Source organism: Streptomyces sp. BF23-19, assembly GCF_041106355.1.
GTDB lineage: Bacteria > Actinomycetota > Actinomycetes > Streptomycetales > Streptomycetaceae > Streptomyces > Streptomyces virginiae_A.
The window spans coordinates 1-52014 of record NZ_JBGBPT010000067.1 but is presented as its reverse complement, the minus strand read 5'-3'; the positions used below and the strand labels follow the sequence as shown (position 1 = coordinate 52014).

The window sequence follows — 52014 nt, the reverse complement described above, 5'->3', positions numbered from 1 at the left end:
CCCGGGCGGAACCGCCCGCCTCCTCCCACGGGCCGTGGGGCGGTGACACTGCGGGGGCTCCCCGCAGGACGAGCGCGCAACCCGGGTCGCACCGCATGACCATGGCCGCGCCGCGCGAGCCGAGGAGAGCCCCCGCAGGGGCACCGCCCCACCCGAAGCCCGACCCAGCCCCGCCGGCGATTGAGGCGCGCCCACCCGGCCGCACCCGGGACGGGACCCGCACCGCCCGGCCAGGGCAGCGGCGCTGCCACCGGGCCGCACCCGGACAACGATCCCGCACCCCGCCCGGGACGGGACCCGCACCCGCCCGGGACGGGATCAGCGGACGGGGTGGCCCGCTTCGCGGAGGGCCGTTTTCACTTCGGCGATGCGGAGGTCGCCGAAGTGGAAGACCGACGCCGCCAGAACCGCATCGGCACCCGCCTCGATCGCCGGGGCGAAATCGGCGAGGCGGCCCGCGCCGCCCGAGGCGATCACCGGGACCGTGACGTGCTTGCGGACCGCCGCGATCATCTCGACGTCGTAGCCGTCCTTGGTGCCGTCCGCGTCCATCGAGTTGAGCAGGATCTCGCCCGCGCCCAGCTCCGCGGCCCGGTGCGCCCATTCGACCGCGTCGATGCCGGTGCCCTGTCGGCCGCCGTGCGTGGTGACCTCGAAGGTCCCGGCGGCCGTGCGGCGCGCGTCCACGGACAGGACGAGGACCTGCCGGCCGAAGCGCTCCGCGATCTCCTGGATCAGCTCGGGGCGGACGATGGCGGCCGTGTTCACGCCCACCTTGTCCGCTCCCGCGCGCAGCAGCTTGTCGACGTCGTCGGCCGTCCGGACGCCGCCGCCCACCGTGAGCGGGATGAAGACCTGCTCGGCGGTGCGCCGCACCACGTCGTACGTGGTCTCGCGGTTCCCGGAGGACGCGGTGATGTCGAGGAAGGTCAGCTCGTCGGCGCCCTCGGCGTCGTACAGCTTGGCCATCTCCACCGGGTCGCCCGCGTCACGCAGGTTCTGGAAGTTGACGCCCTTGACGACCCGGCCGTTGTCCACGTCCAGGCAAGGGATCACGCGTACGGCGAGGGTCATTCCGCCACCGCCTTGTACGCCTCGACCTCCACCTCGACGACCATGCCGGGGTCGACGAAGCCGGAGACGATGAGCATGGTCGCGGCGGGCCGGACCGCGTCGAAGAGCTGCTTGTGGGCGCGGCCGACCTCGTCGACGTCCCGGGCGTGCGTGAGGTACAAGCGGGTGCGGACCACGTCCTCGGGTCCCATGCCGGCCTCGGCGAGCGCCTTGAAGGCGACCTCGAAGGCCTTGACCGTCTGGTCGTAGGGGCCGCCCGCGTCGGCCGCGGTGCAGCCGGAGACCAGGACCAGGCCGTTGGAGAGGGCCACGGCGCGCGAGTAGCCGATGACGTCCTCGTAGGCACCGCCGGAGGAGATGCGGCGTACGCCGGCCGTGGAGTTGGAGGGGTTGCTCATGCGGAGACCACCTTCAGGGCTTCTTCCAGGGTGAAGGCCTTGGCGTACAGGGCCTTGCCGACGATCGCGCCTTCGACGCCCTGCGGGACCAGTTCGGACAGCGCCCGCAGGTCGTCGAGCGAGGAGATGCCGCCGGAGGCGACGACGGGCCGGTCGGTGGCGGCGCAGACGTTCTTCAGCAGCTCCAGGTTGGGGCCGGTGAGCGTGCCGTCCTTGCCGATGTCGGTGACGACGTACCGGGCGCAGCCCTCGGAGTCGAGGCGGGCGAGGGTCTCGTAGAGGTCGCCGCCCTCGCTGGTCCAGCCGCGTCCCTTGAGGGTGGTGCCGCGGACGTCGAGGCCGATGGCGATCTTGTCGCCGTGCTCGGCGATGGCCTTGGCGGCCCACTCGGGGGTCTCCAGGGCGGCGGTGCCCAGGTTGACGCGGGTGCAGCCGGTGGCGAGGGCCGCGGCGAGCGAGGCGTCGTCGCGGATGCCGCCGGACAGCTCGACCTTGATGTCCATGGCGCGGGTGATCTCGGCGACCAGGGCGCGGTTGTCGCCGGTGCCGAAGGCGGCGTCCAGGTCGACCAGGTGCAGCCATTCGGCGCCGGAGCGCTGCCAGGCGAGGGCCGCTTCCAGCGGGGAGCCGTAGGAGGTCTCGCTGCCGGACACCCCGTGCACGAGGCGGACGGCCTGGCCGTCGCGGACGTCGACCGCGGGCAGGAGTTCGAGCGTGGGTGCGGTCATCACAGGGTCTCGATCCAGTTGGTGAGGAGCTGGGCTCCGGCGTCGCCGGACTTCTCGGGGTGGAACTGCGTGGCCCACAGGGCCCGGTTCTCCACCGCCGCCACGAAGCGCTCGCCGTGGGTGGCCCAGGTGACCCTGGGGGCGCGGATCAGCGGGTTGGTGACTTCGAGGCTCCAGTCGCGCGCCGCGTAGGAGTGCACGAAGTAGAACCGGGCGTCGGCGTCCAGGCCCTTGAAGGCCTGGCTGTCGGCCGGGGCCTCGACGGTGTTCCAGCCCATGTGGGGGACGATCGGGGCCTTGAGGGGGCCGACCGTGCCGGGCCACTCGTCCAGGCCCTCGGTCTCGACGCCGTGCTCGATGCCGCGCTCGAAGAGGATCTGCATGCCGACGCAGATGCCCATGCCCGGGCGCCCGCCGGAGAGCCGCCGCCCTATGATCCAGTCGCCGCGGGCGTCCTTGAGGCCCTGCATGCAGGCGGAGAAGGCGCCGACGCCGGGGACGAGGAGTCCGTCGGCGTCCATGGCCTTGTCGTAGTCGCGGGTGATCTCGACGTTCGCGCCGACGCGGGCGAGGGCCCGCTCGGCGGAGCGGACGTTTCCGAAGCCGTAGTCGAAGACGACGACGTTCTTGGTGGGGCGGACTGCGCTCATTCCCAAATTCCCTGGATTCGCAGGACTCCGGCGGCGAGGCACATCGCGGAGGCGAGGGCCAGCAGGATGATGACCGATTTGGGCATCTTCTGCTTCTGGAAGGAGTAGACGCCCCCGGCCAGGAACAGGCCGAGGACGATCAGGATGGTGTTGAGGCCGTTCACGGCTAGAGGGCGCCCTTCGTGGAGGGCAGGATGCCGGCCGCGCGCGGGTCGAACTCGGCGGCGTAGCGCAGGGCCCGGGCCAGGGCCTTGAACTGGCACTCCACGATGTGGTGGGCGTTGCGGCCGTACGGGACGTGGATGTGCAGGGCGATCTGGGCCTGCGCGACGAAGGACTCGAAGATGTGCCGGGTCATCGTCGTGTCGTACGTGCCGATCATCGGCGCCATGTTCTCGGGCTCGGTGTGCACGAGGTAGGGGCGGCCGGACAGGTCGACGGTCACCTGGGCGAGGGACTCGTCGAGCGGCACGGTGCAGTTGCCGAAGCGGTAGATGCCGACCTTGTCGCCGAGGGCCTGCTTGAAGGCGGCGCCGAGCGCGAGGGCGCTGTCCTCGATGGTGTGGTGGCTGTCGATGTGCAGGTCGCCCTCGGTCTTGACGGTGAGGTCGAAGAGGCCGTGGCGGCCGAGCTGGTCGAGCATGTGGTCGTAGAAGCCCACGCCCGTCGAGACGTCGACCTGGCCGGTGCCGTCGAGGTTTATCTCGACGACGACCGAGGTCTCCTTGGTGGTCCGTTCGACCCGTCCGATGCGGCTCATGCGTGCTGCTCCTTCTTCAGTGCGCGAACCGCTTCCAGGAACGCGTCGTTCTCCGTCGGGGTGCCGGCGGTGACCCGCAGCCATCCCGGTACGCCGTTGTCCCGGACCAGGACGCCCTGGTCGAGGATCTTCTGCCAGGCGGTGTGCGAGTCCTCGAACTTCCCGAACTGGATGAAGTTCGCGTCGGAATCGGTGACCTCGAAGCCGATGGCCCGCAGTTCCACGACCAGGCGGTCGCGCTCGGCCTTGAGCTGCTCGACGTAGCCGAGCAGGGTGTCGGTGTGTTCCAGCGCGGCCAGTGCGGTGGCCTGGGTGACGGCCGACAGGTGGTACGGCAGGCGCACCAGCTGGACGGCGTCGACGACGGCGGGGTGCGCCGCCAGGTAGCCCAGGCGCAGACCGGCCGCGCCGAAGGCCTTGGACATGGTCCGGGAGACCACCATGTTGGGGCGGCCCTCGATGAGGGGCAGCAGCGAGTCCCGGTGGCTGAACTCCACGTACGCCTCGTCGACGATCACCAGGGACGGCTTGGCCGCCTGCGCGGCCTCGTAGAGGGCGAGGACCGTCTCGGCCTCGACCGCGGTGCCCGTGGGGTTGTTGGGCGAGGTGATGAAGACGACGTCGGGGGCGTGCTCGGTGATCGCCCGCTCCGCCGCTTCCACGTCGATGGTGAAATCCTCGCTGCGCGGGCCGGAGATCCAGCCGGTGCCGGTGCCGCGGGAGATCAGCGCGTGCATCGAGTAGGAGGGCTCGAAGCCGAGCGCGGTGCGGCCGGGTCCGCCGAAGGTCTGCAGCAGCTGCTGGATGACCTCGTTGGAGCCGTTGGCGGCCCAGACGTTCTCGCGCGCGACGGGGTGCTTGCCGGTACGGGTGAGGTAGGCGGCCAGCTGGGTGCGCAGCTCGACCGCGTCCCGGTCGGGGTAGCGGTTGAGGGTGCGGGCCGCCTCGGCGACGCGCTCGGCGATGCGCGCGACGAGCTCGGCGGGCAGCTCGTACGGGTTCTCGTTGGTGTTCAGCTGGACGGGTACGTCGAGCTGCGGGGCGCCGTAGGGGCTCTTGCCGCGCAGCTCGTCCCGGATGGGCAGGTCGTCGATGCCGAAGCTCACTGGGTGGGCACCTTCCATCCGAAGCGCGCCTTCAGGGCGGCGCCGTGCGCGGGCAGGTCCTCGGCCTCGGCCAGCGTCACCACGTGGTGGGTGACCTCGGCGAGGGCGTCCCGCGTGTAGTCGACGATGTGGATGCCGCGCAGGAAGGACTGCACGGACAGGCCGGAGGAGTGGCAGGCGCAGCCGCCGGTGGGCAGGACGTGGTTGGAGCCGGCGCAGTAGTCGCCGAGGGAGACCGGGGCCCACGGGCCGACGAAGATCGCGCCGGCGTTGCGTACGCGGGCGGCCCAGGCGGCCGCGTCGGCGGTCTGGATCTCCAGGTGCTCGGCGCCGTACGCGTCGACGACCTTGAGGCCGTCCTCCAGGCTGTCGACCAGCACGATCGCGGACTGCTTGCCGGCGAGGGCGGGCTTGATCCGGTCCTCGACGTGCTTGGTCGCGGCGACCTGTGGCTCCAGCTCCTTCTCGACGGCGTCCGCGAGTTCCGCGGAGTCCGTGACGAGCACGGCGGCGGCCAGCGGGTCGTGCTCGGCCTGGCTGATGAGGTCGGCGGCGACGTGCACCGGGTCGGCCGTGGAGTCGGCGAGGACGGCGATCTCGGTCGGGCCGGCCTCGGTGTCGATGCCGATCTTCCCGGTGAAGTAGCGCTTGGCGGCGGCGACCCAGATGTTGCCGGGGCCGGTCACCATGTTGGCGGGCAGGCAGTCCTCGGTCCCGTACGCGAACATGGCGACGGCCTGCGCACCGCCCACCGCGTACACCTCGTCCACGCCGAGCAGCGCGCAGGCGGCGAGGATCGTCGGGTGCGGCAGGCCGCCGAACTCCCTCTGCGGCGGGGACGCGAGCGCGATCGACTCGACGCCCGCCTCCTGGGCCGGTACGACGTTCATGACGACGGAGGACGGGTACACGGAGCGGCCGCCCGGGGCGTACAGCCCCACGCGCTCCACCGGAACCCACTTCTCGGTCACGGTGCCGCCGGGGACCACCTGGGTGGTGTGCTCGGTGCGGCGTTGGTTGCGGTGCACGATCCGGGCGCGCCGGATCGACTCCTCCAGGGCGGCTCGGACGGCCGGGTCCAGCTGCTCCAGGGCGGCCTTGATCGCCTCCGTGTCCACCCGGACCTGCGAGAGCTCGACCCCGTCGAACTTCTGCGCGTACTCGATCAGCGCCGCCGTGCCACGATGATGGACGTCCTCGCAGATGGGCCGCACCTTCTCCAGGGCAGCTTCTACGTCGAACTCGGCACGGGGCAGCAGATCGCGCAGGGCGCCACCCTCGGGGAGGGCGTCACCGCGCAGGTCGATACGAGAGATCACCTCACAATTCTCTCAGACCGCTTCGCGCCACCGTCCGCCCGTATCACTGGCTGATACAGGCCCCGGATGTCACAGGGGCCCGATAGCGTTCCCCTACACGTAGATGACAGCGGAGGGGGGCCGCCGTGACCGAGGCGCGCACGGACGAGGAACCGGCGGATCTCACCGCTTCCGAACGCCGCATGTGGGACGCGTACCGCACGGGCAGCATCTGCGATCTCAGCACCCGCGCCGCCGACCGGGACGATCCCCACTCCGAGCACGTCTGGGGGCCCGAGCGCAGTGTCCGCGCCCGGGTGGTCGCCCGGCTGCTGCTGCACGGGCCGCCGCCGGTGCCGGGCCGGGTGGCCTCGCTCAAGCTGCGCGGGGTGCGGATCAGCGGGCGGCTGGAACTGTCCGGTGGCACGGTGGCCCCGTACGTGGAGCTCCAGTCCTGTCGCTTCGACAGCGAGATCCAGCTGTCCGAGGCCCGTTTCGGCACGCTGCGGATGGTCAACTGCGCGATACCGCGGCTGGAGGCCGCCCGGCTGCACACCGAGGGCGATCTGCACCTGCCGCGCTGCCGGGTGGCTCGCGGGATCCGGCTGACCGACGCGCAGATCGGTACCGACCTGCTGATCAGCCAGGCCGTGGTGCAGCGGGACAACAAGGGCCGGGCGATCGCCGCCGACGGGCTGTCCGTCGCACAGGACTTACAGGGCGAGCTGCTGGAGACGTACGGGGAGGTGAGCCTGCGCGGGGCGAAGGTCGGCGTGTCGATGAACCTGCGCGGGGCCCGGCTGCGCAACCCGGCCGGGCGGTTCGCGCTGAACGCCCCGCAGCTGACGGTCGAGCGGACCCTGTACCTGACCTCCATCGCGCTGGACTACGCGGCGTACGGGGGCACCTCCACTCCCCCGTACGGGCTGGGGCCGACCCCGGTACGGGGCCGGCGGGCCCAGTACTTCGAGTGCCTGGGCGGGCTGCGGCTGGACGACGGGCGGTTCGGGGACGCCATCGACTTCTACGGTGCCCGGTTCACGCTCACCGACGAGCAGGAGATCTCCCTGCGCCGGATCCAGACCCCCGAGTTCCGTTTCGTCGGCGAGCGGCCGGAGAGCGGGCGGGTGGTGGTGTCCGGGGCCAAGGTGGTCAAGCTCGTCGACACCTCCACGAGCTGGCCGGGCCCGGGCGGGTTGTCCATCGAGGGATTCGTCTACGAGAACCTCGCGCCCCGGGGTCATTTCCCGCTCGCGCGCCGCCTGGAGTGGGTGGCGGCGGCCACTCCGGAGTACTCGCCGGAGCCGTACGAGCGGCTGGCCACGGTCCTGCGGGCCAGCGGCGAGGACCAGGAGGCCCGCGAGGTGCTGCTGGCCAAGCAGCGGCGGCGCCGGGCCACGCTGCCGCCCGCCCCGAAGGCGTGGGGGTACCTCCAGGACTGGACGGTGGTCTACGGCTACCGGCCGGGCCGGGCCGCGCTGTGGATGACGGTGCTGTGGGCGGCCGGGGCGCTGATGTTCTCCCAGCTGGATCCGCCCGCGATCAAGGCGGACGAGCACCCGCAGTGGAGCGCCGCCCTGTACGCGCTGGACCTGCTGCTTCCGGTGATCGACCTCGGCCAGCAGGGGCAGTGGAAGCTGGAGGGCGGCTGGCAGTGGGGGGCGGCGGGCCTGGTCGTCATGGGCTGGATCCTGGCCACGACGGTGGCGGCGGGGGCCTCGCGGCTGCTGCGACGGGGGTGACGGCGGCGGGGGTCGGCCGGTGGATCGCGCACGTGCCACCGTCCGCCCCTCAAACGCCGGACACCCTCCGGGGCCCGGGCGATTACCCTGTGCCAGGTGACCACCGTTCGCCTGCCCCTCTTCCCGCTGAACTCGGTGCTGTTCCCGGGACTCGTCCTCCCGTTGAACATCTTCGAGGAGCGTTATCGCGCCATGATGCGCGAGCTGCTGAAGACGGGCGAGGACGAGCCGCGCCGCTTCGCGGTCGTCGCGATCCGCGACGGCCGGGAGGTCGCGCCGACCGCGCCCGGCCTGCCGGACCAGACGGCCCTGCCCGAGCGCGGCCCGGCGGCGGGCTTCGGCCCCGACCCGATCCAGGCCTTCCACCGGGTGGGCTGCATCGCCGACGCGGCGACCGTCCGGGAGCGGGAGGACGGCAGCTTCGAGGTCCTGGCGACCGGTACGACGCGGGTCCGCCTGATCTCGGTCGACTCCTCGGGCCCGTTCCTGACCGCGGAGCTGGAGGAGCTCCCGGAGGACGCGGGCGACGGCGCGGGCGTGCTGGCCGAGGGGGTCCTGCGGGCCTTCCGCAACTACCAGAAGCGGCTGGCCGGGGCCCGTGAGCGGTCCCTGACGGGCGCGGAGCTCCCCGACGAGCCCTCGGTGGTCTCCTACCTGGTGGCAGCGGCGGCGGTGCTGGACATCCCGGCGAAGCAGCGGCTGCTCCAGGCCCCGGACATCGCGACGCGACTGGCGGAGGAGCTGAAGCTGCTGCGCACGGAGACGGCGGTGATCCGGCACCTCCCGTCCTTGCCGGCGGTGGACCTGACCCGTGCCCCGACGAGCCCGAACTGAGCGCGCACCGATGGCGAAGAAGTCCAAGCAGGCGGCAGGTACCCCGGCGATCGTCGCCCTGACGGCGGCGGGCGTCGCGTTCACCACGCACGCGTACGAGCACGACCCGGCCCATCCCTCGTACGGGGAGGAGGCGGCGCAGGCGCTCGGCGTCTCGCCCGCCCAGGTGTTCAAGACGCTGGTCGCGGACGTGGACGGCGTACTGACGGTGGCGGTGGTCCCGGTCTCGGGGTCGCTGGACCTCAAGGCCCTGGCGACGGCGGTCGGCGGCAAGCGGGCGGCGATGGCCGACCCGGCCCTGGCGGAGCGCACCACGGGCTACGTCCGCGGCGGCATCTCCCCGCTCGGCCAGCGCAAGCGCCTGCGCACGGTGATCGACAGCTCGGCCGCGGCGCACCCCACGATCTGCTGCTCGGCGGGCCGCCGCGGCCTGGAGATCGAACTCTCCCCGTCGGACCTGACCACGCTCACCTCGGCCACCGTGGCCTCGATCGCCCGGGCCTAGCCCCGCCGCGCTTCTTCCAGCCCCGCCGGCGTTTGAGGCGCGGGGTCCGGGGCGGAGCCGCGGGAAACGGAGAAAGGGCGGGGCGGGGCAGGCTCCGCGCAGCGGCCCACCCGTACCCCCGGGAGGGTCAGGCGCGCGGGGCCTCCGGGGCCGAGGGAGCCGCATCGGCGGGCGGCGGCGTCGGCGCCTGGTAGTACTGCGACCAGCCGAACACGGGCTCGGGATCCGGATCCCGCGGTGTCCACAGCGCGGTCATCCCGAGGTGCAACAGCACGGCGATCATCGGCCACGCCAGCAGCGCCCCGTGCGCGAGCAACTCCAGCGGCGCGTCGAAGGCAACCCCCTCGCCCGCCTTCTTCGCGGCGGCGACCAGGTCCGACGACGGTCCCAGCCACAGCCCGAACCGCCACCCCACGAGCGCCCCGAAGACGGACCCGACCGCGAGCCCGATCACCAGCGGCACGCCGCCGGACCGCCGCCACAGGAAGGTGCCGACGGCGCTGAGCACGCCCAGTCCAAGCGCCAGCAGGAAGAAGGTGCCGTCGGAGGCGATCCGCGCCTCGCTCTCGCTGTTGCGCAGGAACACCGCCTCACCGTTGGAGACGTACTGCACCCGGGGGGCCAGCCACACCCACAGCAGGCCGAGGAGCAGTCCGGCCGCTCCGAGGAGCAGGGCGACGACGGCCCCGTCCCGGATGTCCTCCGGGGTGATCGCCCGGGCGGCGGCCCCCGGCTTCTCGGGCTGGAGCGGCGGCGGGTCGAGGGGGGACTGCGGGGTCACGGCTTCGGTCACCCCCACATCGTGCCAGGTGTGCCCGGCAGCGGCGTCGGCGGACCGTGTCAGCGGACGGCCGCCCGGCGGTACGCCCAGGTCGCGACGGCCAGCGAGAGCACCCCGACGGCCCCGCACACGCCCAGGTCGAAGGCGACGGCGGCCCAGTCCGGTTCCGGGGCGAAGGTACGGGCGAAGGCCTCGACGCCGTACGTGGACGGCAACAGGTCCCGGGCCCACACGATCACGGCCGGCATCCGCTCCGGCGGCAGCACCCCGAGCAGCAGCGCCGCGGACATGCCGAGCTGTCCCGCGAGGGTGGCCAGCTCCTGTCGGGGTGCCAGCAGTCCCAGCGCCGCACCGAGCCCGGCCAGCGCGGCCCCGGCCAGCGGTACGACCGCGGCCAGGATCCACAGCCCGCTCATCGGCAGCCCGAACAGCAGGCATCCGAAGACGGCGGTGACCAGGGTCCCCGGCAGGGTGAAGGAGGCGTACGCGGCGGCCGCGCCCAGGACCACCGACGCGGGCGGCACGGGCAGGGTGGCGTAGTGGTCGAGCCCGCCGCCGGCCCGCAGCTGCCCGAAGTACTGGGCGAGCAGGTTCAGGGCGACGAAGGCGACGACGAGCACCGAGGAGCCGGCGACGACGGCGCGGGCCTCGGAGCCTCCGTCGACCACGCCCCGCATCAGGATCATGATCCCGACGGACTGGAAGGTGGCGACGAACAGCAGCGGGATCCGGGCCACCCGGGCCCGGGACAGCTGGGCCCGGTAGACGGCCGCCAGGGAGGGGAAGAACCGCGCGCGGGGCGCCAGCGGCGCGGGCTGCGGTGCCTGTGCACGGCCCGCGGCGGCGTCCGCCGGCGCGGCGCCCGCAGCGGGTGACGGCACGGCATCGGGCGCGAGCACGGCCCGGACGGCTCCCGTGGAACGGTCGTTCACGACTTCACCAGCCCCTTCGTCCTGCCGCCGAGGGCCAGGTACACGTCTTCCAGGCTGGGGGTGGCCAGGGTGAAGTCGTCGAGCGCGGCGAAGGCCGGGCTCCCGGTGACCGAGGCGACCGCCGCCCTCGCCTCGTCCGGCGCCAGCCGGAGCACCCAGCGGCGCCCGGACTCGACGGCCCGGGCGCGCAGCCGGGCGACCTCCGGGACCTCCAGCGGGGCGCCCTCGCGCCACACCAGCTCCAGCCGGACCTCGCCCGAGACGGTGGCCTTCAGGCCGGACGGGGTGTCGCAGGCGATGACCTTGCCCTGGTCGATGACGGCGACCCGGTCCAGGACGGTCTCGGCCTCGATGACGTTGTGGGTGACGAGCAGGACCGTGGCGCCGTGCTGGGCGCGCCGCCGGTCGACGGCGGACCACACGGCGCGCCGGGCGACCGGGTCCATACCGGTGGTGGGCTCGTCGAGGACCAGTACGGGCCGCTCCCCCACCAGCACGGTGGCGAAGCAGGCGAGGCGGCGCTGGCCGCCGGAAAGTTTCTTCAGGGGCCGGCAGGCGATCGGGGCCAGCCCGAGTTCGTCCAGTACGGCGTCGCGCGCGGCCCGGGCGGCGCGGACGCCCTGCCCGCGCAGCCGCCCGGTGGTCTCGACGGCCAGCGCCACCGTGAGCTCGTCCAGGGCGGTGGACTCCTGCCCCAGGTAGGCGAGCAGCCGGGAGGCTCGTTCGGGGTGGCGTACGAGGTCGTGGCCGAGCAGGGTCACGGAGCCGGAGTCGGGCCGCATCAGGCCGGTGAGCTGGCGGACCAGGGTGGACTTGCCGGCGCCGTTGGGGCCGAGCAGGCCGAAGATCTCGCCGCGCCGGACGTCGAGGGAGATCCCGTCGTTGGCGCGGGTCTCGGGCAGGGCGGGAGCCCCGCGCCGGCCGCGTACCGCGGGATACGTCTTGACGAGGTCACGCACCGCGCAGATGACGTCCGACGCCGCTCCCGCGGCCGCCGCCGTGCTGTTCCCCGCCTGTGCTGTGCCCGTACTCACGAGGGAGCAGCCTACGGGGTTCCCGGCCCTACTCGGCCGTCGGGGTCAGCGGGGCGGTGAACTCGCCGGGGGTGGATCCGGGCCCGGAGGTCGGTACGGCGGCCACGTGTTCGGCGGCGGCGCGGACGTCGATCTCCCGCCAGAACCCGGCCCGGATGGCGTACCGGTCGTGCTCGTCGATCTGGTCGTCCTTGTGCGCGAGCAGCCCGAACCGGGCGGCGTAGCGCAGCAGTTCGCCGTCGATCCGGTGGGGGATCCGGGGGTACATCGTGGCCAGCTTCTGCAGGTGCACGGTCTCCGGGAGCCGTTCCATCCAGCGTCGGGCGAACACCTGTCCCACCTCGAACGGGTCGCCGCCGACGGTGGTGATGTCCTCCTCGCGGTCCGCCCAGCGCTGTTCGGCGCTGGTGAGCTGGGCGAGGGTGGGCAGCGAGGCGGTCTCGGCGGGCTCGCCCAGCGGGCCGGCCCGGTCGATCCAGCCCTTGTCGGAGGACCAGCGCAGGGCGCTGGCGGGGGCGTGGGCGCCGCTCGGCGCGGTCTGCGGGCCGCTCTGCTGGCCGGTGGCGCGCAGGGCGCCGGCCAGGTCCTTGGGGGTGGGGACCGGCTTGCCGCCGGGGGTGGTGGGCGCCGGTACGGGAACTCCGTCGCGGTCCTGCGGTCCGGTGGCGGCGGCGCCGTTGCGGGCGGCCTCGGCGAGCGCGGCCTCGGGCAGCGGGGCCGAGAGGATGGCGGCGATGTCGGGGCGGGGGGCGGGCGGTGGGGAGCACAGTCCGGTGAGGTCCTTGGCGCGGACGGCCCGGGTGATCCAGGCGCGGTCCAGGACGCGGCGTTCGTCGGCCTCGGCGACGAGGTCCTCGGACTGGTTGTAGTCCCCGTCGGCGGCCTGGACGGCCCACAGGTGGACGGCGACCCCGTGTTCCTTGGCGGACATCAGGCCGGGCAACAGGTCTCCGTCGCCGGTGACGAGTACGACGTCGGAGCAGGCGCGGTTGCGGGCGAGCTCGGTGAGCTCCGCGTGCATGGCGGCGTCGACGCCCTTCTGTGCCCAGCGGCCGTCGCTGCGGGTCAGGGCGCCGAGGCGGACGGTGACGCGGGGCATGACGCGCAGTCGCCGGTGTTCGGGCTGGGGCACCCGATCGGGCGCTCCGTCGAACCAGTAGATGCGCAGCAGGGGCTGCTCGGTGTCGGCCTCGGCCCGCTCGCGCAGGCCTTGGATGAGGGCGGCATGGTCGATGGTGATCCGGGAGCGGGAGGGCTCCCCGGCAAGAAGGCTGGCGGCGGCACCCAGCAGGTAGCCGGCGTCCACCAGGACGACGCAGCGGTCCACGCGTTCCACCCTCTTCCCTGGGGGTCCTCTGTGCTTTGCGGCGGTTCCCCGAGTCTGCCCGACCCCAAGGGTGTTGAAGGCCGGAACTCGATCATCGGCGTGGCGGATCTCACGGTCGACGGGGTGGAAGACATCGACTACGCGCAGTAATGATCCAAAATGCGCCGTTTCTGGCGTTGTGTGAGTGTGAAGGCGGTCCTGGCCCCTAGACCCTCACGGAGGCTCCACCATGGCCAAGAACAAGAACCAGAAGCAGCCCGCCAAGCAGCAGGCCCGGTCGGGGCAGGATCCGACCAAGAGCTCGCCGGAGCCCGAGTCGATGCCTTCCTCGGCTCCGAGCCCGATGGACATGGCGCACAAGCGCAAGGAGAAGAAGTTCGGCCACAACTGACGGCCGTACTCGCACGCGGAAGGGCCCGCCCGGTACTCCGGCGGGCCCTTCCGCGCGTGTGTTCCGGGGGCGCTATCCGGCCAGGCAGGACGGTCCGAGCAGCACCTTGAGGTCGCCGAAGAGCGCCGGGTCGGGCTGGACGCGGTGCTTGTCGAGGCGGAGCACGGTGGTGGTCCGCGGCCCCTGCAGCTTGATCCGTACCTCTGTGTTGCCCTTGTGGTGGCGCAGGATCTCGCCCAGACGGGTCACCATCGGCGGCGTGACCTTGACGGTGGGGATGGTGAGGACCACCGGGGCGTTGGTGCCGGCCGAGGAGAGGTCGGGGACCATCATCTCCATGGCGACCAGGCGGGGGACGTCCTCGCGCTTGTCGAGGCGGCCCTTGACGAAGACCACGGTGTCCTCGACCAGCTGGGTGGAGACGAGCTGATAGGTCGCCGGGAAGAACATGCATTCGATGGAGCCGGCCAGGTCCTCGACGGTGGCGATGGCCCAGGCGTTGCCCTGCTTGGTCATCTTGCGCTGGAGGCCCGAGATGATGCCGCCGATGGTGACGACGGCGCCGTCGGAGTGCTCACCGCCGGTCAGCTGGGAGATACCGGCGTCCGTCTTGTCGGAGAGCACGTGCTCCAGACCGAAGAGCGGGTGGTCGGAGACGTAGAGGCCGAGCATCTCGCGCTCCTGGGCGAGCAGGTAGGACTTCTCCCACTCGACGTCGGAGAACTCCACGTCGAGACCGAAGCCGGGCTCGTCGCTCGCGTTCTCGTCACCCATCCCGCCGAACAGGTCGAACTGCCCCTCGGCCTCCTTGCGCTTGACCGCGACCACGTTGTCGATCATCGACTCGTGGTGGGCGACCAGGCCCTTGCGGGTGTGGCCCATCTCGTCGTAGGCGCCGGCCTTGATCAGCGACTCGACGGTGCGCTTGTTGCAGACGACGGCCTCGACCTTGTCCAGGAAGTCGGGGAAGGAGGAGAACTTCCCCTTGGCCTTCCTCGTCCGGATGATCGACTCGACGACGTTGGTGCCGACGTTGCGCACCGCGGTGAGGCCGAAGAGGATCACGTCGTCGCCCTGGGCGGCGAAGTTCGGCTCGGACTCGTTCACGTTCGGCGGCAGGACCTTGATGCCCATCCGGCGGCACTCGTTCAGGTAGATCGCGGACTTGTCCTTGTCGTCCTTGACCGAGGTGAGCAGGCCCGCCATGTACTCGGCGGGGAAGTTCGCCTTCAGGTAGGCGGTCCAGTAGGAGACCAGCCCGTACGCGGCCGAGTGCGCCTTGTTGAAGGCGTAGCCGGCGAAGGGGACCAGGACGTCCCACAGCGCCTTGATCGCCTGGTCGCTGAAGCCCTTCTCCTTGGCGCCCGCCTCGAAGATGACGAAGTTCTTCGCCAGCTCCTCGGGCTTCTTCTTGCCCATCACGCGGCGCAGGATGTCGGCCTCGCCGAGCGAGTACCCGGCGATGATCTGGGCGGCCTTCTGGACCTGCTCCTGGTACACGATCAGGCCGTAGGTGACCGCGAGCACCTCTTCGAGCGGCCCCTCCAGCTCGGGGTGGATCGGGGTGATCTCCTGCTGCTTGTTCTTGCGCAGGGCGTAGTTCGTGTGCGAGTTCATGCCCATCGGGCCCGGCCGGTACAGGGCCGAGACGGCGGAGATGTCCTCGAAGTTGTCGGGCTTCATCAGGCGCAGCAGGGAGCGCATGGGCCCGCCGTCGAACTGGAAGACGCCGAGGGTGTCACCGCGGCCGAGCAGTTCGAAGGTCTTGGGGTCGTCGAGCGGGAGGCCGAGGAGATCGATGTCGATCCCCTTGTTGGCCTTCACCATCTTGACGGCGTCGTCCATGATCGTGAGGTTGCGCAGGCCCAGGAAGTCCATCTTCAGCAGGCCGAGCGACTCGCAGCTCGGGTAGTCCCACTGGGTGATGGTGACGCCGTCGGTGTGCCGCACCCAGACGGGTACGTGGTCGGTGATCGTCTCGCTGGACATGATCACGCCGGCGGCATGCACGCCCATCTGGCGGACCAGGCCCTCCACACCGCGGGCGGTGTCGATGACCTTCTTCACGTCGGGCTCGTTCTCGTACATCCCGCGGATCTCGCCGGCCTCGCCGTAGCGGGGGTGCGCCGGGTCGAGGATGCCGGAGAGCGGGATGCCCTTGCCGAGGACGTCGGCGGGCATGGCCTTGGTGAGGCGGTCGCCCATCGCGTACGGGTAGCCCAGCACGCGGGCCGAGTCCTTGATCGCGTTCTTGGCCTTGATGGTGCCGTACGTGCCGATCATGGCGACCTTGTCGGCGCCGTACTTGTCGGTCACGTACCGGATCACCTCGACGCGCCGACGCTCGTCGAAGTCGATGTCGACATCGGGCATGGAGACGCGCTCGGGGTTCAGGAAGCGCTCGAAGATCAGGCCGTGGGTGAGCGGGTCGAGGTCGGTGATGCCCATGGCGTAGGCGACGATCGAACCGGCCGCGGAGCCTCGGCCCGGGCCCACCGCGATGCCCTGGTTCTTGGCCCACATGATGAAGTCGGCGACGACGAGGAAGTAGCCGGGGAAGCCCATCGAGATGATCGTGTCCATCTCGTACTCGGCCTGCTGCATCCGGTCCTCCGGGATGCCCCCGGGGTAGCGGCGGTGCATGCCGCGCATGGTCTCCTCGCGGAACCAGCTGACCTCGGTGTGGCCGTCCGGGATGTCGAACTTCGGCATCAGGTTCCGGAACTTGAACATGCCCTCGGTGTCGATCTGGTCCGCGACCAGCCGGGTGTTGGCGCAGCCCTCCTGCCAGGCGTCCGAGGAGTCGATCGCGTACATCTCGTCGGTCGACTTCAGGTAGTAGCCGGTGCCGTCGAAGCGGAAGCGGTCCGGGTCCGAGAGGTTCTTGCCGGTCTGGATGCAGAGCAGGGCGTCGTGGGCGACGGACTCGCTCGCGTACGTGTAGTGCGAGTCGTTCGTCACCAGCGGCGGGATGCCGAGCTTCTTGCCGATCTCCAGCAGCCCGTCACGGACCCGGCGCTCGATCTCGATGCCGTGGTCCATCAGCTCCAGGAAGTAGCGCCCCTCGCCGAAGATGTCCTTGTAGTCGGAGGCGGCCTGCACGGCCTCGTCGAACTGGCCGAGGCGCAGCCTGGTCTGGACCTCGCCGGACGGGCAGCCGGTGGAGGCGATCAGGCCCTCGGACCACTTGGAGATGGTCTCCTTGTCCATCCGCGGCCACTTCGTGAGCCAGCCCTCGGCGTACGCGTCGGAGGACAGCCGGAAGATGTTGTGCAGGCCGGTGGCGTTCGACGCCCAGATGGTCTTGTGGGTGTAACCACCGGAACCGGAGACGTCGTCGCGCTTCTGGTGCGGCTGGCCCCACTGGATGCGCCGCTTGTTGCGCCGGGACTCGGGGGCGACGTACGCCTCGATGCCGATGATCGGCGTGATGCCGGCCTTCTGCGCGGTGTGGAAGAAGTCATAGGCGCCGTGCAGGTTGCCGTGGTCGGACATGGCGATGTGCGTCATGCCCATCTCGTTGCACGCGTTGAACATGTCCTTCAGCCGTGCGGCACCGTCCAGCAGCGAGTACTGGGTGTGGACGTGCAGGTGCGTGAACGGCGGCTTTGTCACGGCGCGGGTCCTCCGGCGGCGGGGGGTGAGGGGGCAGCTTCGAATCCTACGTCGGCCGGGTGACAGATCACGGGCACTGACCGGTACGGTCGGGCGTTGCAGAACCAGGAGGGCCGATCCGACGTCCGGTCGATCGGAACCTGAAACAGCCCGTGCACCAGGAGGAACCCGCCATGGCGGTCCCCGAGACGACCGACGAGCAGCGCGCCGAGCAGATCCTCGACGTGTTCGACACCGCGTTCGGTGAGCTGCTCGCCGCCGACCCCGCTGCCTTCCAGGTCAAATTCCGCAAGATGGCGGCTTCGGCCTTCGCCTTCTACCGGGGTACCGCCTGCCTCTTCTACTCCGACCTGGAGCGGGACCGGCACGGCGGCCCCTACCTGGACGAGCGGACGGGCCGGGTGTGGATCCACGGCGACCTGCACGCCGAGAACTTCGGCACGTACATGGACTCCAACGGCCGGCTGATCTTCAACGTCAACGACTTCGACGAGGCCTACGTCGGCCCCTTCACCTGGGACCTGAAGCGGTTCGCCGCCTCCGTCGCGCTGATCGGCTACACCAAGGCGCTCAGCGACGACCAGATAAGCGAGCTGGTGCGGATCTACGCCGGCGCCTACCGGGAGCGGATCCACCGGCTGGCCACGGGCGCCAAGAATGACGAAGTGCCCTCCTTCACCCTGGACACCGCCGAGGGCCCGCTGCTGGACGCGCTGCGCTCGGCCCGCTCCCGCACGCGTTTCTCGCTGCTGGACTCGATGACGGAGATACGGGACTACGAGCGCCGCTTCACCTCCGGCGGCGGTTCCATCGAGCTGGACGCCGCGACCCGCTACAAGGTGCTGGCCGCCTTCGACGGGTACCTGGAGACGCTTCCCGACGAGTCCCTCGTGCGCCCCGATTCCTACCGGGTCAAGGACGTGGTCGGCCGCCGGGGCGTCGGCATCGGCTCGGCGGGCCTGCCCTCCTACAACATCCTGCTGGAGGGGCACAGCGACGCCCTGGAGAACGACGTCGTGATCTACCTCAAGCAGGCGCAGACCCCGGCGGTCTCCCGGCACATCACGGACCGGGCGGTGCGGGAGTACTTCCTGCACGAGGGGCACCGCACGGTGATCTCGCAGCGGGCGCTCCAGGCGCACGCCGACCCGTGGCTGGGCTGGACCGAGCTGGACGGCGCGGGTCAGCTGGTGGCGGAGGTCTCCCCGTACGCGGTGGACCTGGACTGGTCGGACCTGGACGACCCGGAGGAGATCGCGGCCGTGGTCGCCGACCTCGGCCGGGCCACGGCGACCATGCACGCGTCGGCGGACGAGGCGGAGAGCGGACAGTCCCTGGTGCCGTTCTCCACCGAGCGGGCCATCGACGCGGCGATCGCGGCCGACGAGGAGGGCTTCGCGGAGCTGCTCGTGGACTTCGCCCACGCGTACGGGGCCCGGGCGCGTGCCGACCACCAGATCTTCGTGGACCTCTTCCGTAACGGGCGTCTCACTCCCTGAGCCGCTGTTCCACAGGAACGCATGGCACACTCGCGAGGATGGACATTTCCGGGACGGGACTGAGGGGGCTGCGGGCCGCGCTGTTCAGCGCGCTCGTGGTACTGCTCTCGTCCGGCTCTCACGTCCTGATGTCCCAGGTCCCGCTGCCGCCCACGCTGGTGGCCGGGGCCTTCGCGGGTGTGTTCGCGATCGCCTACGCGCTGGCCGGCCGCGAACGGGGCTTCGGCCCCATCGCCGGGCTGCTCGTACCGCTGGAGCTGGCCGCCGACACCGTCTTCACCACCGGGCAGCACCTCTGCTACGGCCCGGCCGGCGGCCCCGTCGCGGGCCCGCTGCGCGCCATGGGCCTGGACGCCCTGTGCGGTGGCACGCCGGTGGGCGGACCGCTGGCCGAGGTGACCGGGCCGGCCGACGCGGCCGCGCTGCTGGCCTCGCCCGGGCCGTACACGCCCTGGCTGCTGCTCGGCGCCCATGTCTCGGTCGGGCTGCTGGCCGCCGCCTGGCTGCGCCACGGCGAGCGGGCGCTGGGCCGGTCGCTGCGGGCGGTGGCCGCCTTCGCGTTCCGGCCGCTGCGGCTGGCCGCGGCTTCGGGCACGGCGGCCCCTCGGCCGGCGCGGGCGCTGCCGCGGTCGGCCCGCTCGGCCGCCGGGGCCCGTACCCGCTTCCCGGCACACTCCGTGGGACGGCGGGGACCCCCCGTGCTCGGCGCGCTCGCCCGCGCCTGACGCACGTACGGCAGTCCCTTCCACACGTCACACCCCACGGAGATCATGATGAGTTCACGCAACAGCCACGCGAACAAGGCAGCGGCCCGCGAGCGTCTGCGCGCCGAGCGCGAGGCCCAGGCCAAGAAGGACAAGGTGCGCCGCCAGGTGATCGTGGCGGGCGGGGTCGTGCTCGCGCTCGGCGTGATCGGCGCCATCGGCTACGGGGTCATGCAGGCCAACCAGCCCGGCCACTGGGAGAAGGCCGCCAAGGCCGAGCTGGTCAAGCCGAAGAACACCGAGGGCGAGGACGGCACCACGGTCGTCATCGGCAAGCCCGAGGCGAAGAAGACGCTGGAGCTGTACGAGGACTCGCGCTGCCCGGCCTGCGCCGCCTTCGAGCAGGCGGCCGGTGAGCAGATCAAGAAGGACGTCGACGCGGGCAAGTACAAGCTCCAGTACGTCGGCGCCACCTTCATCGACAACGCGGTCAAGGGCGAGGGCTCGAAGAACGCGCTGAGCGCGCTGGGCGCGGCGCTGAACGTCAGCCCGGAGGCCTTCCTGCAGTACAAGGGGGCGCTGTACTCCAAGGAGCAGCACCCGGAGGAGACCGTCGACAGCTTCGCCAAGGACGACTACCTGCTGAAGGTCGCGGACACCGTCCCGGCGCTCAAGGGCAACGCCGAGTTCAAGAAGGCCGTCGAGGACGGTACGTACGACCGGTGGGCGCTGGAGATGTCGAAGGCCTTCGACAAGTCCGGGGTGAAGGGCACGCCGACCCTGAAGATGGACGGCAAGAAGATCGAGACGCCGCAGACGGCGGAGCTGTTCACGGCGGCGATCGACAAGGCCCTGCAGGGCTGATCCCGGGGCAATCCGGAAATCACGTCCGGACGGTCCGCTTCGAAGGGCGGGCGAACTCCCAGAGTTCGCCCGCCCTTTGCATTCCCGCACCTGGTCCAGCTGGTGTACCCGTCGGTAATATCATCGCCCGTGACCAGTCATCTCACCCCTTCCCAGTCCGCGGCAACTCCCCGCCGCCGCACGGTCGTTCTGGCCGCGGCGGCCACGGCCGCGCTGGCCCCCCTCACCTCGTTGGGCGCCTCGGCCGCCCACGCGGCGGGCACCGCGCCCGCCTTCCTCCACGGCGTCGCCTCGGGCGACCCGCTGCCCGACGGGGTCCTGCTGTGGACCCGCGTCACCCCGACCCCCGAGGCGGTACCCGGCTCCGGGCTCGGCCCGGCCACCCAGGTGGGCTGGGAAGTGGCGTCCGACAAGGGCTTCTCCCGGATCGTCGGCTCCGGCACCGTCACGGCGAGCGCCGCCACCGACCACACGGTCAAGGTGGACGTGCGCGGGCTCCAGCCGCAGACGCCGTACTGGTACCGCTTCACGGCCGGCGCCACCGTCTCCCCCGTCGGGCGCACCCTGACCACCCCGGCCCACGAGGCGACGACCGAGGGGGTCCGCTTCGGCGTGGTCTCCTGCGCCAACTGGGAGTCCGGCTACTTCTCCGCCTACCGCCACCTGGCGGCCCGCACGGACCTGCACGCGATCCTGCACCTGGGCGACTACATCTACGAGTACCAGTCCGGGGGATATCCGGAGGCGAAGTACGTCGTCCGCCCGCACGAGCCGAAGCACGAGATCGTCTCGCTCGCCGACTACCGCACCCGTCACGGCAAGTACAAGACGGACGCCGACCTGCAGGCCCTGCACCACGCGCACCCGGTCATCGCCATATGGGACGACCACGAGTTCGCCAACGACGCCTGGGCCGGCGGCGCCGAGAACCACACGCCGGGTGCCGAGGGTGAGTGGGCGGCCCGCGCGGCCGCCGCCAAGCAGGCGTACTTCGAGTGGATGCCCGTACGCGCCTCCATCGCGGGCACCGTCTACCGGCGGCTGCGCTTCGGCACCCTCGCCGATCTGCACCTGCTGGACCTGCGCTCCTTCCGTTCGCAGCCGGCCAAGACGGGCAGCGGCTCGGTGGACGACCCGGAGCGCACCATCACCGGGCGCGCCCAGCTGGACTGGCTCAAGTCGGGCCTCGCCGGCTCGGAGGCGACCTGGAAGCTGGTCGGCACCTCGGTGATGATCTCGCCGGTGGCCTTCGGCTCGCTGCCCGCGCACCTGCTGAAGCCGCTGACCAAGCTGCTCGGCCTGCCCGAGGGCGGCCTCGCGATCAATGTGGACCAGTGGGACGGGTACACGGACGACCGCAAGGAGCTGCTGGGTCACCTGAAGGACCGGGGCGTCAAGAACACCGTGTTCCTGACCGGCGACATCCACATGGCGTGGGCGAACGAGGTCCCGATGAACATGGCCACCTACCCGGGTTCGGGGACGGCGGCGACCGAGTTCGTGGTCACCTCGGTGACCTCCGACAACCTCGACGACATGCTGCACGTCCTGCCGGACACCCTCTCGCTGGTGGCCGAGTCGGCCATCAAGGCCGCCAACTGGCACGTGAAGTGGCTGGACATGGACGCGCACGGCTACGGGGTGCTGGACGTGACGGCGGAGCGCTCGCAGATGGACTACTACGTGGTGTCCGACAAGCGGCAGCAGGGCGCCACCTCCGCGTGGAGCCGGTCGTACCGGACGCTGAACGGGACCCAGAAGGTGGAGCGGGTGCACCAGCCCGTCCGCTGATCGACCGTCGATTTTCCGGCCACATGGGGCGCCTGGTACATACCAGGCGCCCCATGTGCGTCAGAAGCAACAAATCTTTTACGTAAGGCACTTGACCTGAATATGTCATGCACACATAAGCTTCGCGCCAGCTGAAGAAGATCCTTCAGGCCACCACCCCCCACGACCCCCCACGCGAGGAGCACACGTGCGCGCAGTTGCCCGCATATCCCCCCTTCTCCGCCGCCGCCTCATGGGCACGGCGGTCCTGGCCGGAACCTTGGCGTTCACGCCGCTCGCCGCCCCCACCACGCTCGCGGCCGCCGCCAAGTCCCCCGCCGAGGTCTGCGCCGACCAGCCCGCCTCCTCCGGCGCCGCGAACGCCCGCGTCGCCCGCGCCCACGACGAGCACGCGGACGAGCCCAACGCGATCACCGACGCGCAGGCGAAGTCCATGGACGCCGACCTCAAGGCGAAGCTGGACAAGGCCCTCAAGAACCAGCCGCAGCGCAGCCTGGCGGCCGCCGAGGCCGTCGTGAACATCCCCGTGTACTTCCACGTCGTGCACTCCGGCACCACCGGCAAGCTGACGTCCACCGACGTGAGCAAGCAGCTCGCGGTCCTCAACGCGGCCTACGGCGGCCAGGGCACCGGCAACGTCAACACGAACTTCCAGTTCACCCTGGCGGCCACCGACTACACGGACAACGCCACCTGGTACAACCTGGCTTCCGGCTCCCAGGCCGAGAAGGACATGAAGAACACCCTGCGCAAGGGCGGCCCGGGCGCGCTCAACTTCTACACCGCCAAGCTCTCCGGCGGCCTGCTGGGCTGGGCGACCTTCCCGACCTCCTACGCGTCCAGCCCCAAGATGGACGGCGTGGTCGTGCTCGACAGCTCGCTGCCGGGCGGCTCCGCGGCCAACTACAACGAGGGTGACACCGCCACCCACGAGGTCGGCCACTGGCTGGGGCTCTACCACACCTTCCAGGGCGGCTGTAACGGCAACGGCGACTACGTCTCCGACACCCCGGCCGAGAAGAGCGCCGCGTACGAGTGCCCGACCGGGCGTGACAGTTGCGCGAGCAAGCCGGGCGTCGACCCGATCCGCAACTTCATGGACTACACGTACGACTCCTGCATGTACCAGTTCACCGCCGGCCAGGTGGCTCGCATGTCGAGCAGCTGGACCGCCTACCGCGCGGGCTGACCCACCGACGACGAAGGGCCGGTCCGGCATCTCGCCGGGCCGGGCCCTCGTCGTTCTCGCGCCTACAGACCGTCGAGGAAGCCGACGGCGACCTTCCAGAGCTGCTCGGCGGCCTCGGCGTCGTAGTCGTCCAACTCCGGGTCGGTGAACAGGTGCCCGGCACCGGGGTAGCTGTGGACCTCCACGTCGGCCCCCGCCCGCTGCATCCGCAGGTACCAGGCCGTCAGCCAGTCGTGCGGCTCGAACGGGTCCGGGTCCGCGATGTGCAGCTGCACGGGCAACTCGTCCACCGAGGCGTCCTCCTCCAGGTCCGCCGTCCCGTGCAGGAGCAGCAGCCCGCGCGCCTTCTCGTCGGCCATCGCCAGGTGCTGGGCGACGGAACCGCCGAAGGAGAAGCCCGCGTAGACCAGTCCGTGGTCCGAGTAGGGGGCGGAGGCCAGCACCGCGCGCTTCAGCAGTTCGTCACGGCCGATCTCGTCCCGGTGGGCCATGCCCTCCTCGACGGTCCCGAAGGTGCGTCCCTCGAAGAGATCCGGCACCTGGACCTGGTGCCCGGCCGCGCGCAGCCGGTCGGCCGCCGCGTGCACCGCGGGCCGCAGCCCGTACGTCGAATGGAAAAGCATGATGTTCATGCCTCCATCGTGCCGGCCGCCGTGGACCGGGGGCTCGCGGCCCGCTTCCCGCTACGTTCGTACCCATGGAGATGGAGAACGTCCTACGCCCCGTCACGGTCATCGGCGGCGCCCTGGTCGCCACCCTGATCGCGGGTTGGTTGCTGGACCTGCTGCTGCGCCGGGCCGACGCCCGGCACACCGAGACCCCCCTGTGGGGTCTGCTGCGCCACTGCCGGCTGCCCTTCCAGGTCGTCCTGTGCACCTCGCTGCTCAGGGCCTCCTACCGGCGGGCGGGGATCCTGCCCGACCACGCCTTCGGCGTCGGCCGGTTCCTGACCCTGGTCCTGATCGCCTCCGCATCCTGGCTCGCGGTACGCATCGCGACGGCCGTCGTCGACTCCACGTACGCGCGCTACGCGGCGGCGACCGAGGACGAGGCCCGGGTCCGCCGGGTCCGCACCCAGGTCACGCTGATCCATCGGGTGGTCACGGCGGTGGTGGTCGTGGTCGCCGCGTCGGCGATGCTGCTGACCTTCCCGCCGATGCGGGCGCTCGGCGCCTCGCTCCTGGCCTCGGCGGGCGTCCTCGGCATCGTGGCGGGCATCGCCGCCCAGGCCTCGCTGAGCAACCTCTTCGCGGGCCTGCAGATCGCCTTCGGCGACACCGTCCGCATCGGGGACACGGTGGTGGTGGACAAGGAGTGGGGCCGGGTCGAGGAGATCACCCTGACCTTCCTGACGGTCCGCACCTGGGACGAGCGCCGCATCACGATGCCGGTGTCCTACTTCACGAGCAAGCCCTACGAGAACTGGTCGCGCGGCGGCGCGCAGATGACCGGCACGGTCTTCTGGCACCTGGACCACGGTGCGCCGGTCGACCTGATGCGGGAGCGGCTCCAGCACATCCTGGCGGAGCTGCCGGAGTGGGACGGCCGCGGCGGCGGGCTGGCCGTGACGGACACCACACCGCACACGGTCCAGATCCGCGCCGTGGTCACGGCGAAGGACGCGGACGACGTCTGGACCCTGCGCTGCGCGGTCCGCGAGCGCATGATCACCTGGCTGGTGGCCGAGCACCCCTACGCCCTCCCCCGCATCGCCACGGGCCCGGCCGCGGAGACTCCCTAGGCGGCGGGGTCACCGGGGGCTGCGGGGAGGAGCGCGGCCGCGGACTCCTCGGCGAGGTCCTCGGCGTGCGGGGGCAGCGGGTCGCCTGCACGCAGGTGGCGGCGGACGACCGAGAGCGGGAGGTCGATCAGGGCCAGGACGACCCGGTCGCGATCCTGGGGCTCCGTCGCGCCGAGAGCGGCGGCGAGGTCGCCGATGGCGGCGTACACCCGCCCGTTGCCGGAATCGGCCCGGCCGGTGTGCTCCTCGGACCAGTCGGCGCGGCCGAACTCCCACGGGCCGTAGAGCAGGAGGACGGCCTCCTCGGGGTGGGCGCGGCTCCACCCCACGACGTGCCGGGCGGCCGCGCGGGCGGCCCGGCGGGGGTCGGTGTCGCCGTGCAGGCAGGCGAGGTACCCCTCCTGGAACCGCTCGACGCTGCGCAGCCACACCTCGGCGAGCAGGGCGGCGCGCCCGGCGAAGCGGTGGTACATGGAGCCGCTGGGCGCCCCGATCGCCTGGGCGACGGCGGTCATGGTCACGCCGACCGGCCCGGCGGAGGCGGCCAGCCGGACGGCGGCGTCGAGGATCTGGTCGGTGTCGAAGCGGGGTGGTCTCGCCATGAATCAGAGAGTACCCTCCAGATTATTAGAGACCTCTCTCTAATAACCTGAAGGGGAGGGCCTTCCATGGGTGTCCACAACTTGCACGAACGCGTGATCGCGGCGAAGGAGAGCGAGGTCGGTGCGCTGATCGACACGCTGGCGGCCGGGGACGAGGACCGGCTGTGGCCGGGCCGCGTGTGGGATCCGATGGAGTTCGACCGCCCCTTGGCGGTGGGCGCGGTGGGCGGCCACGGGCCGGTGCGGTACACGGTCTCCGCGTACGTGCCCGGGACCTGGGTCCGCTTCGCCTTCACCGGGCCGCGCGGCTTCCACGGCTTCCACGAGTTCGCCGTGCTGCCGGTCGACGCGGAGCGGACGGTGCTGCGGCACACCCTCGCGATGCGGGTCAGCGGCCTGGCCCGCATCACCTGGCCACTGGCCTTCCGTTCGGGGCACGACGCCGTCCTGGAGGACTGCCTGGACCGCGCCGAACTGGCGTGCACGGGCACGATCGCCCACCCGGCCCGCTGGTCCCCGTACGTCCGCTTCCTGCGCGGTCTGGAACGGCTGGCGGGCTGACCGCTCACGGCGTGCGCTCCGGACGTCCGGATGCCGCAGCACCCGGACCCATCCCCGACGCACCCCTCGCACGGCTCGGCCCCGAGGGGCCTCCCCGGCTTCGGGCCGCTGCGTCGGACTCCGTCCGCCGGCGGACCCGGCCCACGGCCGCTCACGGCGTGCGCAGGCTCCGGACGTCCAGATGCCGCAGCACCCGGTCCACGATCTCCGGGTCGGAGCCGGGTTCGCTGCGGGCGGCCAGGATCTCGTGGCGGGCGGCCGACATCATCTCCCGCTGGATCCGCTGGATGTCGTGCAGCCGCTCCACCCGCTTCGCGTACGCCTCGCGCCGTTCCTCGTCCACCATGTCGGGGCTGATCCTGGCCCCCACGTCGTACGCGCGCCGGTACAACTGCTCGACGAGGTCCTCCGGCAGCTCCTCCACCTCCTCGATCTCCTTCAGCCGCCGCTTCGCGGCCTTGGCCGCGCGGATCGCCAGCCGCCGTTCCGCGTCCCGCTCGGCGTCCGTGTCGGCCTCCACCCCCAGCCGCCGTACCAGCCACGGCAGGGTCAGCCCCTGGCACACCAGCGTCGTCATGATCACCGCGAACGCGATGAAGATGATCTGGTCCCGCCCGGGAAAGGGCTCACCGGCGTCCGTCTTGAGGGGAATGGCCAGGGCCAGGGCCACCGAGGCCACCCCGCGCATCCCGGCCCACCACATCACCACGCTCTCCCGCCAGCTCAGCGGGATCTCCTCGTCGTAGTCGCGCCGCTGGTGCAGCTTCTTCGCGAGCCAGCCGGCCGGCAGCAGCCACACCAGCCGTACCCCGACCACCACCGCGACCACGATCGCCGCCCACCCGGCCATCTCCCACACCCGGTCCTCGGCCGTGCCGAAGACGTTGTGCAGCTCCAGCCCGATCAGCCCGAAGGCCACGCCGGTGACCAGCATGTCGACGACTTCCCAGAAGGTGTGCCCGGCGAGGCGCCCCAGCACGTCGTCGGCGTCGCTCGCGTACTCGGCCAGGAACAGGGCCGTCGTCAGCACGGCCAGCACCCCCGAACCCTGCAGCTCCTCGGCCACCACGTACGCGACGAACGGCACCAGCAGGGTCAGCCCGATCTGCAGGGTGGCGTCACCGAGCCGCCCCATGAGCCGGTGGGTGATCCAGCCGAGCGCGAGCCCGACGGCCACGGCCACCACGGCGGAGAGCACGAACTCCCCGAGCGCATCGGGCCAGGAGAAACTGCCGCTCACGACGGCGGCGACGGCCACGTGGTAGAGCACGATCGCCGTCACGTCGTTGAAGAGCCCCTCGCCCTCCAGGATCGACACCATGCGGCGGGGCAGCCCGAGCGATCCCGCGACGGCGGTGGCGGCCACCGGGTCGGGCGGGGCGACGAGCGCGCCGAGGGCGAGGGCGGCGGCGATCGGCAGCCCCGGCACGACGGCGTTGGCGACGGCGGCCACCGCGCCGGTGGTGACGAACACCAGGGCCACGGCCAACAGCAGGATGGGCCGGACGTTGGCGGCGAACTGTCGCCAGGACGTGCGCTGCACGGAGGCGTACAGCAGGGGCGGCAGCACCAGCGGCAGGATGAACTCGGGCGGGATCTCGACGTTCGGCACGGCCGGCACCAGGGCGAGGATCACCCCGCCGATGGTCATCAGGACGGGCGCGGGCAGTTTGAGCCGGTCCCCGAGCGGCACCGTGACCACGGCCCCGAGCAGGAGCACGAACAGCAGAGCAAGCTGATCCACTCCCCCACCCTGCCAGTCCGCTGCGCTTGGCTCGTGCGGGTCGGGGGCCGTGTCGGGGCTCCGCCCCGAACCCGCGACGGCGCTCCGCGCCGGCGCCTCGATCGCCGGCGGGGCTGGAATTTCCGGCCCCGCCGGCGATCGAGGCGACCATCCAGCCCCGCCGGCGTTTGAGGCGATCTTTCAGCCTCGCCGGCGATTGAGGCGCGGGGTCCGGGGCGGAGCCCCGGCTACGGAAGCGGGCGCCGCATCGCGCGGTGGGGGATGCCCGCGTCCTGGAATTCCGGGCCGTAGGCCACGTAGCCGAGCCGCTCGTAGAAGCCCAGCGCATGCGTCTGCGCGCCCAGATCGACCGCGGCCAGCCCCCTCCGGGCAGCCTCCGCCTCGATCGCGCGCACCAGCGCCACCCCCACGCCCAGCCCGCGCGCGGACTTGGCCACGGCCAGCCGGCCCAGCGATCCGACCGTCAGGTCGCCCGTCTTGCCGAGGGCCGCCGGCCCGTACAGCAGCCGGCCCGTGCCCAGCGGCACGCCGTCCGCGTCCACGGCCAGGACGTGCACCGCGTCCGCGTCGTACGCGTCGTACTCGATCGACTCCGGCACCGACTGCTCGACCACGAAGACCTCGGACCGCACCGCGAAGCAGGACTTCAGGTCCTCCTCCGAGACGGCGACCCGCACCTCGACCGTGCGCTCGACCGGCGAGGTCACTCGCTCTCCGCCCGGATCACGTCCAGCGCGTGCTGCAGGTCCGCCGGGTAGCCGCTCTCGAACTCGACCCACTGCCCGTCCGCCGGGTGCTCGAAGCCGAGGCGCACCGCGTGCAGCCACTGCCGGGTGAGGCCGAGCCGCTTGGCGACGGTCGGGTCGGCGCCGTAGGTCAGGTCGCCGACACAGGGGTGGCGGTGCGCGGACATGTGCACGCGGATCTGGTGCGTGCGCCCGGTCTCCAGCTTGATGTCCAGCAGCGAGGCGGCGCGGAAGGCCTCGATCAGGTCGTAGTGGGTGACGGACGCCTTGCCGTCCTGGATCACGGCCCACTTGTAGTCCGCGTTGGGGTGGCGGCCGATCGGCGCGTCGATCGTGCCGCTCATCGGGTCCGGGTGGCCCTGGACCAGCGCGTGGTAGCGCTTGTCCACGACGCGCTCGCGGAACTGGTTCTTCAGCGAGGTGTACGCGCGCTCCGACTTGGCGACGGCCATCAGGCCGGACGTGCCGACGTCGAGGCGGTGCACGATGCCCTGGCGCTCGGACGCGCCGGAGGTGGAGATGCGGTAGCCGGCCGCGGCGAGGCCACCGATGACGGTGGTGCCGGTCCAGCCGGGGCTCGGGTGGGCGGCGACGCCCACCGGCTTCATGATGACGACGATGTCGTCGTCATCGTGGATGATCTCCATGCCAGGGACGGGCTCGGCAACGAGCTCGACCGGCCGGGCCGGCTCGGGCATCTCGACTTCGAGCCAGGCGCCACCGTGCACACGCTCGGACTTCCCGACGACACTGCCGTCGACCGACACCTTTCCCGCGGCCGCGAGATCGGCCGCCTTCGTCCGGGAGAAACCGAACATACGGGCGATGGCGGCGTCGACGCGCTCGCCCTCGAGGCCATCGGGAACGGGCAGGGTGCGGATCTCGGGAATCGTACTCACCCGTCGAGTATGCAGGACGGGGCGGTCCGACCGTCCCGCGATCAGTCCTTGTGGACGGTCCCGTCCGGGTCCAGGCCCTTGAAGGACAGCAGGACGATCAGGATGCCGCCGCACACGATCGCCGAGTCCGCGAGGTTGAAGACGGCGAAATGGGCGGGCGCGATGAAGTCGACGACCGCGCCGCGGAACACACCCGGCGAACGGAAGATCCGGTCGGTCAGATTGCCCAGCGCACCGCCCAGCAGCAGGCCGAGCGCGATCGCCCACGGCAGGCTGTAGAGCTTGCGGGCCAGCCGGACGATCACCACGATCACCGAGGCCGCGATGCAGGTGAAGATGATGGTGAAGGCCTCGCCGAAGCCGAAGGCGGCGCCCGGGTTGCGGACGGCCTCGAACTTCAGCAGGTCACCGATGATCTCGATCGGCGGCTGGTGCTCCAGCTTCGCCACGACCAGCATCTTGCTGCCGAGGTCGAGCAGGTAGGCGAGCACCGCCACGACGAGCAGAGCCGTGATCCGACGGCGCCCCTTGGGCCCGACGGACTCCGGCTGGGTGTCGTCCCCGACCTCCGGCGTACCGATGATGCGCTCCGCCTCTGCCACGTGAGTCCCTCGAACTAGCTCGAACCAGGCTCCTCCTGGACCCTGACGGAACACGAGAGTACGTCAGGGCCCCCGCGGACCGCCTGCCCCACCTCCCCGACCTGGCCAGGCGGTCTCTTCCGGATCTTGCCGGGCCCGGGGCGTCCGGCACGGCCCCACCCGACAAGATCCGAATGAGACGGCCTAGTGCCGCCGTTCCTGCTTCTGCTTGCAGTCGACGCACAGCGTGGCCCGTGGGAAGGCCTGCATCCTGGCCTTGCCGATGGGCTGCCCGCAGTTCTCGCAGAGCCCGTACGTGCCCGCCTCCAGCCGTTCCAGGGCCCGCTCGGTCTGCTCCAGCATCGAGGTGGCGTTCGCCGCGAGCGCCAGCTCGGACTCCCGGGTGATGTTCTTGGTGCCCGTGTCGGCCTGGTCGTCGCCCGCGCCGTCCCCGGAGTCCCGCATCAGGCCGGTGATGGCCGCTTCGGAGGCGTCGAGCTCGGCCCGCAGGCGCAGTACCTCCGACAGGAGCTCCGCACGGGCGTCCTCGACCTCCTTGGGGGTCCACGGGTCCTCCCCGGGCCGTACGGCGAGCTCGCCGGGGGCCAGGCCCGCCGTGGCCCGCGCCTTGGGGAGCCCACTGGTGGCGGCCGCGGCCGTCTTCCTCGCCGTACCCGCGCTCTTCTTGGCAACCACTTTCCGGACTCCCGTCTTCTTCGCGGCAGGTGCCGCCCCCTCGGCCGCGGCCTTCTTGGCCGTGGCCGTCCGCTTCTCGACGGCGGTCGTCTTCTTGACGGCGGTCGCCTTCCCGTCCGGAGCGCGTGCTCCGGTGGCGGCCTTTCGGGCAGCGGTCGCCTTCTTGGCGGGGGCCGCGTCCTCGGAGACCGCCGCCTTCCCGGCGGCCTTCCCGACAGCCTTCTTGGCAGTACTCCCGGCGGTCTTCTTCGCCACCATGGCCGCGGCCCCTTCACATACTGTGATCTTTGCTCGCGAATCGTGCCGGAACGATAAATCGACACCGGCCCCGCGGCAACGGGGCACGCATCCATCGAGGTCAACCTGCATCCGTTGTGCCCATCAGGAGCCCCGGTAATCCGCCACTCCCGCCCCACCCGAGTCGTCACCGGCACGGCAGGCCCATTCGGGTCACGCCGGGGGCACGCCGGGGTCGCGCGCGGACCCTCCCCGCGGCCCCGCCACGCCGGGCCGGCGGCCCCCGTACGGGCCCCCGTAAACCGGTCTGCCGTGCGGCCCCCGGGCCCGTACACTGGGCCCAGCGAGAGGCATGGACGGGGACGAGTAGCGTCGTACGCAGCCAGGAGCGACCCGGGGACGGTGAGAGCCCGGGGGCGAGCGCGATGTGAAGGATCACCCCTGAGCCGCCGGAAGAAAGCCCGCACGGGATCCCCGTATCCCCGGACGGCGAGTAGAACCGGCTTCGCACCCCAATGAGGGGGCCACCGGATCCGTCCGGCGGCCAAGGAGGGTGGTACCGCGGGAGCAGCAGTGCTCTCGTCCCTCCGGACGGAATGACATCCCGCCGGAGGAAGAGTTCAGCCTCATGACCACACCGCCGCAGTACCGCCCGGTACCCGCCCAGGTCGACCTGCCTGCCCTCGAGCACGCCGTCCTCGACTTCTGGCGCGAGAGCAAGACCTTCGCCAAGACCCTGGAGCAGTCCGAGGGCCGCCCCGAGTGGGTCTTCTACGAGGGCCCGCCCACCGCGAACGGCATGCCCGGCGCGCACCACATCGAGGCCCGCGTCTTCAAGGACGTCTTCCCCCGGTTCCGCACCATGCGCGGCTACCACGTGGCCCGCAAGGCCGGCTGGGACTGCCACGGTCTGCCCGTCGAGCTCGCCGTCGAGAAGGAGCTGGGCTTCAACGGCAAGCAGGACATCGAGGCGTACGGCATCGCCGAGTTCAACGCCAAGTGCCGCGAGTCCGTGACCCGCCACACCGACGCGTTCACCGAGCTCACGACCCGGATGGGCTACTGGGTCGACCTGGACGACGCCTACCGGACCATGGACCCCGAGTACGTGGAGTCCGTGTGGTGGTCGCTGAAGGAGATCTTCAACAAGGGTCTGCTCACCCAGGACCACCGCGTCGCCCCCTGGTGCCCCCGCTGCGGCACCGGCCTCTCGGACCACGAGCTGGCCCAGGGCTACGAGACGGTCGTGGACCCCTCGGTGTACGTCCGCTTCCCGCTGACCTCCGGCCCGCTCGCGGGCGAGGCGGCGCTGCTGGTCTGGACGACCACCCCCTGGACCCTGGTGTCCAACACCGCCGTGGCCGCGCACCCCGACGTCACGTACGTCGTCGCCACGAACGGCGAGGAGAAGCTGGTCGTCGCCCAGCCGCTCCTGGAGAAGTCCCTGGGCGAGGGCTGGGAGGCCACCGGCCAGACCTTCACGGGCAAGGAGATGGAGCGCTGGACCTACCGGCGTCCCTTCGACCTCGTGGAGTTCCCGGAGCCCGCCCACTACGTCGTGAACGCCGAGTACGTCACGACCGAGGACGGCACCGGTCTGGTCCACCAGTCCCCCGCCTTCGGCGCCGACGACCTCGCGGTCTGCCGTGCGTACGGCCTGCCCGTCGTGAACCCGGTCCGCCCCGACGGCACCTTCGAGGAGGACGTCCCGCTGGTCGGCGGCGTCTTCTTCAAGAAGGCCGACGAGAAGCTGACCGCCGACCTCGACGCCCGCGGCCTGCTCTTCAAGCACATCGCCTACGAGCACAGCTACCCGCACTGCTGGCGCTGCCACACGGCCCTGCTCTACTACGCGCAGCCGTCCTGGTACATCCGCACCACCGCCGTCAAGGACGCGATGCTGCGGGAGAACGAGAAGACGAACTGGTTCCCCGACTCGGTCAAGCAGGGCCGCTTCGGCGACTGGCTCAACAACAACATCGACTGGGCGCTGTCCCGCAACCGGTACTGGGGCACCCCGCTGCCGATCTGGCGCTGTGAGGAGAACCACCTCACCTGCGTCGGCTCCCGCGCCGAGCTGTCCGAGCTGTCGGGCCAGGACCACTCGAACCTGGACCCGCACCGCCCGTACATCGACGACGTGACCTTCCCCTGCACGGCGGAGGGCTGCTCGCTGGAGGCCGTCCGCGTCCCGGAGGTCATCGACGCCTGGTACGACTCGGGCTCGATGCCGTTCGCGCAGTGGGGCTACCCGTACAAGAACAAGGAGATCTTCGAGAAGCGCTACCCGGCGCAGTTCATCTCGGAGGCGATCGACCAGACGCGCGGCTGGTTCTACACGCTGATGGCGGTCGGCACCCTGGTCTTCGACAAGTCCTCGTACGAGAACGTGGTCTGCCTGGGCCACATCCTCGCCGAGGACGGCCGCAAGATGTCCAAGCACCTGGGCAACATCCTGCAGCCGATCCCGCTCATGGACCAGCACGGCGCGGACGCGGTGCGCTGGTTCATGGCGGCCGGCGGTTCCCCGTGGGCGGCGCGCCGCGTGGGCCACGGCACGATCCAGGAGGTCGTGCGCAAGACCCTCCTCACGTACTGGAACACGGTGGCCTTCCAGGCCCTGTACGCCCGTACGTCGAACTGGGCGCCCTCCGCCTCCGACCCGGCCCCGGCCGACCGCACGGTCCTCGACCGGTGGCTGCTCTCGGAGCTCCACACGCTCGTCGCCGAGGTCACCGAGGCGATGGAGTCGTACGACACCCAGCGCGCGGGCAAGCTCCTCTCCGCCTTCGTCGACGACCTGTCCAACTGGTACGTCCGCCGCTCGCGGCGCCGCTTCTGGCAGGGCGACGCGGCCGCGCTGCGCACCCTCCACGACGTGGTGGAGACGGTCACCCGGCTCCTCGCCCCGCTGACCCCCTTCATCACGGAGCGGGTCTGGCAGGACATGGTCGTCCCGGTCACCCAGGACGCCCCGGAGTCGGTCCACCTGTCGACGTGGCCGACGGCGGACGCCTCGGCGATCGACCCGACCCTCTCCCAGCAGATGCAGCTGGTCCGCCGCCTGGTGGAGCTGGGCCGGGCGACGCGGGCCGAGTCGGGCGTCAAGACCCGTCAGCCGCTCTCCCGGGCCCTGGTCGGCGCGGTGGGCTTCGACGCGCTCTCCCCGGAGCTGCAGTCCCAGATCACGGAGGAGCTGAACGTCTCCTCCCTGGCCTCCCTGTCGGAGGTCGGCGGGTCCCTGGTGGACACGACGGCGAAGGCGAACTTCCGCGCGCTGGGCAAGCGCTTCGGCAAGGGCGTCCAGGACGTGGCCAAGGCCGTGGCCGCGGCCGACGCCGCTGCCCTGTCCCTGGCGCTGCGCTCCGGCGAGGCCTCGGTGGAGGTGAACGGCGAGCCGGTCACCCTCACCCCCGAGGAGGTCATCATCACGGAGACCCCCCGCGAGGGCTGGTCGGTGGCGTCCGACTCGGGCGCGACGGTCGCCCTGGACCTGGAGATCACCCCGGAGCTGCGACTGGCGGGCCTGGCCCGTGACGCGATCCGCCTGATCCAGGAGGCCCGGAAGAACTCCGGCCTCGACGTGGCCGACCGCATCGCGCTCCGCTGGTCCTCCGCGGACCCGGAGGTCGTCACGGCCCTGACGGACCACGCGGGCCTGATCGCGGACGAGGTCCTGGCGACGGACTTCGCGTCGGGCGAGGCGGACGGCGCGTACGGTGACCCGTTCACGGACGAGCCCCTGGGCCTGACCTTCCGCCTCCGCAAGGCGTAACCCGCGGCCGAAGCGGCCCGTCCCCTCCCGGGTGGGGGGACGGGCCGCTTTCGTCTGCCCCGCCATGTCCTGGGGCTCCGCCCCGGTCTTTCAGCCTCGCCGGCGATCGAGGCGCGGGGTTCGGGGCGGAGCCCCGGTCTTTCAGCCCCGCCGGCGATCGAGGCGCGGGGGCTCGGGGGCAACGCCCCGGATCTTTCAGCCTCGCCGGCGATCGAGGCGCGGGGGCTCGGGGGCAGCGCCCCCGCAACGGCGCCGCACCCGGGTACGGGAACGGGCCGGGCCCGAGGTTCCGTAGAACCTCGGGCCCGGCCCGTAGAGCGCGGCTGCCGACCGCAGAACGGCGGCGGCGCCTAGTTGTCGTCCTCGTCGATCAGGAAGCCCCGCATCGGCGACGGCGCCTGCATCGGCTGCGGCGCAGCCGGCCGCACCGGAGCCATCGGCTGGGTCATCGCCGGGGACATCTGCTGCGGGTTGCCGCCGTAGGACGGGGCACCCATCGGGGAGGGACCGCCCATGGGGGACGGGCCACCCATCGAGGGACCGCCCATGGAGTGGCCCATCGCACCGGCCGGAGCCATCGACGGGGACGGCGACGGCGGCAGCGCGGGACCGGCCGGGTTCCGCGGCGGGGCCAGGGAGTCGTCGGCCTGGGTCTCCAGCTGGCGCAGCTGCGACTCGAGGTAGGACTTCAGACGCGTGCGGTACTCACGCTCGAAGCCCCGCAGGTCCTCGACCTTGCGCTCCAGCGTGGCGCGGGCGGACTCCAGGGAGCCCATCGCGACGCGGTGCTTCTCCTGCGCGTCCCGCTCCAGCGCGTCGGCCTTGGCGCGGGCGTCCCGCTCCAGGCCCTCGGCGCGCGACCGGGCCTCGCCGACGATCTTGTTGGCCTCGGAGCGGGCCTCCGCGATCGCCTGGTCGGCGGTCTGCTGCGCCAGCGACAGGACGCGCGCGGCGCTGTCGCCACCGGGGCCCTGCTGCGGAAGCTGCGGCTGCTGCTGGTGCATCGGCTGACCCATGGGCTGCATCTGCTGCCCCATCGGCTGCATCTGCTGGCCCATGGGCTGCATCTGCTGGCCGAGCGGGTTCTGGCCGCCCATCGACTGCTGCTGCTGCATGCCCTGGGGGCCGCCCATGGGCTGCTGCTGCATGCCCTGGGGTCCACCCATGGGGTGCTGCTGCATGGGGCCGCCCATGGGGCCGCCCATCGGGCCGGGGCCCTGCTGGCCCTGGCCGCCGGGGCCCGGCGGCAGCTGCGGCTGGCCGCCCGGGAGCTGCGGCGGGCCCATCTGCGGCTGCTGCTGCTGCGGCGGGCCGGATATGGCCGCGGGCACGGGGGCGCCGGGGCCTCGCTGGTCCTGGGGTTCCGGCTTGCGCATGCCCTGCTGCTGCTGGTTCTGCGCGGCGGCACGCGTGGCGGCTGCCAGCTTGGCGCGCAGGTCCTCGTTCTCGCGCAGCAGGCGCGTCAGTTCGGACTCGACCTCGTCGAGGAAGGCATCGACCTCGTCCTCGTCATAGCCTTCTCGGAGGCGGACGGTCGTGAACTGCTTGTTCCGCACGTCCTCGGGAGTCAGCGGCATGTCTTCTTCACCTCTACGTAGTCGTCGGCAGTCGGCAAGACCGTATCGGGACTGTCCCCGCGCCCGCGGGGAAGCACATCGTTCACAAGCCGCTCGCAGCGGTGCGCACGAAACTGATGAGGATGTAAACGATGATCATCAGAACGAAGAAGGACAGGTCGAGTGCCACGCCCCCGAGACGCAACGGCGGAATGACCCGCCGAAGAAGCTTGAGTGGTGGATCGGTGACGCTGTAGGTGGCCTCCAGTACGACCACCATCGCCTTGCCGGGTGTCCAGGAACGCGCGAACTGGAACACGTAGTCCATGACCAGGCGGAAGATCAGCACGACGAGGAAGCACCCCAAGGCGAAGTAGATCACTTGCAGTGCGACACCCATCCCGCGCTTCCCTCTCCCCTGCTCCCGCTGTGTTCCCGGCCCCGTGTCTGACGGATCGGTCTAGCTTTGGTTGAAGAACCCGCCCTCCGCGATGCGGGCCTTGTCCTCCGCCGTGACATCGACGTTAGCAGGCGACAGCAGGAACACCTTCTGTGTCACGCGTTCAATGCTGCCGTGCAGACCGAAGACGAGTCCGGCGGCGAAGTCCACGAGACGCTTCGCGTCCGTGTCGTCCATCTCCGTGAGATTCATGATCACCGGAGTGCCCTCACGGAAGTGTTCCCCGATGGTACGGGCCTCGTTGTAGGTCCGGGGGTGCAGCGTCGTGATGCGGTACGGCTCCCGCTCGGAGACGACCTTGGGCATGATCACGGGGGCGTTCTTCTCCAGGTTGGTGCGATCAGGTGTGATGGATGCCACGGGGGCGATTCGCGCAGGACGTCCGCTTTCCGCCGGAATTGGGATAGGTTCACGCTGCGCCGGAGGCTGTGCGGCTCGTACCGGTTCATCCGGTACGGGCGATTGGTGCACGGGCTGCTGTCGGCGATCCCGCTCCCGAGCCCGTTCCATCTCCGGCTCGGGCTCGAACTCGTCGTCGGGGTCGTACCCCGGGTTGTCGTACCGGTCGTCCTCCACGAGGCCGAGGTAGACCGCCATCTTGCGCATCGCGCCGGCCATTCTCCGAGTCCTCCGCTCTGTGGTGGATCGCCCTGTCGCAGGTGCCGCTGTGTCACGAATGTCACCAACTGCCCGCGATCCACTAGGTCTGCCCGCCCATCAGCGGGAATGACCATATTTTCTGCTGTGGTCCGACTTTCTTCGCGACGTTACCCGAGCCGGGGTCTCGCGCCGAGTACCGCAGTGCCGACGCGTACATGTGTCGCACCGGCCGCCACGGCCTGTTCCAGGTCTGCGCTCATCCCGGCCGACACCATCGTGGCAGCCGGATGGTCCACGCGCATGCGGGATGACAATTCCACCAACCGCTCGAAAGCGGCCTGTTCGCGTCCCGCGTAGGGGCCGGACAGCGGAGCGACCGTCATCAGGCCGTCGATGCGCAGTCCCGGAGCCTTCGCGACGAGATCGGCCAACTCCGCGAGCTGCTCCGGCGCCGCGCCGCCGCGGGCCCCGCGCTCCCCCGACTCCGCGTCGAGGGCGATCTGCACGAGGCACCCGAGCTCCCGGCCCGCGTTCACCGCGGCCGCCGAGAGGGCGGTCACGAGTTTCGGTCGGTCGACCGACTGCACCACTTGCGCGTATCCCGCCACGGAACGGACTTTGTTCGTCTGCAACTGACCGACGAAGTGCCAGCTGAGAGGCAGATCCGCGCAGGCCGCAGCCTTGGGGGCGGCATCCTGGTCCCGATTCTCCGCAACATGACGGACGCCCAGGTCCGCCAGCAGGCGTACGTCGCTCGCGGGGTAGGTCTTGGTGACCACGATGAGCGTCACCTCTTCCCGCCCGCGCCCCGCCGCCGCGCACGCGGACGAGATACGTTCCTCCACCCGCGCCAGGTTCTCGGCGAGCTCCGACTTACGCTCTGTCATTCCTCAGTCCAACCAGACATATCCGGCAAGCCGGCCGGTCACCCGGTCGCGGCGGTACGAGAAGTGGTCCCGCGACTCCAGTGTGCAGACCGGGGAACGGCCGCCGTTCACCACCCCCGCCTCTACGAGCTGGGCGTGCACCCCGGCGACCACGTCGACCGCCGGTGTCCCCCAGCTCGTCTCGGCCCGGGCGGCCGGCACCGCCTCGGCCACCGCGTCCCGCATCTCGGCGGGCACCTCGTAGCAGTGTCCGCAGACCGCGGGTCCCGTACGGGCGACGATCCGCCCGGGGTCGGCCCCGAGGGCGACCATCGCCTCGACGGCGGCGGGCACCACCCCGGCGACCAGTCCCGGCCGCCCGGCGTGGGCGGCCGCCGCGACCCCGGCGACGGGGTCCGCCAGGAGGACCGGCGTGCAGTCGGCGGTCAGTACCGCGAGGGCGAGTCCCCGACGGGCGGTCACCACCGCGTCCACCGCGGGGATCTCCGCGTCCGGCCCCCAGGGCCCGTCCACCACCGCCACGTCCCGGCCGTGCACCTGGTTCATCCAGACCACCCGGTCCGGTGCCAGTCCCAGCGACTTCGCCGCCAGGGCCCGGTTCGCGAGAACGGCGGCCGGGTCGTCTCCGACCGCGCCGCCGAGATTGAGCTCCTCGTACGGAACGGCGCTCACTCCGCCCCACCGGTCGGTGAAGGCGAAGTGGGCGCCGCCCACGTGATGCTGCTCCGGTGTCACTTCAAGAAGTCCGGGACATCCAGTTCCTCGGCCGGGCTGTCCTGGTACGGCCGGGCCGTGGGGACCTGCGGCGCGGGGGCCTGGACCTCGACCGGAGCCGCCTCGACCGGAGCCGGGGGCTCCTCGCGCGGGGTGACCGAGCCGAGTCCGCCGAAGGCCGGGCGGGCCGGCTCGGCGGCGCGGACCGGAGCCGGGGCCGGCTCCTCGCGCTTGGTGGACGCGGCGCCGATGACGTTGTCCCGGCGGGCCGGGGGCTGTCCGCCGTCGAACCCGGCCGCGATGACGGTGACCCGTACCTCGTCGCCGAGCGCGTCGTCGATGACGGCGCCGAAGATGATGTTCGCCTCGGGGTGCGCGGCCTCGCTGACCAGCTGCGCGGCCTCGTTGATCTCGAAGAGACCGAGGTCCGAGCCGCCGGAGATGGAGAGCAGCACGCCACGGGCGCCGTCGATGGACGCCTCAAGGAGCGGCGAGGAGATCGCCATCTCGGCGGCGGCCACCGCGCGGTCGTCGCCGCGGGCCGAGCCGATGCCCATCAGGGCCGAGCCGGCCTCGGACATCACGGACTTGACGTCGGCGAAGTCGAGGTTGATCAGACCCGGGGTGGTGATGAGGTCGGTGATGCCCTGGACGCCCGAGAGCAGGACCTGGTCGGCCGACTTGAAGGCGTCGAGCACGCTGACCTGGCGGTCCGAGATGGACAGCAGTCGGTCGTTGGGGATGACGATGAGGGTGTCGACCTCTTCGCGGAGCTCGGCGATGCCGTCCTCCGCCTGGTTCGCGCGGCGCCGGCCCTCGAAGGTGAACGGTCGGGTGACCACACCGATCGTCAGGGCGCCCAGCGAGCGCGCGATGTTGGCGACGACAGGTGCGCCGCCCGTGCCGGTGCCGCCACCCTCACCGGCGGTGACGAAGACCATGTCGGCCCCCTTGAGGACCTCCTCGATCTCCTCGCGGTGGTCCTCTGCCGCCTTGCGACCGACGGCCGGGTTGGCGCCGGCGCCGAGGCCACGGGTGAGTTCACGGCCGACGTCGAGCTTGACGTCGGCGTCGCTCATCAACAGCGCCTGGGCGTCCGTGTTGATGGCGATGAACTCGACGCCCTTGAGACCGACCTCGATCATTCGGTTGATGGCATTGACACCACCGCCGCCGACACCGATGACCTTGATGACTGCGAGGTAGTTCTGCGGTGCTGCCACGTCGAAGGCCTCTCGCCTCGAGTTACGTGTCGCCGCCTCGCGGGCCTGCGTTGCGACGACTGATGCCGAAATAGGGACGGTCCGAACGCGCCGACCCGAACCCTCACCCTGAAGTTTAGGGTTAGGGGTGTGCCTGTTCCTCGGACTCTTCCGAACAGGACACTAAGTCGACAAGTAGCGCGTGTTCAACGAACACGCCGAACCTCCCGTTTTTCTTTTCACCCTATGTGATCACCCGTATCGCTGGCCAACCAGGGTGCGCCGCTGTTGGACCGGACGTCAACTCCCGGACGCAGCAGGGGCGGTGGGGACGCTCACGTCGAAGTGCGCGGCCTTGGGAGCGGCTTTCAACAAAGCGTTCAAAGCGCGCCCCTTCGCATCGCTCTGTTCACCGCTCCCCCACGTCACGGACCGGCCCCCGGTGAGCTCCAGCACGACCGAATCGTAGGAACCCACCTTGACCTGCACGGTTTGCTTGGCGATCGGCCCCGGGAGGGCGCTCGCGACGAGTACGGCCTCGTGCAGCAGCCGTTCCTCGTCGAAGCGACGGGCGCTCGGCGATCGACCGGCGTTCAATTCGAGGACCGGAACACCCGCGGGTGCTTTCGGAACCGTGTCGAATCGCACACCCGATGCGTCCACTTCCACGAAGTTGGCGTCCTTTTCGATGAGCAGGACGGGTTTGCGTTCCGTCACTTTCAGACCGATCCCGTGCGGCCAGGCCCGCACCACATCGACCGAATCGATGCGGGGCAGCCGGCCGCGGACCCGGCCCTCGATCTCGTCGGTGTCGACGCTCACCAGGGGCGCGCCGACCGGGACGGCCGCCGCGCCGAGGACCTGTTCGGCGGTGAGGACGTCCATGCCGGTGGCGGCGACCTTCTCCACACGGAGCCAGGAGGACCCGTAGAGCACCCAGGTGCCACCCGCGGCCAGGAGGACCACCGTGGCGGCCGCCAGGGCCAGCACGGGGCCCCGGCGCAGGCGTAGGCCGGGACCCCCGGGGCCGGGCCTCTGCGCCGATTTCGGGGGCTCCGGGGCCTTGGATCCCTTGGGCTCCTTCGGAGGCTTGGGAGCGCCGGTGCCCTTGCGGGCAGCCGGGCCGGACCGATCAGAAAACGGTGTTCCGCGCCGCGCGGTCGTCCCTCCGGCCACTCCTGTGCCTCCTGCGTCTGCGCTACCCGCCTCAGCGGGACGTGTGGGCCGCGATCGCCTCGTACACCATGCCGACCAGGAGCTCGTCGGCGTCCCGGCGACCGAACTCACCGGCGGCGCGGGACATCTCGTACAGGCGGTGCGGGTCGGACAGCACCGGGAGGATGTGGCCGAGCACCCAGTCGGGCGTCAGTTCCGCGTCGTCCACGAGCAGGCCGCCACCGGCCTTGACCACCGGCTGGGCGTTGAGCCGCTGTTCACCGTTGCCGATCGGCAACGGGACGTAGGCGGCGGGGAGCCCGACGGCGGAGAGTTCGGCGACGGTCATCGCTCCCGCGCGGCACAGCATCATGTCGGCGGCGGCGTACGCGAGATCCATCCGGTCCACGTACGGTACCGGCACATACGGCGGCATCCCGGGCATGTTGTCGACACGCGGCAGTTCGTTCTTCGGCCCGACGGCGTGCAGGATCTGGATCCCGGAGCGCTGGAGGGTCGGCGCGACCTGCTGGATCGTCTCGTTGAGGCGGCGGGCGCCCTGCGAGCCGCCGGAGACCAGCAGCGTGGGCAGGTTGGGGTCCAGGCCGAAGGCGGCGCGTGCCTCCGGGCGGACCGCGGCCCGGTCGAGGGTGGAGATGGAGCGGCGCAGCGGGATGCCCACGTAGCGGGCTCCGCGCAGCTTGCTGTCGGGGGTGGAGACCGCGACGGCGTGCGCGTAGCGGGAGCCGATCTTATTGGCCAGTCCGGGCCGGGCGTTGGCCTCGTGGACGATGATCGGCACCCCGAGGCGCTTGGCCGCGAGGTAGCCGGGCAGGGCCACGTAGCCGCCGAAGCCGACGACGCAGTCGGCCTTGGTGCGCAGCAGGATCTCCTCCGCGGCCTTGATGGTGCCGCGCAGGCGTCCGGGGACGGTGATCAGTTCCGGGGTCGGCTTGCGGGGCAGCGGCACGGCGGGGATCAGGCCCAGCTCGTAGCCGCGTTCCGGCACCAGGCGGGTTTCCAGTCCGCGCTCCGTGCCGAGGGCGGTGATGCCCACTGAAGGGTCCTGCCTGCGCAGGGCGTCCGCGAGGGCGAGCGCCGGCTCGATGTGGCCGGCGGTCCCCCCACCGGCGAGTACGACATGCACCGAAATTCACCGCTCTCCGGACGGACGCTTCTTGACGCGCCGTCTCATCGACTTCCATCTCACCCCGGTCCGCCACCAGCCGGTCTTCGGCTGTCGCATCGCGAGGGCCGCGCGCGCCGCCGGCTCCTCACGCGCGAAGGCGATGAGCAGTCCGACCGCGAACATGGTCGGCAGCAGGGCTGACCCTCCGTAGGAGAACAGCGGGAGCGGGACTCCGGCGATCGGCAGCAGGCCGAGCACCGCACCGATGTTGATCACGGCCTGGGCCGTGATCCAGGTGGTCACGCCTCCCGCGGCAAACCGTACGAAGGAGTCCTCCGTGCGTCCGGCCACGCGGATACCCGCATAGCCTAGAGCCGCGAACAGGGCGAGAACCGACAGCGTCCCCGCCAGACCCAGTTCCTCCCCGGTGATGGCGAAGATGAAGTCGGTGTGGGCTTCGGGTAGTTGCCCCCATTTTTCCACACTTGCACCCAGGCCCGAACCGAACCATCCGCCCGATGCGAGGGCGTAGATCCCGTGAACGGCCTGCCAGCAAAGGTCGTTCTTGCCCGGTTCTGTCGCACCGAGACACTCCAGCCGGTCCATCCGGTGCGGGCTCGTCCTGATGAGCAGTGCGACGATCGCACCCGCGAAGAGGAGCACCCCGACGAACATCCGGGTCGGGGCCCCGGCCAGCCAGAGCAGACCGAACAGGATGGCCCCGAGGATCATCGCGGTGCCCATGTCCCCGCCCAGCATGATCAGCCCGAGCAGCAGGAAGGCCACCGGGACCAGCGGCACCAACAGGTGTTTCCACTGGCTCAGCAGCCCCTTGTCGCCCTTGCGTGCCAGCAGGTCGGCGCCCCACAGGATCAGTGCCAGCTTGCCGAACTCACTGGGCTGCAACATGAACGGACCGCCAAGGGAGATCCAATTCTGGTTGCCGTTGATCGAGACGCCTATCCCAGGGACCTGGACCAGGACCATCAGGAAGAGCGTGCCGGCGAGCACCGGGTACGAGAGCGCGCGGTGCAGTTTGACCGGCATTCGGGAGGCGATCAGCAGGAGGACGCCGCCGATGACGGCGGCCAGGAACTGCTTCTTGAAGAAGTAGGCGTCGCCGAGGCCGAGCTGGAGGGCCTTGATCATCGAGGCCGAGTACACCATCACCAGACCGAGCACGGTGATGAGCAGGGAACTACCGAAAATCAGGTAATAGGCGGTGAGCGGGCGGTCCCAGGCCTTCTGCAACTGCTGCTGCGTACGCCGGAACCGGGCCAGCGGCCCGCGCCCGGCGGGCCGCTTCGAACTCACCGCAGGGCGTTTGCGGCCCTGCGCCTTCACGGCGGACGGCCGCCGCCCCGGCAGCATCTGCTTGGCCGGCATCTGTGATCTTCCCCTCCACTCGTACGAGGCGAGCTGCCGGCCGGAGGGAACCTGTCCCGGAGCCCCCGGCCTAGGCCGTGTCCGCAGCGTTCTCGGCGGCCAGTTCGCGCACCGCGTCGGCGAATGCGTCCCCACGCTTGTTGTAGTTCGCGAACATGTCCATCGAGGCACAGGCAGGTGCCAGCAGGACCGTGTCGCCGGGCTCGGCGAGCGCGGCGGCTTCCCGGACGGCTGCGAGCATCGCCCCAGTGTCGGTCCGGTCGAGGTCGACGACCGGGACCTCGGGGGCGTGTCGCGCCAGCGCCTCGGCGATGAGCGCCCGGTCGGCGCCGATCAGCACGGCGCCGCGCAGCCGCTTCGCGGCGTTCTGCACGAGCTCGTCGAAGGTCGCGCCCTTGGCGAGGCCGCCGGCGATCCAGACGACGGGCTCGAAGGCCGCGAGCGAGGCCTCGGCCGCGTGCGTGTTGGTGGCCTTGGAGTCGTCGATGTAGGTGACCGAGTCGACCTCGTCCACGTACGCGACGCGGTGGGCGTCCGGGCGGAAGTCGCGCAGTCCGTCGCGAACGGCGCGCGGCTCGACGCCGAAGGCACGGGCCAGGGCCGCGGCGGCGAGCGCGTTGGCGATGTTGTGCGGGGCCGGCGGGTTGACGTCCGAGACCTCGGCGAGCTCCTGGGCGTTCTTCTGCCGGTTCTCCACGAAGGCCCGGTCGACGAGGATGCCGTCGACGACGCCGAGCATGGAGGGGCCGGGGGCGCCGAGGGTGAAGCCGATCGCCCGGCAGCCCTCTTCGACGTCGGCCTCCATGACCAGGTTCTCGGTGGCCGGGTCGGCGACGTTGTAGACGCAGGCGATCGTGTTGCCCTCGTAGATCCGGCCCTTGTCGGCGGCGTACGCCTCCATCGAGCCGTGCCAGTCGAGGTGGTCCGGGGCCAGGTTGAGCACGGCCGCCGAGTGGACGCGCAGCGAGGGCGCCCAGTGCAGCTGGTAGCTGGAGAGTTCGACGGCGAGCACGTCGTACTCCTGCTCGCCGAGCACCACGTCGATGATCGGGGTGCCGATGTTGCCGACAGCGGCGGTGCGCAGCCCCGCGGCCTTCAGGATCGACGCCAGCATCTGGGTGGTGGTGGTCTTGCCGTTGGTGCCGGTGACGGCGAGCCAGGCCGCCGGGGCCTTACGGGGCTCCGCCGCGTCCGTGCCGCCGGAGCGCGCGGCGCGCAGCTCCTGGCCGATCTCGCGCAGCAGCCAGGCGATCTCGACGTCCCCGACCACGTCCACCCCGGCCGCGGCGGCGGCCTGGAACAGCGGGCTGTCGGGCTTCCAGCCCGGCGAGGTGACGACGAGTTCGGTGCCCTCGGGCAGTACCTCGCCCGCGTGTCCGCCGTCCGCCAGGAGGCCGAGGCGGACGGTGATGCCCTGCGCCTGGAGTTCGGCGGCCCGGGCGCGGTGCGCGTCGCCGTCGCCGTTGTCGACGACGGTCACCACTGCGCCGAGGCCGGCCAGGGCGCGGGCGGCACTGATGCCGCTCACGCCCAGACCGGCGACGGTGATGTTCTTGTCCTGCCAGGACGTCACTTGTCGGCTGCCCATCCCGCGTAGAAGAGACCGAGACCAACGATCACGCACATGCCCTGGATGATCCAGAAGCGGACCACGACGAGTACCTCGGACCAGCCCTTGAGCTCGAAGTGGTGCTGCAGTGGCGCCATCCGGAAGACCCGCTTGCCGGTCATCTTGAAGGAACCGACCTGGATGACGACCGACATCGTGATGAGCACGAACAGGCCGCCGAGGAGCGCCATCAGGAACTCCGTGCGGGAGCAGATGGCGAGGCCCGCGAGTGCGCCGCCGAGGGCGAGCGAGCCGGTGTCACCCATGAAGATCTTGGCGGGCGAGGTGTTCCACCACAGGAAGCCGAAGCAGGCGCCCATGAGGGCGGAGGCGACGACCGCGAGGTCGAGCGGGTCGCGCACCTCGAAGCAGGCGTTCGGGTTGGTGAGGTCACCGGCCCTGGCGCAGGACTCCTGGAACTGCCAGACACCGATGAAGGTGTAGGCGCCGAAGACCATCACCGCGGCGCCGGTCGCGAGACCGTCGAGACCGTCGGTGAGGTTCACGCCGTTGGACATCGCCAGGATCATGAACAGCGCCCAGACCACGAACAGCACCGGACCTATCGCCCAGCCGAAGTCCGTGACGAACGACAGCTTGGTGGAGGCCGGGGTCAGCCCGCGGGAGTCCTTGAACTGCAGGGCCAGCACCGCGAAGGCGATACCGACGATCAGCTGGCCGGACATCTTCGCCTTGGCCCGCAGGCCCAGCGAACGCCGCTTGACGATCTTGATGTAGTCGTCCAGGTACCCGACGACGCCCATGCCGGCCATCAGGAACAGGACGAGCAGGCCCGAGAAACTCGGCTCCTCACCGGTGAGGACCTTCGTCAGGGCGTACGCGATGAGCGTCGCCAGGATGAAGGAGATACCGCCCATGGTGGGCGTGCCCTTCTTCCCGGCGTGGCCGCGGGGACCGTCGTCGCGGATGAACTGGCCGTAGCCCTTGCGGGCGAGCAGCTTGATCAGCAGCGGGGTGCCGATGACGGTGAGGAACATGCCGATGACACCGGCGAACAGAATCTGCCTCATCGGTCGGCGACCTCGCCCTCGACAGTGCTGTCGAGAAGGCCCTGGGCCACCCGCTCCAGACCGGCCGACCTGGAAGCCTTCACCAGCACGACGTCACCTGGGCGCAGTTCACTGCGCAACAGGTCGACCGCCGCCTGCGCGTCGGACACGAGCACCGACTCCTCACCCCACGAACCCTCGTTATATGCGCCCAGTTGCAGCCAGGAAGCTTCCCTGCCCCCGACTGCGACGAGCTTGCTCACGTTGAGCCGGACGACAAGTCGTCCGACCGCGTCGTGCTCGGCGAGAGCGTCGTCTCCGAGCTCGGCCATCGGGCCGAGCACCGCCCACGTGCGTCCCCCGTTCGCCCTGCCGGCACCGCCCATCGCGGCGAGCGCGCGGAGTGCGGCCCGCATGGACTCGGGGTTCGCGTTGTAGGCGTCGTTGACGATCGTCACACCGTCCGCCCGCTCGGTGACCTCCATCCGCCACCGGGACAGCGTGCCCGCCCCGGAGAGCGCCGTGGCGATCTCCTGTGCGGACATGCCCAGTACATGGGCGACGGCGGCCGCGGCGAGCGCGTTCGACACGTGGTGCTCACCGTACAGCCGCAAGGTCACGTCGCTGCACCCGGTCGGTGTGTGCAGTGTGAAGGAAGGCTGCCCCCTGTCCGTCATGCGGACTTCGGTGGCCCGGATTTCGGCGTCCTCGGCCTCGCCGAAGAGGACCGTACGGGCCTTCGTTCGCCCGGCCATCTCACGAACCAGCAGGTCATCGGCGTTGAGGACGGCGACGCCGCCCTCCGCCTCGGCCGGCAGGGCCTCGACCAGCTCCCCCTTGGCCTGAGCGATCTGCTCACGGCCGCCGAACTCGCCGATGTGGGCGGTGCCGACGTTGAGGACCAGACCGATCCGCGGGGGCGTCAGTCCGGTGAGGTAGCGGATGTGGCCGATGCCGCGGGCGCCCATCTCCAGGACCAGGTGCTGGGTGTCCTCGGTGACGCGCAGCGTCGTGATGGGCAGGCCGATCTCGTTGTTGAGGTTCCCGGGGGTCCACACGGTCGGCGCGTGGTGCTGCAGCACCTGCGCGATCAGGTCCTTGGTGGAGGTCTTGCCGGCGGATCCGGTGAGGGCCACGACGTCGGTGCCCAGGCGGGTGACCACGGCCCGGGCGAGTGCGCCGAGGGCGGCCACCACGTCGGGGACCACGATGGCCGGTACGCCGACGGGCCGGGTCGCGAGGACGCCCACGGCCCCGGCGGCCACGGCGCGTTCCGCGTAGTCGTGGCCGTCGACCCGCTCACCGAGGAAGGCGGCGAACAGGCTGCCCGGCCGGACCTCACGGGAGTCGTAGACCACGGGGCCGGTGACCTGGACGGACGGATCCGGTATGTCGTGGGGTCGCCCGCCGGTGATGTCGGCGATCTCGGCGAGGGAAAGGGCGATCACTGGTTCACCTCGGCCTGTCGGACCTGGGTCGTTTCATCGAGCGCGGCGGTCCGGTCGAGCACGGCCTGGTGCTCGATCGCGGCGCGGAGCACCGTGCGGTCGTCGAAGGGGCGTACGACACCGGCGGTGTCCTGGCCCTGCTCGTGTCCCTTGCCTGCCACCAGCACGGTGTCACCGGGCCGGGCGCGGGCGACGGCGGCCGCGATGGCCGCGGCCCGGTCCGCGTCGACCAGGACGGTGCCCCGCTCGGCGGGCGGTACGGACACGGCGCCCTCGAACATCGCGGCGAGGATCGCGAGCGGGTCCTCGGAGCGCGGGTTGTCGGAGGTCAGGACGGCCATGTCGGCGAACCGGGCGGCCGCGGCCCCCATCGGGCCGCGCTTGGTGGTGTCGCGGTCGCCGCCGCAGCCGAGCACGATGTGCAGCTTGCCCTCGGTGACCTCGCGCAGCGCGCGCAGCACCGATTCCACGGCGTCCGTCTTGTGCGCGTAGTCGACGACGGCGAGGAACGGCTGTCCCGCGTCCACCCGCTCCAGCCGGCCGGGGACCCCGGGGACCGCGGCGACGCCGTCGGCGGGGGTCTGCGGGTCGAGGCCGGCGGCGGCGAGCGTGACGATCGCGGCGACGGTGTTGGCGACGTTGAACGGGCCGGGCAGCGGCGCGGTGGCCCGTACGCGCTGTCCTTCGGGGCCCAGCAGGGTCAGGGTGGAGGTCGCCGGGCCGAAGACCACGTCCTCGGCACGCCAGTCGGCGGCCGGGTCGCCCGCGGCGGAGAAGGTGACGACCGGGATCGTCGCCTCCTTGGCCAGCCGGCGGCCGTACTCGTCGTCGAAGTTGACCACGCCCAGGCGGGCCCGGCGGGCGGTGAAGAGCCCGGCCTTGGCCTGGAAGTAGTCCTCCATGTCGGAGTGGAACTCCATGTGTTCCGGGCTCAGGTTGTTGAAGACGGCGACGTCGAAGACGCAGCCGTCGACCCGGCCGAGCACCAGTGCGTGGCTGGAGACCTCCATGGCCACGGCCTCGACCCCGCGTTCGCGCATGACCGCGAAGAGGGCCTGGAGGTCGGTGGCCTCGGGGGTGGTCCGCTCGGACTTGATGCGCTCGTCGCCGATGCGCATCTCGACGGTGCCGACCAGTCCGGTGCTGCGGCCCGCCGCGCGCAGGCCGCCCTCGACGAGGTACGCCGTGGTGGTCTTGCCGGAGGTGCCGGTGATGCCGATCTGGAGCAGGTCCTCGCCGGGGCGCCCGTAGATCGCGGCGGCGAGCTCTCCCATCCGGCCGCGTGGGTCCTCGACGGTCAGGACCGGCAGGCCGGTCGCCGCGGCGCGTTCCGCCCCCGCGGGGTCGGTGAGCACGGCGGCGGCACCGAGGCCGGCCGCTTGGGCGGCGAAGTCGGCGCCGTGCGTCCTGGCTCCCCGCAGGGCCGCGTACAGGTCACCGGGGCGCACTGCACGGGAGTCGTGCGTGATGCCGGTGATCTGCGCCGCGCCGGGTGCCGGGATGCCCAGCAGGGTGGCCAGCTCGCCCAGCGGGCTCGGGCTGGCGGACGCGGGCCGGGGCGCTCCCGGCGGCGTCGCCGGGGCTTTCTGGGTCGTTCTGGGCTGATCAGCGTGGGACACGGCGGTGAGCGTACCGGGCGCGGCGGGCCGCTCGCGAAGTGAGGCCCCGGCCTCGGCCTCGGCGGTCGTCGGGTTCCCGGGTTTCGGGGTGATGGTTGTCACTGATGGTGCCTCACGCTTTTCTGGCGGGCCGGCCTGGCTGTGGGTTCACTGACCGGGCTGCGGACTGGGCTGCGGGGCGGGCTGCGCGGCGGGCGCAGGAGCGGCGCCGTAGGTGACGGGGAGCCCGGCGGGCGCGGTTCCCGTGGGGGCCACCTGGAGGGTCTTGAGCGCGAACTCCATGACCTTCTTGTAGATGGGGCCGCAGATCTGGCCGCCGAAGTAGCTGCCCTTCGTGGGGTTCTGGATGGCGCAGTAGACGGTGATGCGGGGGTTGTCCGCGGGGGCGAATCCGGCGAAGGAGGCGGTGTAGCCCTTGTAGCGGCCGGTGGCCGGATCCACCCGGTTGGAGGTGCCGGTCTTGCCGCCGACCCGGTAGCCGGGGATCCGTGCCTTGGTGCCGGTGCCCTCCTGGTCGTCGACCACGGATTCGAGCATCTGGGCGAGGGTCTTGGCGGTTTCCGCGCTGACCACGCGGCTCTGTTCGGGGGCCGGGGCCGGGGTGAAGCGGCCGTCGGGGCCCTTGGTGCCGCGGACGAGCGTCGGTTCGATGCGGACCCCGCCGTTGGCGATGGTCGAGTACACGGAGGCCGCCTGCATGGCGTTGAGGGAGAGGCCCTGGCCGAAGGGGATCGTGTACTGCTGGGAGGTGGACCAGTCCTTGGGCGCGGCGAGGATGCCGCGGGACTCTCCCGGGTAGTTCAGGCCGGTGGGCCGGCCGATGCCGAACTTGGTCAGGTAGGAGTGCAGGACCTGGTTGGCCTCGGGCTGGGTGGGTCCGAGCTGGCCGGTGGCCAGGATCGTGCCGATGTTGGAGGACTTGGCGAGGACCCCGTTGAGGGTCAGGTACCAGGTCGGGTGGTCGATGTCGTCCTTGAACAGCCGGTCGCCGCGGTGCAGCCGGTTGGGGACCTCGACCCGGGTCTCCGGGGTGGCCTTCTTCTCCTCCAGCACGGCGGCCATCGACATGACCTTGGCGGTGGATCCGGGCTCGTACACGTCCTGGAGCGCGGCGTTGCCCATGGCGGCGGAGCGGGCGCGGGTCAGGTCGTTGGGGTCGAAGCCGGGCGCGTTGGCCATGGCCAGGACCTCGCCGGTGCCGGTGTCCTGGACGATGACGTAGCCGCGGTCGGCCTCGGACTTCTGGACCTGCTCGGCGATGGCGCTCTGCGCCGCCCACTGGATGTCCCGGTCGATGGTCAGCTCGATGTCGTCGCCGGGGACGGCCGGCTTCTCGTTGGAGTCGGCCGTGGGGACCTGGCGGCCGCCGGACTGGGCGTAGGTGATCTCGCCGTCCTTGCCGGACAGCTTCTTGTCGAGGGAGGACTCCAGGCCGCCGGCGCCCCTGCCCTCGGCGTTGACGTAACCCAGTATCCCGGCGGCGAGGTCGCCGTTCGGGTACACGCGCTTGCTGCTGGTCTCCTTGAACACGCCGGCGAGGACGTTGGCGCCGGGGCCGTTGCTCCGCTTGTCGGCCGCCGCCTTGTCCGCGAAGACCCGCTTGAGGTCCATGATCTGGTTCCAGACCTGGGGGGTCTGGCGCTGGGCGAGGACGACGTACCGGGAGTTCTTGGTGCTCAGCCGCTGGGTGAGCTCCTTGACGTCCTTGCCGAGGATGGGCGCGAGGAGCTCGGCGGCCTGCTGCGGGGCGTCCGGGGCCTTGCTGTCCTGCGGAGTGAACATCTTCGGGTCGGCGGTGATGTCGTACGCGTCGACGCTGGTGGCCAGGGCCACGCCCCGGCGGTCGGTGATCTCACCGCGCTCGGCGGCCAGCTTGACGCTGGTGTAGCGGTTCTTGGAGGCCTCGGCGGAGAACGCCGAGGCGTCGACGGCCTGTACCTGGAGCAGGCGGACCACGAAGGCCAGCATGACGAGGGTCAGGCCGACGCCGACCAGGCGCAGCCGGGGCCGCGGGCTGCCGAGCCGGATCGTGTGCGGGGTACGGGGGCTCGTCGGCCTCCGGGTCGCCGGGCGCGAGGCCGGGCGGGCGGTGGCCCGGGCCCGGTCGCCCGGCCGGGACGGCCTGGCCGGTCCGGGCACCCGCCGCCGGGGCGGCTCCTGCGGGCTCACGCGGCCACCGCCGGGGCGGGGATCCTGGGGCTCCGCCCCGGACCCCGCGCCTCGAACGCCGGCGAGGCTGGGTGGGAAGGGTGGATCACGGCGTCACCTTCCGGGGGTCTGGCTGGGCTGCGGGGAAGCACCGGCCGCGGAGGGCGCGGCGGACGGGGCCGGCTGGGCCGCGGCCCCGGAGGCGGTCGGAGCCGCCGCCGGGGGTGCGGCCGGAGCGGTCGGCGTCGTGCACGGTGCGGTTGTAGAGCGCGCCGTGCGGTTTCACG

Annotated in this window: 46 protein-coding genes and 1 pseudogene; 12 read left to right on the top strand and 35 right to left on the bottom strand. The window is 71.3% G+C overall.

All coding sequences use genetic code 11. The annotated features are described in order from the left end of the window. Window positions 1-318 precede the first annotated feature (318 nt). The 8 genes from hisF to hisD are packed head-to-tail and all read right to left on the bottom strand — an operon-like array spanning window position 319 to window position 6035. Window positions 319-1074 carry an imidazole glycerol phosphate synthase subunit HisF gene (hisF, locus tag AB8A24_RS30900; protein ID WP_266390532.1) on the bottom strand — a complete coding sequence of 252 codons (756 nt, stop codon included), beginning with the start codon at window positions 1072-1074 and terminating at the stop codon, window positions 319-321. Next, complete coding sequence (locus AB8A24_RS30895) at window positions 1071-1472, bottom strand: RidA family protein (RefSeq protein WP_266484938.1); 402 nt, start codon at window positions 1470-1472, stop codon at window positions 1071-1073. Before AB8A24_RS30895 ends, hisF begins: the two co-directional genes overlap by 4 nt. Beyond that, complete coding sequence (priA, locus tag AB8A24_RS30890; protein ID WP_030724518.1) at window positions 1469-2200, bottom strand: bifunctional 1-(5-phosphoribosyl)-5-((5-phosphoribosylamino)methylideneamino)imidazole-4-carboxamide isomerase/phosphoribosylanthranilate isomerase PriA; 732 nt, start codon at window positions 2198-2200, stop codon at window positions 1469-1471. The genes AB8A24_RS30895 and priA overlap by 4 nt, the downstream gene beginning before the upstream one ends. Continuing rightward, a complete protein-coding gene (gene hisH, locus AB8A24_RS30885) occupies window positions 2200-2850 on the bottom strand; it encodes an imidazole glycerol phosphate synthase subunit HisH (protein WP_369478138.1) in 651 nt (216 codons plus the stop codon). The genes priA and hisH overlap by 1 nt, the downstream gene beginning before the upstream one ends. Next, window positions 2847-3014, bottom strand: coding sequence for a hypothetical protein (locus AB8A24_RS30880; RefSeq protein ID WP_030009964.1), 168 nt, complete (start codon window positions 3012-3014; stop codon window positions 2847-2849). The genes hisH and AB8A24_RS30880 overlap by 4 nt, the downstream gene beginning before the upstream one ends. A 2-nt stretch (window positions 3015-3016) precedes the next feature. After that, window positions 3017-3610 carry an imidazoleglycerol-phosphate dehydratase HisB gene (gene hisB, locus AB8A24_RS30875; RefSeq protein ID WP_030009963.1) on the bottom strand — a complete coding sequence of 198 codons (594 nt, stop codon included), beginning with the start codon at window positions 3608-3610 and terminating at the stop codon, window positions 3017-3019. Then, window positions 3607-4716, bottom strand: a complete 1110-nt coding sequence (locus AB8A24_RS30870; RefSeq protein WP_030724513.1) for a histidinol-phosphate transaminase — start codon at window positions 4714-4716, stop codon at window positions 3607-3609. The genes hisB and AB8A24_RS30870 overlap by 4 nt, the downstream gene beginning before the upstream one ends. Then, window positions 4713-6035 (bottom strand): histidinol dehydrogenase, encoded by a 1323-nt coding sequence (gene hisD / locus AB8A24_RS30865; protein ID WP_369478137.1) that lies wholly within the window; start codon window positions 6033-6035, stop codon window positions 4713-4715. Before hisD ends, AB8A24_RS30870 begins: the two co-directional genes overlap by 4 nt. A gap of 182 nt (window positions 6036-6217) precedes the next feature. Here hisD and AB8A24_RS30860 point away from each other — a divergent pair, with 182 nt between their 5' ends. The 3 genes from AB8A24_RS30860 (at window position 6218) to ybaK (ending at window position 9095) form a co-directional block, all read left to right on the top strand. Beyond that, window positions 6218-7756 (top strand): oxidoreductase, encoded by a 1539-nt coding sequence (locus AB8A24_RS30860; RefSeq protein WP_328966019.1) that lies wholly within the window; start codon window positions 6218-6220, stop codon window positions 7754-7756. A gap of 96 nt (window positions 7757-7852) precedes the next feature. Further along, a complete protein-coding gene (locus tag AB8A24_RS30855; protein WP_030724507.1) occupies window positions 7853-8590 on the top strand; it encodes an LON peptidase substrate-binding domain-containing protein in 738 nt (245 codons plus the stop codon). A gap of 10 nt (window positions 8591-8600) precedes the next feature. Further along, window positions 8601-9095 carry a Cys-tRNA(Pro) deacylase gene (ybaK, locus tag AB8A24_RS30850; RefSeq protein ID WP_369478136.1) on the top strand — a complete coding sequence of 165 codons (495 nt, stop codon included), beginning with the start codon at window positions 8601-8603 and terminating at the stop codon, window positions 9093-9095. 127 nt (window positions 9096-9222) lie between these two features. On the opposite strand, the gene AB8A24_RS30845 is transcribed toward ybaK, so the two are convergent. The 4 genes from AB8A24_RS30845 to AB8A24_RS30830 form a co-directional block, all read right to left on the bottom strand. After that, the gene (locus AB8A24_RS30845) at window positions 9223-9888 is read right to left on the bottom strand and encodes a hypothetical protein (protein ID WP_323181211.1); all 666 of its coding nucleotides are present in this window, start codon (window positions 9886-9888) and stop codon (window positions 9223-9225) included. Between the two features lie 47 nt (window positions 9889-9935). Further along, complete coding sequence (locus AB8A24_RS30840) at window positions 9936-10682, bottom strand: ABC transporter permease (protein ID WP_369478141.1); 747 nt, start codon at window positions 10680-10682, stop codon at window positions 9936-9938. A gap of 122 nt (window positions 10683-10804) precedes the next feature. Beyond that, the gene (locus tag AB8A24_RS30835; RefSeq protein WP_369478140.1) at window positions 10805-11776 is read right to left on the bottom strand and encodes an ABC transporter ATP-binding protein; all 972 of its coding nucleotides are present in this window, start codon (window positions 11774-11776) and stop codon (window positions 10805-10807) included. A gap of 94 nt (window positions 11777-11870) precedes the next feature. After that, complete coding sequence (locus AB8A24_RS30830) at window positions 11871-13178, bottom strand: NYN domain-containing protein (protein WP_328963703.1); 1308 nt, start codon at window positions 13176-13178, stop codon at window positions 11871-11873. A gap of 220 nt (window positions 13179-13398) precedes the next feature. Here AB8A24_RS30830 and AB8A24_RS30825 point away from each other — a divergent pair, with 220 nt between their 5' ends. Next, entirely contained in the window at window positions 13399-13560 is a 162-nt protein-coding gene (locus AB8A24_RS30825) for a hypothetical protein (protein WP_328963702.1), read from the top strand. 72 nt (window positions 13561-13632) lie between these two features. Here AB8A24_RS30825 and dnaE read toward each other — a convergent pair whose 3' ends face one another. After that, complete coding sequence (gene dnaE / locus AB8A24_RS30820; RefSeq protein ID WP_369478135.1) at window positions 13633-17175, bottom strand: DNA polymerase III subunit alpha; 3543 nt, start codon at window positions 17173-17175, stop codon at window positions 13633-13635. A gap of 173 nt (window positions 17176-17348) precedes the next feature. On the opposite strand from dnaE, the gene AB8A24_RS30815 reads away from it, so the two are divergent. The 5 genes from AB8A24_RS30815 to AB8A24_RS30795 all read left to right on the top strand — a co-directional run bounded on the left by AB8A24_RS30815 (window position 17349) and on the right by AB8A24_RS30795 (window position 23222). After that, window positions 17349-18674 carry a DUF2252 domain-containing protein gene (locus tag AB8A24_RS30815; protein ID WP_161293719.1) on the top strand — a complete coding sequence of 442 codons (1326 nt, stop codon included), beginning with the start codon at window positions 17349-17351 and terminating at the stop codon, window positions 18672-18674. Window positions 18675-18712: 38 nt separating this feature from the next. Further along, on the top strand, window positions 18713-19399 hold the full coding sequence (locus AB8A24_RS30810; protein ID WP_328963700.1) for a hypothetical protein: 687 nt from the start codon (window positions 18713-18715) through the stop codon (window positions 19397-19399). Window positions 19400-19447: 48 nt separating this feature from the next. Then, a complete protein-coding gene (locus tag AB8A24_RS30805) occupies window positions 19448-20242 on the top strand; it encodes a DsbA family protein (protein WP_328963699.1) in 795 nt (264 codons plus the stop codon). Window positions 20243-20371: 129 nt separating this feature from the next. Continuing rightward, window positions 20372-22033 (top strand): alkaline phosphatase D family protein, encoded by a 1662-nt coding sequence (locus AB8A24_RS30800; RefSeq protein WP_328963698.1) that lies wholly within the window; start codon window positions 20372-20374, stop codon window positions 22031-22033. A 232-nt stretch (window positions 22034-22265) separates the two neighbouring features. Next, complete coding sequence (locus AB8A24_RS30795) at window positions 22266-23222, top strand: zinc metalloprotease (RefSeq protein ID WP_369478139.1); 957 nt, start codon at window positions 22266-22268, stop codon at window positions 23220-23222. Window positions 23223-23284: 62 nt separating this feature from the next. Here the strand turns inward: AB8A24_RS30795 and AB8A24_RS30790 are convergent, their stop codons facing one another. After that, window positions 23285-23854, bottom strand: coding sequence for a dienelactone hydrolase family protein (locus AB8A24_RS30790; protein WP_369478134.1), 570 nt, complete (start codon window positions 23852-23854; stop codon window positions 23285-23287). Window positions 23855-23925: 71 nt separating this feature from the next. On the opposite strand from AB8A24_RS30790, the gene AB8A24_RS30785 reads away from it, so the two are divergent. Continuing rightward, window positions 23926-24963, top strand: coding sequence for a mechanosensitive ion channel domain-containing protein (locus AB8A24_RS30785; RefSeq protein WP_328966015.1), 1038 nt, complete (start codon window positions 23926-23928; stop codon window positions 24961-24963). Here the strand turns inward: AB8A24_RS30785 and AB8A24_RS30780 are convergent. Next, window positions 24960-25565 (bottom strand): TetR/AcrR family transcriptional regulator, encoded by a 606-nt coding sequence (locus tag AB8A24_RS30780; RefSeq protein WP_328963696.1) that lies wholly within the window; start codon window positions 25563-25565, stop codon window positions 24960-24962. The two genes, AB8A24_RS30785 and AB8A24_RS30780, sit on opposite strands and share 4 nt — an antisense overlap. A 66-nt stretch (window positions 25566-25631) precedes the next feature. On the opposite strand from AB8A24_RS30780, the gene AB8A24_RS30775 reads away from it, so the two are divergent. Continuing rightward, complete coding sequence (locus tag AB8A24_RS30775; protein WP_328963695.1) at window positions 25632-26126, top strand: SRPBCC family protein; 495 nt, start codon at window positions 25632-25634, stop codon at window positions 26124-26126. Between the two features lie 151 nt (window positions 26127-26277). On the opposite strand, the gene AB8A24_RS30770 is transcribed toward AB8A24_RS30775, so the two are convergent. The 5 genes from AB8A24_RS30770 to AB8A24_RS30750 form a co-directional block, all read right to left on the bottom strand. Beyond that, on the bottom strand, window positions 26278-27870 hold the full coding sequence (locus tag AB8A24_RS30770) for a Na+/H+ antiporter (protein WP_369478133.1): 1593 nt from the start codon (window positions 27868-27870) through the stop codon (window positions 26278-26280). Between the two features lie 227 nt (window positions 27871-28097). Then, window positions 28098-28577: a GNAT family N-acetyltransferase gene (locus AB8A24_RS30765; RefSeq protein ID WP_328963693.1), complete on the bottom strand. Its 480-nt coding sequence runs from the start codon at window positions 28575-28577 to the stop codon at window positions 28098-28100. Further along, window positions 28574-29515: an RluA family pseudouridine synthase gene (locus AB8A24_RS30760; RefSeq protein WP_266390590.1), complete on the bottom strand. Its 942-nt coding sequence runs from the start codon at window positions 29513-29515 to the stop codon at window positions 28574-28576. Before AB8A24_RS30760 ends, AB8A24_RS30765 begins: the two co-directional genes overlap by 4 nt. A gap of 41 nt (window positions 29516-29556) precedes the next feature. Further along, window positions 29557-30099 (bottom strand): signal peptidase II, encoded by a 543-nt coding sequence (lspA, locus tag AB8A24_RS30755; RefSeq protein ID WP_234314500.1) that lies wholly within the window; start codon window positions 30097-30099, stop codon window positions 29557-29559. Between the two features lie 201 nt (window positions 30100-30300). Continuing rightward, window positions 30301-31050 (bottom strand): TraR/DksA family transcriptional regulator, encoded by a 750-nt coding sequence (locus tag AB8A24_RS30750; RefSeq protein WP_369478132.1) that lies wholly within the window; start codon window positions 31048-31050, stop codon window positions 30301-30303. 607 nt (window positions 31051-31657) lie between these two features. Between AB8A24_RS30750 and ileS the strand changes: the two genes are divergently transcribed. Continuing rightward, window positions 31658-34804, top strand: a complete 3147-nt coding sequence (ileS, locus tag AB8A24_RS30745; protein WP_328963692.1) for an isoleucine--tRNA ligase — start codon at window positions 31658-31660, stop codon at window positions 34802-34804. 350 nt (window positions 34805-35154) lie between these two features. On the opposite strand, the gene AB8A24_RS30740 is transcribed toward ileS, so the two are convergent. From AB8A24_RS30740 to AB8A24_RS30670, 15 genes and pseudogenes are all read right to left on the bottom strand, one after another. Beyond that, window positions 35155-36381: a DivIVA domain-containing protein gene (locus AB8A24_RS30740; RefSeq protein ID WP_328963691.1), complete on the bottom strand. Its 1227-nt coding sequence runs from the start codon at window positions 36379-36381 to the stop codon at window positions 35155-35157. An 82-nt stretch (window positions 36382-36463) separates the two neighbouring features. Then, window positions 36464-36760 carry a YggT family protein gene (locus AB8A24_RS30735; RefSeq protein WP_030012625.1) on the bottom strand — a complete coding sequence of 99 codons (297 nt, stop codon included), beginning with the start codon at window positions 36758-36760 and terminating at the stop codon, window positions 36464-36466. A gap of 60 nt (window positions 36761-36820) precedes the next feature. After that, entirely contained in the window at window positions 36821-37438 is a 618-nt protein-coding gene (locus AB8A24_RS30730; RefSeq protein ID WP_030724450.1) for a cell division protein SepF, read from the bottom strand. A 149-nt stretch (window positions 37439-37587) separates the two neighbouring features. After that, window positions 37588-38307 (bottom strand): YggS family pyridoxal phosphate-dependent enzyme, encoded by a 720-nt coding sequence (locus AB8A24_RS30725; protein ID WP_266390603.1) that lies wholly within the window; start codon window positions 38305-38307, stop codon window positions 37588-37590. 3 nt (window positions 38308-38310) lie between these two features. Continuing rightward, complete coding sequence (gene pgeF / locus AB8A24_RS30720) at window positions 38311-39021, bottom strand: peptidoglycan editing factor PgeF (RefSeq protein ID WP_266390606.1); 711 nt, start codon at window positions 39019-39021, stop codon at window positions 38311-38313. Window positions 39022-39038: 17 nt separating this feature from the next. Continuing rightward, window positions 39039-40244: a cell division protein FtsZ gene (gene ftsZ / locus AB8A24_RS30715; RefSeq protein ID WP_052872570.1), complete on the bottom strand. Its 1206-nt coding sequence runs from the start codon at window positions 40242-40244 to the stop codon at window positions 39039-39041. Window positions 40245-40523: 279 nt separating this feature from the next. Next, window positions 40524-41213 carry a cell division protein FtsQ/DivIB gene (locus AB8A24_RS30710; RefSeq protein WP_369478131.1) on the bottom strand — a complete coding sequence of 230 codons (690 nt, stop codon included), beginning with the start codon at window positions 41211-41213 and terminating at the stop codon, window positions 40524-40526. Window positions 41214-41430: 217 nt separating this feature from the next. Further along, window positions 41431-42525 carry an undecaprenyldiphospho-muramoylpentapeptide beta-N-acetylglucosaminyltransferase gene (gene murG / locus AB8A24_RS30705; protein WP_328963689.1) on the bottom strand — a complete coding sequence of 365 codons (1095 nt, stop codon included), beginning with the start codon at window positions 42523-42525 and terminating at the stop codon, window positions 41431-41433. Between the two features lie 6 nt (window positions 42526-42531). Continuing rightward, window positions 42532-43893: a putative lipid II flippase FtsW gene (gene ftsW, locus AB8A24_RS30700; RefSeq protein ID WP_328963688.1), complete on the bottom strand. Its 1362-nt coding sequence runs from the start codon at window positions 43891-43893 to the stop codon at window positions 42532-42534. A gap of 70 nt (window positions 43894-43963) precedes the next feature. After that, window positions 43964-45481 carry a UDP-N-acetylmuramoyl-L-alanine--D-glutamate ligase gene (gene murD, locus AB8A24_RS30695; protein ID WP_328963687.1) on the bottom strand — a complete coding sequence of 506 codons (1518 nt, stop codon included), beginning with the start codon at window positions 45479-45481 and terminating at the stop codon, window positions 43964-43966. Beyond that, on the bottom strand, window positions 45463-46533 hold the full coding sequence (gene mraY, locus AB8A24_RS30690) for a phospho-N-acetylmuramoyl-pentapeptide-transferase (RefSeq protein ID WP_266390627.1): 1071 nt from the start codon (window positions 46531-46533) through the stop codon (window positions 45463-45465). The genes murD and mraY overlap by 19 nt, the downstream gene beginning before the upstream one ends. Then, window positions 46530-47960 carry a UDP-N-acetylmuramoyl-tripeptide--D-alanyl-D-alanine ligase gene (murF, locus tag AB8A24_RS30685; RefSeq protein ID WP_030724427.1) on the bottom strand — a complete coding sequence of 477 codons (1431 nt, stop codon included), beginning with the start codon at window positions 47958-47960 and terminating at the stop codon, window positions 46530-46532. The genes mraY and murF overlap by 4 nt, the downstream gene beginning before the upstream one ends. After that, window positions 47957-49681, bottom strand: coding sequence for a UDP-N-acetylmuramoyl-L-alanyl-D-glutamate--2,6-diaminopimelate ligase (locus AB8A24_RS30680; RefSeq protein ID WP_369478130.1), 1725 nt, complete (start codon window positions 49679-49681; stop codon window positions 47957-47959). The genes murF and AB8A24_RS30680 overlap by 4 nt, the downstream gene beginning before the upstream one ends. Window positions 49682-49726: 45 nt before the next feature. Then, window positions 49727-51748: a penicillin-binding protein 2 gene (locus AB8A24_RS30675; protein ID WP_328963685.1), complete on the bottom strand. Its 2022-nt coding sequence runs from the start codon at window positions 51746-51748 to the stop codon at window positions 49727-49729. Window positions 51749-51833: 85 nt separating this feature from the next. Beyond that, window positions 51834-52014: pseudogene (locus AB8A24_RS30670) on the bottom strand (hypothetical protein); the annotation flags it as partial.

Bases quoted from the DNA above. Each gene is read 5' to 3' on its own strand.
- hisF (WP_266390532.1), bottom strand. From the start codon at position 1,074: ATGACCCTCGCCGTACGCGTGATCCCTTGCCTGGACGTGGACAACGGC.
- AB8A24_RS30895 (WP_266484938.1), bottom strand. From the start codon at position 1,472: ATGAGCAACCCCTCCAACTCCACGGCCGGCGTACGCCGCATCTCCTCC.
- priA (WP_030724518.1), bottom strand. From the start codon at position 2,200: ATGACCGCACCCACGCTCGAACTCCTGCCCGCGGTCGACGTCCGCGAC.
- hisH (WP_369478138.1), bottom strand. From the start codon at position 2,850: ATGAGCGCAGTCCGCCCCACCAAGAACGTCGTCGTCTTCGACTACGGC.
- hisB (WP_030009963.1), bottom strand. From the start codon at position 3,610: ATGAGCCGCATCGGACGGGTCGAACGGACCACCAAGGAGACCTCGGTC.
- AB8A24_RS30860 (WP_328966019.1), top strand. From the start codon at position 6,218: ATGTGGGACGCGTACCGCACGGGCAGCATCTGCGATCTCAGCACCCGC.
- ybaK (WP_369478136.1), top strand. From the start codon at position 8,601: ATGGCGAAGAAGTCCAAGCAGGCGGCAGGTACCCCGGCGATCGTCGCC.
- AB8A24_RS30825 (WP_328963702.1), top strand. From the start codon at position 13,399: ATGGCCAAGAACAAGAACCAGAAGCAGCCCGCCAAGCAGCAGGCCCGG.
- AB8A24_RS30815 (WP_161293719.1), top strand. From the start codon at position 17,349: ATGGCGGTCCCCGAGACGACCGACGAGCAGCGCGCCGAGCAGATCCTC.
- AB8A24_RS30810 (WP_328963700.1), top strand. From the start codon at position 18,713: ATGGACATTTCCGGGACGGGACTGAGGGGGCTGCGGGCCGCGCTGTTC.
- AB8A24_RS30805 (WP_328963699.1), top strand. From the start codon at position 19,448: ATGAGTTCACGCAACAGCCACGCGAACAAGGCAGCGGCCCGCGAGCGT.
- AB8A24_RS30795 (WP_369478139.1), top strand. From the start codon at position 22,266: ATGGGCACGGCGGTCCTGGCCGGAACCTTGGCGTTCACGCCGCTCGCC.
- AB8A24_RS30790 (WP_369478134.1), bottom strand. From the start codon at position 23,854: ATGAACATCATGCTTTTCCATTCGACGTACGGGCTGCGGCCCGCGGTG.
- AB8A24_RS30785 (WP_328966015.1), top strand. From the start codon at position 23,926: ATGGAGAACGTCCTACGCCCCGTCACGGTCATCGGCGGCGCCCTGGTC.
- AB8A24_RS30780 (WP_328963696.1), bottom strand. From the start codon at position 25,565: ATGGCGAGACCACCCCGCTTCGACACCGACCAGATCCTCGACGCCGCC.
- AB8A24_RS30775 (WP_328963695.1), top strand. From the start codon at position 25,632: ATGGGTGTCCACAACTTGCACGAACGCGTGATCGCGGCGAAGGAGAGC.
- AB8A24_RS30750 (WP_369478132.1), bottom strand. From the start codon at position 31,050: ATGGTGGCGAAGAAGACCGCCGGGAGTACTGCCAAGAAGGCTGTCGGG.
- ileS (WP_328963692.1), top strand. From the start codon at position 31,658: ATGACCACACCGCCGCAGTACCGCCCGGTACCCGCCCAGGTCGACCTG.
- AB8A24_RS30740 (WP_328963691.1), bottom strand. From the start codon at position 36,381: ATGCCGCTGACTCCCGAGGACGTGCGGAACAAGCAGTTCACGACCGTC.
- AB8A24_RS30735 (WP_030012625.1), bottom strand. From the start codon at position 36,760: ATGGGTGTCGCACTGCAAGTGATCTACTTCGCCTTGGGGTGCTTCCTC.
- AB8A24_RS30730 (WP_030724450.1), bottom strand. From the start codon at position 37,438: ATGGCCGGCGCGATGCGCAAGATGGCGGTCTACCTCGGCCTCGTGGAG.
- AB8A24_RS30725 (WP_266390603.1), bottom strand. From the start codon at position 38,307: ATGACAGAGCGTAAGTCGGAGCTCGCCGAGAACCTGGCGCGGGTGGAG.
- ftsW (WP_328963688.1), bottom strand. From the start codon at position 43,893: ATGCCGGCCAAGCAGATGCTGCCGGGGCGGCGGCCGTCCGCCGTGAAG.
- murD (WP_328963687.1), bottom strand. From the start codon at position 45,481: ATGGGCAGCCGACAAGTGACGTCCTGGCAGGACAAGAACATCACCGTC.
- mraY (WP_266390627.1), bottom strand. From the start codon at position 46,533: ATGAGGCAGATTCTGTTCGCCGGTGTCATCGGCATGTTCCTCACCGTC.